Origin of the sequence: Allobosea sp. (assembly GCF_030695125.1) — a bacterium.
Taxonomy (GTDB): Bacteria; Pseudomonadota; Alphaproteobacteria; order Rhizobiales; family Beijerinckiaceae; genus Allobosea.
The window spans coordinates 56219-113889 of sequence record NZ_JAUYTP010000068.1; the positions used below are offsets into that span (position 1 = coordinate 56219).

General features: G+C 68.1%; 47 protein-coding genes and 1 tRNA gene (2 of these 48 running past the window's edge). 16 read left to right on the plus strand and 32 right to left on the minus strand.

From position 1 onward, the window contains the following. Window positions 1-157, minus strand: the 5' portion of a protein-coding gene (locus Q8S38_RS19955) for an AAA family ATPase (protein WP_305682093.1). The gene continues 689 nt to the left of window position 1, outside the view; only the first 157 of its 846 coding nucleotides appear in the window; its start codon is at window positions 155-157; its stop codon lies off the left edge, out of view. 214 nt (window positions 158-371) lie between these two features. Between Q8S38_RS19955 and Q8S38_RS19960 the strand changes: the two genes are divergently transcribed. Next, on the plus strand, window positions 372-2162 hold the full coding sequence (locus tag Q8S38_RS19960; RefSeq protein ID WP_305682094.1) for a cation:proton antiporter domain-containing protein: 1791 nt from the start codon (window positions 372-374) through the stop codon (window positions 2160-2162). On the opposite strand, the gene Q8S38_RS19965 is transcribed toward Q8S38_RS19960, so the two are convergent. After that, window positions 2101-3216 (minus strand): glycosyltransferase family 4 protein, encoded by a 1116-nt coding sequence (locus tag Q8S38_RS19965; protein WP_305682095.1) that lies wholly within the window; start codon window positions 3214-3216, stop codon window positions 2101-2103. The two genes, Q8S38_RS19960 and Q8S38_RS19965, sit on opposite strands and share 62 nt — an antisense overlap. Beyond that, a complete protein-coding gene (locus Q8S38_RS19970) occupies window positions 3216-4046 on the minus strand; it encodes a UDP-2,3-diacylglucosamine diphosphatase (RefSeq protein WP_305682096.1) in 831 nt (276 codons plus the stop codon). The genes Q8S38_RS19965 and Q8S38_RS19970 overlap by 1 nt, the downstream gene beginning before the upstream one ends. Window positions 4047-4170: 124 nt before the next feature. Here Q8S38_RS19970 and Q8S38_RS19975 point away from each other — a divergent pair, with 124 nt between their 5' ends. The 3 genes from Q8S38_RS19975 to Q8S38_RS19985 all read left to right on the plus strand — a co-directional run bounded on the left by Q8S38_RS19975 (window position 4171) and on the right by Q8S38_RS19985 (window position 6932). Next, complete coding sequence (locus tag Q8S38_RS19975; RefSeq protein WP_305682097.1) at window positions 4171-4950, plus strand: SDR family oxidoreductase; 780 nt, start codon at window positions 4171-4173, stop codon at window positions 4948-4950. Between the two features lie 295 nt (window positions 4951-5245). Then, window positions 5246-6175, plus strand: coding sequence for a DMT family transporter (locus Q8S38_RS19980; RefSeq protein WP_305682098.1), 930 nt, complete (start codon window positions 5246-5248; stop codon window positions 6173-6175). A 136-nt stretch (window positions 6176-6311) separates the two neighbouring features. After that, window positions 6312-6932: a helix-turn-helix domain-containing protein gene (locus Q8S38_RS19985; RefSeq protein WP_305682099.1), complete on the plus strand. Its 621-nt coding sequence runs from the start codon at window positions 6312-6314 to the stop codon at window positions 6930-6932. 42 nt (window positions 6933-6974) lie between these two features. Here the strand turns inward: Q8S38_RS19985 and Q8S38_RS19990 are convergent, their stop codons facing one another. The 8 genes from Q8S38_RS19990 to lysM form a co-directional block, all read right to left on the minus strand. Then, a complete protein-coding gene (locus Q8S38_RS19990) occupies window positions 6975-7916 on the minus strand; it encodes a c-type cytochrome (protein ID WP_305682100.1) in 942 nt (313 codons plus the stop codon). Between the two features lie 154 nt (window positions 7917-8070). Beyond that, window positions 8071-8502: a c-type cytochrome gene (locus tag Q8S38_RS19995; RefSeq protein WP_305682101.1), complete on the minus strand. Its 432-nt coding sequence runs from the start codon at window positions 8500-8502 to the stop codon at window positions 8071-8073. Between the two features lie 130 nt (window positions 8503-8632). Further along, a complete protein-coding gene (locus Q8S38_RS20000; RefSeq protein ID WP_305682102.1) occupies window positions 8633-10942 on the minus strand; it encodes a xanthine dehydrogenase family protein molybdopterin-binding subunit in 2310 nt (769 codons plus the stop codon). Window positions 10943-11061: 119 nt separating this feature from the next. Continuing rightward, complete coding sequence (locus Q8S38_RS20005) at window positions 11062-11376, minus strand: rhodanese-like domain-containing protein (RefSeq protein ID WP_305682103.1); 315 nt, start codon at window positions 11374-11376, stop codon at window positions 11062-11064. Window positions 11377-11395: 19 nt separating this feature from the next. Further along, entirely contained in the window at window positions 11396-12715 is a 1320-nt protein-coding gene (locus tag Q8S38_RS20010; RefSeq protein WP_305682104.1) for a TRAP transporter large permease, read from the minus strand. Further along, window positions 12712-13227, minus strand: coding sequence for a TRAP transporter small permease (locus tag Q8S38_RS20015; protein WP_305682105.1), 516 nt, complete (start codon window positions 13225-13227; stop codon window positions 12712-12714). The genes Q8S38_RS20010 and Q8S38_RS20015 overlap by 4 nt, the downstream gene beginning before the upstream one ends. Continuing rightward, complete coding sequence (locus Q8S38_RS20020) at window positions 13224-14276, minus strand: TRAP transporter substrate-binding protein (protein ID WP_305682106.1); 1053 nt, start codon at window positions 14274-14276, stop codon at window positions 13224-13226. Before Q8S38_RS20020 ends, Q8S38_RS20015 begins: the two co-directional genes overlap by 4 nt. Before the next feature lie 277 nt (window positions 14277-14553). Then, window positions 14554-14997, minus strand: a complete 444-nt coding sequence (gene lysM / locus Q8S38_RS20025; protein WP_305682107.1) for a peptidoglycan-binding protein LysM — start codon at window positions 14995-14997, stop codon at window positions 14554-14556. Between the two features lie 205 nt (window positions 14998-15202). On the opposite strand from lysM, the gene Q8S38_RS20030 reads away from it, so the two are divergent. Beyond that, on the plus strand, window positions 15203-15631 hold the full coding sequence (locus Q8S38_RS20030) for a GlcG/HbpS family heme-binding protein (protein ID WP_305682108.1): 429 nt from the start codon (window positions 15203-15205) through the stop codon (window positions 15629-15631). Window positions 15632-15721: 90 nt separating this feature from the next. On the opposite strand, the gene Q8S38_RS20035 is transcribed toward Q8S38_RS20030, so the two are convergent. Together Q8S38_RS20035 and Q8S38_RS20040 are read right to left on the minus strand one after the other, a co-directional pair. Beyond that, window positions 15722-18238 carry a hypothetical protein gene (locus tag Q8S38_RS20035; protein WP_305682109.1) on the minus strand — a complete coding sequence of 839 codons (2517 nt, stop codon included), beginning with the start codon at window positions 18236-18238 and terminating at the stop codon, window positions 15722-15724. A gap of 170 nt (window positions 18239-18408) precedes the next feature. Then, the gene (locus tag Q8S38_RS20040; RefSeq protein WP_305682110.1) at window positions 18409-19644 is read right to left on the minus strand and encodes a urate hydroxylase PuuD; all 1236 of its coding nucleotides are present in this window, start codon (window positions 19642-19644) and stop codon (window positions 18409-18411) included. Between the two features lie 268 nt (window positions 19645-19912). Between Q8S38_RS20040 and uraH the strand changes: the two genes are divergently transcribed. Both uraH and puuE read left to right on the plus strand, forming a co-directional pair. Continuing rightward, window positions 19913-20266 carry a hydroxyisourate hydrolase gene (uraH, locus tag Q8S38_RS20045; RefSeq protein ID WP_192640843.1) on the plus strand — a complete coding sequence of 118 codons (354 nt, stop codon included), beginning with the start codon at window positions 19913-19915 and terminating at the stop codon, window positions 20264-20266. Between the two features lie 154 nt (window positions 20267-20420). Then, on the plus strand, window positions 20421-21839 hold the full coding sequence (gene puuE, locus Q8S38_RS20050; protein ID WP_305682111.1) for an allantoinase PuuE: 1419 nt from the start codon (window positions 20421-20423) through the stop codon (window positions 21837-21839). A 104-nt stretch (window positions 21840-21943) separates the two neighbouring features. Here the strand turns inward: puuE and Q8S38_RS20055 are convergent, their stop codons facing one another. From Q8S38_RS20055 to Q8S38_RS20065, 3 genes are all read right to left on the minus strand, one after another. Beyond that, window positions 21944-22705, minus strand: coding sequence for an SDR family NAD(P)-dependent oxidoreductase (locus tag Q8S38_RS20055; RefSeq protein ID WP_305682112.1), 762 nt, complete (start codon window positions 22703-22705; stop codon window positions 21944-21946). A 212-nt stretch (window positions 22706-22917) separates the two neighbouring features. After that, window positions 22918-24387: a UdgX family uracil-DNA binding protein gene (locus tag Q8S38_RS20060; protein ID WP_305682113.1), complete on the minus strand. Its 1470-nt coding sequence runs from the start codon at window positions 24385-24387 to the stop codon at window positions 22918-22920. Between the two features lie 8 nt (window positions 24388-24395). After that, complete coding sequence (locus tag Q8S38_RS20065) at window positions 24396-25610, minus strand: putative DNA modification/repair radical SAM protein (protein ID WP_305682306.1); 1215 nt, start codon at window positions 25608-25610, stop codon at window positions 24396-24398. Between the two features lie 168 nt (window positions 25611-25778). On the opposite strand from Q8S38_RS20065, the gene Q8S38_RS20070 reads away from it, so the two are divergent. From Q8S38_RS20070 to glgX (Q8S38_RS20080), 3 genes are all read left to right on the plus strand, one after another. After that, entirely contained in the window at window positions 25779-25958 is a 180-nt protein-coding gene (locus tag Q8S38_RS20070; RefSeq protein ID WP_305682114.1) for a hypothetical protein, read from the plus strand. Window positions 25959-26110: 152 nt separating this feature from the next. Beyond that, a complete protein-coding gene (locus Q8S38_RS20075) occupies window positions 26111-28579 on the plus strand; it encodes a glycogen/starch/alpha-glucan phosphorylase (RefSeq protein WP_305682115.1) in 2469 nt (822 codons plus the stop codon). Between the two features lie 49 nt (window positions 28580-28628). Beyond that, window positions 28629-30557: a glycogen debranching protein GlgX gene (gene glgX / locus Q8S38_RS20080; RefSeq protein WP_465247603.1), complete on the plus strand. Its 1929-nt coding sequence runs from the start codon at window positions 28629-28631 to the stop codon at window positions 30555-30557. Between the two features lie 15 nt (window positions 30558-30572). Here the strand turns inward: glgX (Q8S38_RS20080) and Q8S38_RS20085 are convergent, their stop codons facing one another. From Q8S38_RS20085 to glgX (Q8S38_RS20095), 3 genes are read right to left on the minus strand one after another with little or no spacing between them, the layout of a single operon-like run. Further along, a complete protein-coding gene (locus tag Q8S38_RS20085; protein ID WP_305682117.1) occupies window positions 30573-30851 on the minus strand; it encodes a BrnA antitoxin family protein in 279 nt (92 codons plus the stop codon). 19 nt (window positions 30852-30870) lie between these two features. Beyond that, a complete protein-coding gene (locus Q8S38_RS20090) occupies window positions 30871-31140 on the minus strand; it encodes a BrnT family toxin (protein ID WP_305682118.1) in 270 nt (89 codons plus the stop codon). A 38-nt stretch (window positions 31141-31178) separates the two neighbouring features. Beyond that, window positions 31179-33266: a glycogen debranching protein GlgX gene (gene glgX, locus Q8S38_RS20095; RefSeq protein WP_305682119.1), complete on the minus strand. Its 2088-nt coding sequence runs from the start codon at window positions 33264-33266 to the stop codon at window positions 31179-31181. A gap of 220 nt (window positions 33267-33486) precedes the next feature. On the opposite strand from glgX (Q8S38_RS20095), the gene glgA reads away from it, so the two are divergent. Beyond that, window positions 33487-35037, plus strand: coding sequence for a glycogen synthase GlgA (gene glgA, locus Q8S38_RS20100; protein ID WP_305682120.1), 1551 nt, complete (start codon window positions 33487-33489; stop codon window positions 35035-35037). A gap of 116 nt (window positions 35038-35153) precedes the next feature. Here the strand turns inward: glgA and Q8S38_RS20105 are convergent, their stop codons facing one another. Further along, window positions 35154-35420: a DUF2934 domain-containing protein gene (locus tag Q8S38_RS20105; protein ID WP_305682121.1), complete on the minus strand. Its 267-nt coding sequence runs from the start codon at window positions 35418-35420 to the stop codon at window positions 35154-35156. Between the two features lie 185 nt (window positions 35421-35605). On the opposite strand from Q8S38_RS20105, the gene glgB reads away from it, so the two are divergent. After that, on the plus strand, window positions 35606-37819 hold the full coding sequence (glgB, locus tag Q8S38_RS20110; protein WP_305682122.1) for a 1,4-alpha-glucan branching protein GlgB: 2214 nt from the start codon (window positions 35606-35608) through the stop codon (window positions 37817-37819). Between the two features lie 64 nt (window positions 37820-37883). After that, on the plus strand, window positions 37884-39947 hold the full coding sequence (gene malQ / locus Q8S38_RS20115; RefSeq protein WP_305682123.1) for a 4-alpha-glucanotransferase: 2064 nt from the start codon (window positions 37884-37886) through the stop codon (window positions 39945-39947). Window positions 39948-40071: 124 nt separating this feature from the next. On the opposite strand, the gene treY is transcribed toward malQ, so the two are convergent. Further along, window positions 40072-42699, minus strand: a complete 2628-nt coding sequence (gene treY, locus Q8S38_RS20120; protein ID WP_305682124.1) for a malto-oligosyltrehalose synthase — start codon at window positions 42697-42699, stop codon at window positions 40072-40074. 78 nt (window positions 42700-42777) lie between these two features. Beyond that, the gene (locus tag Q8S38_RS20125) at window positions 42778-44196 is read right to left on the minus strand and encodes an SNF2-related protein (RefSeq protein WP_305682125.1); all 1419 of its coding nucleotides are present in this window, start codon (window positions 44194-44196) and stop codon (window positions 42778-42780) included. Between the two features lie 129 nt (window positions 44197-44325). Here Q8S38_RS20125 and Q8S38_RS20130 point away from each other — a divergent pair, with 129 nt between their 5' ends. Beyond that, a complete protein-coding gene (locus Q8S38_RS20130; RefSeq protein ID WP_305682126.1) occupies window positions 44326-45714 on the plus strand; it encodes a M20 family metallopeptidase in 1389 nt (462 codons plus the stop codon). A gap of 4 nt (window positions 45715-45718) precedes the next feature. Here the strand turns inward: Q8S38_RS20130 and Q8S38_RS20135 are convergent, their stop codons facing one another. The 6 genes from Q8S38_RS20135 to Q8S38_RS20160 form a co-directional block, all read right to left on the minus strand. Continuing rightward, a complete protein-coding gene (locus Q8S38_RS20135) occupies window positions 45719-45973 on the minus strand; it encodes a hypothetical protein (protein WP_305682127.1) in 255 nt (84 codons plus the stop codon). Window positions 45974-46114: 141 nt separating this feature from the next. Further along, window positions 46115-47773, minus strand: a complete 1659-nt coding sequence (locus Q8S38_RS20140) for a TRAP transporter large permease (protein WP_305682307.1) — start codon at window positions 47771-47773, stop codon at window positions 46115-46117. Between the two features lie 155 nt (window positions 47774-47928). Next, window positions 47929-48525 carry a TRAP transporter small permease subunit gene (locus Q8S38_RS20145; RefSeq protein ID WP_305682128.1) on the minus strand — a complete coding sequence of 199 codons (597 nt, stop codon included), beginning with the start codon at window positions 48523-48525 and terminating at the stop codon, window positions 47929-47931. 287 nt (window positions 48526-48812) lie between these two features. Continuing rightward, a tRNA-Lys gene (locus Q8S38_RS20150) sits at window positions 48813-48888 on the minus strand. A gap of 159 nt (window positions 48889-49047) precedes the next feature. After that, complete coding sequence (locus Q8S38_RS20155; RefSeq protein WP_305682129.1) at window positions 49048-50322, minus strand: solute carrier family 23 protein; 1275 nt, start codon at window positions 50320-50322, stop codon at window positions 49048-49050. Window positions 50323-50536: 214 nt separating this feature from the next. Then, window positions 50537-52120: a 2-isopropylmalate synthase gene (locus Q8S38_RS20160; RefSeq protein WP_305682130.1), complete on the minus strand. Its 1584-nt coding sequence runs from the start codon at window positions 52118-52120 to the stop codon at window positions 50537-50539. Between the two features lie 389 nt (window positions 52121-52509). On the opposite strand from Q8S38_RS20160, the gene Q8S38_RS20165 reads away from it, so the two are divergent. After that, the gene (locus tag Q8S38_RS20165; RefSeq protein WP_305682131.1) at window positions 52510-53151 is read left to right on the plus strand and encodes a YoaK family protein; all 642 of its coding nucleotides are present in this window, start codon (window positions 52510-52512) and stop codon (window positions 53149-53151) included. 72 nt (window positions 53152-53223) lie between these two features. Then, complete coding sequence (locus Q8S38_RS20170) at window positions 53224-53565, plus strand: hypothetical protein (protein WP_267522020.1); 342 nt, start codon at window positions 53224-53226, stop codon at window positions 53563-53565. Window positions 53566-53723: 158 nt separating this feature from the next. On the opposite strand, the gene Q8S38_RS20175 is transcribed toward Q8S38_RS20170, so the two are convergent. The 4 genes in view from Q8S38_RS20175 to Q8S38_RS20190 are tightly spaced (at most 44 nt apart) and all read right to left on the minus strand, a layout consistent with a single transcriptional unit that may run on beyond the window. Then, window positions 53724-55826 carry a M3 family metallopeptidase gene (locus Q8S38_RS20175; RefSeq protein ID WP_305682132.1) on the minus strand — a complete coding sequence of 701 codons (2103 nt, stop codon included), beginning with the start codon at window positions 55824-55826 and terminating at the stop codon, window positions 53724-53726. A 44-nt stretch (window positions 55827-55870) separates the two neighbouring features. After that, on the minus strand, window positions 55871-56623 hold the full coding sequence (locus tag Q8S38_RS20180) for an NUDIX hydrolase (protein WP_305682133.1): 753 nt from the start codon (window positions 56621-56623) through the stop codon (window positions 55871-55873). Further along, entirely contained in the window at window positions 56620-57522 is a 903-nt protein-coding gene (locus tag Q8S38_RS20185) for a PhzF family phenazine biosynthesis protein (protein WP_305682134.1), read from the minus strand. Before Q8S38_RS20185 ends, Q8S38_RS20180 begins: the two co-directional genes overlap by 4 nt. A gap of 5 nt (window positions 57523-57527) precedes the next feature. Continuing rightward, window positions 57528-57671, minus strand: the 3' end of a protein-coding gene (locus tag Q8S38_RS20190) for an endonuclease/exonuclease/phosphatase family protein (RefSeq protein ID WP_305682135.1). The gene runs 972 nt beyond the window's last position; only the last 144 of its 1116 coding nucleotides appear in the window; its start codon lies off the right edge, out of view; its stop codon occupies window positions 57528-57530.

Below are 57671 nucleotides of genomic sequence, written 5' to 3' on the forward strand. Positions count from 1 at the left end.
GCGCGCCGAGCGCGGCGGCGATCTCCTCGGCCAGCACGGTCTTGCCGGTGCCGGGCTCGCCCTTGACCAGCAGCGGGCGCTCCAGCCGGATCGCGGCGTTGACCGCCACCGTCAGGTCCTCGGTGGCGACATAGTTCTCGGTGCCGGTGAAACGCATGCGCAGACCTTTTGAAAAACAGCGCCGAAGGCTAGCCCAGGATGCCTCCGGCTGGAAACCGCCGACGGGCGAGCCCCAGGCAAGCCATAGCCGCTAACGCCTCAGGCTTAAAAGCGAATTTCACCCGGTGGGACCCGGCCGAAGGTTGTGTTGCGGCGCACGAAACCGCACAGTCAGCCGGCATTTCCCATCCCGAATCGTAAGGCGTACCCCCTTGGCCGGCACCATCGATCCGTCCATCTACAAGGACGCCGTCGTCGTGCTCGCGACGGCGGGCGTGATCGTGCCCTTCGCCAAGAGCTTCAAGATCAACTCGGTCGTCGCCTTCATGGCCTGCGGCGCCCTGCTCGGCCCCTTCGGCCTCGGCGGCCTTGTTTCATCGATCCCGCTGCTGAGCACGATCACCGTCTCGAGCCCCGAGGCGCTGGCCGGCCCGGCCGAACTGGGCGTCGCGTTCCTGCTCTTCGTGATCGGTCTGGAGCTGTCCTTCGAGCGGTTGAAGACCATGCGCCGCCTCGTCTTCGGTCTCGGACTGAGCCAGATCGTGCTCTCAGCCGCGGCCATCGGCGGCGTCGCCTTCGCGCTCGGCCAGCCGGCGACGGCCGCGCTGATCATCGGCTTTGGCCTCGCATTGTCCTCGACGGCGATGGTGGTCGAACTGCTCTCGGCCCGCAAACGCATGACCTCCTCGGCCGGCCGCGCCAGCTTCGCCGTGCTGATCTGCCAGGACATCGCGGTCATTCCCCTGCTCTTCCTCGTCAGCGTGCTCGGCGCGCAGGACAGCAGCGGTTCGCTGCTGGCTGGTCTCGCCCAGGCGCTGCTGCAGGCTTTCGGCGCCATCGCCGCGATCGTGCTGGTCGGCGGACGGGCCCTGCGGCCGCTGTTTCGCCTGGTCGCCTCGACCGATTCCTCGGAAAGCTTCATGGCGGCGACGCTGCTGATCGCGCTCGGCACCGGCATGATCGCAGCAGCGGCCGGCCTCTCGATGGGGCTGGGCGCCTTCATCGCCGGCCTGCTGCTCGCCGAGACGGAGTATCGCCGCGCCATCGAGGTCACGATCGAGCCGTTCAAGTCGCTGCTGATCGGCGTGTTCTTCCTCACCGTCGGCATGGGCGTGAACCCGGCCGAGCTCGCCGCCCACCCCCTCGCGATCCTCGGCATCGCGGTCGGCCTCTTCGCCGCGAAGTCGCTGCTGGTCTTCGGCATCGCCCGGTGGCTGCGGCTGTCCAAGGCGACCGCGCTGGAAACCGCGATCATGATCGGGCCCGGCGGCGAATTCGCCTTCGTTCTGCTGAACGGCGCGGTGGCGGCGAAACTGCTGGATCAGGCGCCCGCCACCCTCGTCCTGGCCGGCGTTTCGCTGACGATGATCGCGCTTCCGCTGCTCGCCCGCCTCGCCCGCAGCCTGGCGATGAAGCTCGCCGTCACGGTGCCGCTCCCCGACGAGGCCCTGATCCTGCCGCCCGACGATCATTCGGCCCGCGCCATCGTCGTCGGCGGCGGCCGCGTCGGCCAGCTCGTCGCCAGCATGCTGGAGGAGCACGGCAAGCCGTATCTCGTGATCGATTCGGACGCGTCCCTGATCGCCGCGCAGCGCCGCGCCGGGCGGCCGGCCTTCTACGGCGACGCCACCCGTCCGGAGTTCCTGCGGCTCTGCGGCATCGACGAGGCCACCGCGCTGATCGTGACGATCGACAACCAGCGCGCCGTCGACGCCACCGTGCTGGCCGCGCGGCACCTGCGGCCCGACCTCGTCATCGTCGCCCGGGCGCGCGATGCCGACCATGCCCGCCATCTCTACAAGATCGGCGTCAACGATGCCGTGCCCGAGACGATCGAGGCCAGCCTGCAGCTCTCGGAGGCGGCGCTGGTCGGGCTCGGCGTGCCGATGGGCTTCGTCATCGCCTCGGTTCACGAGCGGCGGGACGGCTTCCGCGCCCAGCTCAAGCCGTCAGACGCCGCGGCCCCCGCCGTTCCCCGGCACAAACACTCGCGAAGGCTGTAACCCCCGCTGTCGGCGGACGGCTCGAGCCATTGCTCGGCCTTTCGCCGGTGTGAGCGCGCGCCACCTGCGTGATATGGCCGTAGAACTGCGCCGCGCTGCGCTGCCAGCTATGGCCGGCGGCGAACTCCAGGCAGGTCTCGCGCGGGATGCGCAGCGCCTGCAGCGCAGCCGCCCGCAGATCCTCGTTCAGCACCGCAGCTCCGCTGCCGGCGAAGACGTCGCTGGGCCCCTGGACCGGGAAGGCGGCCACCGGCAGGCCGCTCGCGGCCGCCTCCAGCAGCACGATGCCGAAGGTGTCGGTCAGGCTCGGGAAGACGAAGACGTCGGATGAGGCGTAGATCGCCGCCAGATCCTCGCCCTCTCGGGTGCCCAGGAAGGTGACGTCCGGATAAGCCCGCGCCAGATCGGCCCGCGCCGGCCCGTCGCCGACCACGACCTTGCTGCCGGGCAGCCGCAGCGACAGGAAGGCGTCGAGATTCTTCTCGACCGCGACCCGGCCGACGCTGAGGAAGATCGGCCGCGGCAGATCGAGCACGCTCTGCGGCCGGGGGTGGAACAGCGAAAGATCGACGCCGCGCCCCCAGCGCACGAGGTTCTCGAACCCATGCTGGCGCAGTTCGGCCTCGACCGTCGCCGTGGAGACCATGACCGCCGCGGCCGGGCCGTGGAACCGGCGCAGGAAGCCGTAGCTCCAGCTCTCCGGGATCGGCCAGCGCGCCGCGACATATTGCGGGAATCGCGTGTGGTAGCTCGTGGTGAAGGGCCGCCTCTGCGCCAGGCAGACCCCTCGCGTCAGCCAGCCGATCGGCCCTTCCGTCGCGATATGGATATGGTCGGGCCCGAAATCGGCGATCCGCTCGGCCACGGCCCGCTGCGTCGCCAGCGCGATGCGGATATCGGGGTAGCTCGGCAGGCCGATCTGGCGAAACCCCTCGGGGGTCAGCATCTGCGGGGTCACGCCGAAATCGGGCCCGGCCTCCGCCATGCGTTCGAGCGAGCGAACGACGCCGTTGATCTGCGGACGCCAGGCATCCGTCGCGATCATCAGGCGCATCAGGCCGCCTCGACCAGCGCCGGCACGGGCAGCGGCCGCGCCGGAACCACGACCGGCACCGCGGCCTCGCCCTTGAGGCGCCCCTGCGGCCAGCGGATCATCTCGAAGCGCCCGTCATGGTGCTCGACGACCGCCGTGCAGCTTTCGACCCAGTCGCCCGTGTTGATATAGGTCAGCCCGTCGATCTCGCGGAAGGCGGCGTGGTGGATATGGCCGCAGATCACGCCATCGGCCTCGTGCCGGCGCGCCTCGGCGGCCAGGCAGGTCTCGAACTCGCCGATATAGTTGACCGCGTTCTTGACCTTGTTCTTGGCCCAGGCGGAGAGCGACCAGTGCGGCAGGTTGAGCACCCGGCGCACCCGGTTGACCACCGCGTTCGAGGCCAGCGCCAGCGTGTAGGCCCAGTCGCCCAGCAGGGCGAGCCATTTGGCGTTGCGCACCACGAGGTCGAACAGGTCGCCATGGATGACGAGCAGCCGCTTGCCGTCGGCCGTCTCATGGACGACCTCGTCGACCAGCGTGATGCCGCCGAACTGCAGCCCGGTGAAATCCCGCAGGAAGTCGTCGTGGTTGCCGGTGACGTAGATCAGCCTGGAGCCCTTGCGCACCTTTCGCAGCAGCTTCTGGATGACGTCGTTGTGCGACTGCGGGAAGTACCAGCCGCTCTTCAGCCGCCAGCCGTCGATGATGTCGCCGACGAGGTAGATCTGCGGCGCGTCGTAATCCCGCAGGAATTCGAGGACCAGATCGGCCTGCGCGCCCCGGGTCCCCAGATGCAGATCCGAGATGAAGATGCTGCGAACCTGCTTCGCGTCGTCCTCGTCGCCCATGCCACCCGGCCCATCCTGTTGCGATGCGTCCGGCATGTGTCTGATTTGCGTTGCGCTTTGATGACGGAGCCGGCGATCCGTGGTCTGTCTGCCGCTCGATAAGAAAAGCCTCCGGAGGATTGCGATGGATCTGGGAATTTCAGGCCGTACGGCCATTGTCTGTGCCTCCAGCAAAGGGCTCGGCCGCGGCTGCGCTCAGGCGCTCGCCGAGGCCGGCTGCACCGTCGTCATCAATGGACGCGACGGCTCGACTCTCGAGGTGACGGCAAGCCAGATCCGCGCCAGCACCGGCGCGACGGTCATCCCCGTCGTCGCCGACGTCTCGACCCGTGCCGGGCAGGACGCCCTGCTCGCCGCCGCCCCCGAGCCCGACATCCTGGTCAACAACAATGGCGGCCCTCCGCCGAAACCGTTTCGCGATGTGTCGCGCGAGGCGCTTCTCGAGGGCGTCGTCCAGAACATGGCGACGCCGCTGGAACTGGTGCAGCGGGTGGTGGACGGCATGATCGCCCGTCGCTTCGGGCGCATCGTCAACATCACCTCTGCGAGCGTGCTGACCCCGCTGACGGGCCTCGACGTCTCCTCGGCCGCCCGCGCCGGGCTCACCGCCTTCCTCTCGGGCGTCGCCCGCGAGGTCGCCCATGCCAATGTCACGATCAACAACATCCTGCCGGGCATGTTCGACACCGACCGGCTCAAGGGCGGGCTGACCAAGATGGCGGCGATGAAGGGGCTCAGCATCGAGGAGATGACGCAGGCGCGCCGCGCCGACGTCCCGGCCGGGCGCTTTGGCGAGGCCGACGAATTCGGCAAGCTCTGCGCCTTCCTCGCCAGCGCCCATGCCGGCTACATCACCGGCCAGAACCTGCTGATCGACGGCGGGGCGTTCCGGGGGAGCTTCTGAGGGCTCACGAACTCACCCCTCCCAGTAGGCGGGTTTGTCATTCAAGCAGGCCGTCATTCCGGACAAGCCGCGAAGCGGCGCCGCTCAGGAATCCATCGTAGAGTGCCATCGGCGCCCGATGATGGATTCCGGGTCTGCGCTTCGCTTGCTCGGAATGACGGAGGGGGATGAGGGGCTCCCGCCCGTTGCGTGGCGGGGTTGCAGGCTTCACGCTTTGAGGCCCAGACGGGACGTGGTCTAAACGACCTGTCTTGCGGCACCGCCGCCGCCCAGTTCCTCCGATCGCGCCGGTCCCTTGTCCCCTCTCCTCGGCATCAGCCTCAAACTGCTCTCGGCGCTGGCCTTCACGCTGATGTCGGCCGCGATCAAGCATATGTCGTCGCGCTACCCGACCGGGGAACTGGTCTTTTTCCGCTCCTTCTTCGCGCTGATTCCGCTGCTGATCTGGCTCGCCTGGCGCTCCGAACTGCCGGGTGCGCTGAAGACCCGCAATCTGCGCGGCCATCTCAAGCGCGGCGTCATCGGCTCGACCGGCATGTTCTGCGGCTTCGCGGCACTGCAGTTCCTGCCGCTCTCGGATGCGGTGGCGCTCGGCTATGCCGCGCCGCTCGGCGTCGTGGTGCTGGCGGCGCTGGTGTTGAAGGAGCGCGTGCGGATCTATCGCTGGAGCGCGGTCACGGTCGGCTTCGTCGGCGTGCTGATCATGCTCTCGCCGCACCTCTCGGGCGGCGCGCTGTCGCAGGGGCTGCAAGGGGGCCCGGCGCTGGGCGCCGCGCTCGGCCTGGCCGGCGCCTTCTGCTCGGCCTTCGCCTCGATCGAGGTGCGGCTTTTGACCAAGACCGAACCGACCGGCGCGATCGTGTTCTACTTCATGCTGCTGACCAGCGCGCTCGGCCTGATCACGCTCGCCTTCGGCTGGCGCATGCCGGACCTGACCGAGGCCGCCATGCTCGTCGCCATCGGCATCCTCGGCGGCTTCGGCCAGATCCTGCTCGTGCAGGCCTATCGTTTCGGCGACGCCTCGCTGATCGCGCCCTTCGAATACTCGACGATGATCTGGGCCGTTCTGATCGGCTGGTTCATTTTCGGGGAATGGCCGGTCTCGACCATCCTGATCGGGGCCGCGATCGTCATCGCATCCGGAATCTACGTCATCCTGCGCGAGCAGCGGCTGGGCCTGCTGAAGCGCGAACAGCGCGAGATCAGCTCGACCCGCTCGACCTGAGCGTCGCGAACGCCGCTGCTGCCCCCCTCTGCGTCCGTCGCGGCTTGCCCCTCGCGGCCGTAGCGGGCATTGTCCGCCAAGACAAACAATCGTTCGCTTGTGCAAACGATCCAGCAGGTGAGGCAGGCCAAACAGCATGGGTATCGAGACGAAAGAGCGTGGCGGACGCGAGTTCGAATCCGGAGCTCACGTCATCTCGGGGCAGCTCGGCAAGACGATCCAGCGCCTGCGCAAGGCCTACAACTTCTCACTGTCGGAGCTCGCCGAGCAATCCGGCGTCGCCAAGTCGATCATCAGCCAGATCGAGCGCAACGAGACCAACCCGACGCTGGCGACGATCTGGCGGCTGTCGCAGGCGCTCGACATCTCGATCGAGCGCGTGCTCTCCAGCGGCGAGGAAGAGCCCTTCATCGAGAAGACGGCCCGCGCCGATACGCCGATCCTGGTCTCCGAGGACGGCAAGCTGAAGCTCGCCATCGTCGGCTGGATCAAGACCGTCGAATGGCTGCAATGGTACGATGTCCAGTCGGAACCCGGCGGCGAACTCGATTCCGAAGGCCACCAGCGCGGCTCGATCGAATCGCTCTCGGTGACCTCCGGCGAGTTCGAGGTCGAGGTCGGCGACATCATCCAGCGCGCCAAGGCCGGCGAGACCCTGCGCTACCGCTGCGACCGCCGCCATGTCGTGCGCTGCGTCGGCGATCAGCCGGGCACCGCGATGATGGTCTGCATCCTCAAGGCGGCGGTGATGGAGTAGGCGGATAGGGCCAGAGCAGCCCTAAAGCGCCGCTTCTCCTCCTCACCCGCCCGTCTTCACCGGACGCGGCGGGCCCTGCACCGCCGGCAGCGACTTCAGATACTCCGCCATTGCCTGCCGGTCGGCCTCGGGCAATTGCGCCGTGTTGCGCACCACCGCCGCCATCGTGCCGCCGACACTGTCGAAATTCGGCGTGAAGCCGCTCTTCAGCAGTTCGGCGATTTCGCCCTTCGACCATTTGCCGAGTGCCTCGGGCGTCTGGGTGATGTTGGGCACGAAGCCCTTCCCTTCCGGATCCGGCCCGCCGGCGAACCGGGTCGCCTGGACGATGGCGCCGAGCGCGTTGCGGTTGGAGTGGCACTCGGCGCAGTGGCCGGGACCGTTCACCAGATAGGCGCCGCGGTTCCACTCATCGCTCTTCGTGGGATCGGGCACGAAGGACGCCCCTTCGAAGAACAGGAGCTTCCAGCCGCCGACGACGCGGCGGATGTTGAACGGGAACGGCAGCTCATGCGCCGGCGCCCGGCCCTCGACCGGGTTGAGCGTGCGGATATAGGCGAAGAGATCGGCCAGGGCCCTGGGCGGCATCAGCCGGTAGGAGGTGTAGGGGAACGCCGGATAGTAATGCTGCCCCTGCGGCGACACGCCGGCCGCCATCGCATCGACGAAATCCTGCACGCCCCAATTGCCGATGCCGTCGCGCGTATGGGGCGAGATGTTGGGCGCATGGAAGGTGCCGAAGGGCGAGCCGAGCGCGAGCCCGCCGCCGAGCTTCAGCTTGTCGTCCTGGTTGGGCGTGGCGTGGCAGGAGGCGCAGCCGCCTGCAGCGAAGAGCACACGGCCATTCTCCAGATCGGGCGCCCCCAGCGTCCCGATCTCCGGGGACGGCGAAACGATGCGCGGATCCGTCAGGACATAGAACCCGGCCAGCCCGACAGCCGCCAGCAGCACGAGGGTGACCAGCAGACGGCGCAGTCGCAGCATGTCGATCAGTCTCCAAAACCGTTGCGAGGCTCTGCCGCGGCGGGCAGTCTGCGCCCATGATAACGCAAGGCGGGGCGCAATGCTCCGGCGACACGAAAAAGGCGGACGGAGCCTGCTCCGTCCGCCCTGTCAGACGCCAGGCCGACGCCCGGCCTCACTTCTTGATGCGGTAGACCTCGTGGCAGCTGCCGCAGTTCTTCGTGGCATTGCCGAAGGCGGTACGGAAGGCGGCGACGTCAGCGGCCGTGCCGATGGCGGCGGCATCGGCCTCAAACTTGACGAAGGCGGCCTTGAAGCCAGCCTGGTCCTCCCAGATCTTCGGCGCGGCGGTGGTCTCGCCGCCGGTCTTCGCGTTGTCGGGATAGAGCCCCGGCATCTTCTTCGCCGAATCGACATAGACCTTGGCGATGGCCTGCGCCTTCGCCGCCTCGAAGGGCGCCTCGCCCTTGGCGATCGCTGCGCCGTCACGCGTGGCCGCTCCCACCGCCTTCATGGCGTTGCGACGCTCGGTGATGGGGTCGGCCTGGGCGAGAACGGCTGTCACCCCCAAACCCAGAACGGCGGCAACGAGAACGGTACGGATCATGGCGCTTCCCCAGCGGCTTCGGCTGCCGGTGCGGCGCCGATTGGAACCGTTCCAGATCAACCGATCGCGCCGTCGCCGCCAAGTCCCATTCGCGTGAGAGGTCTTGCGCAGACGCAAGGATGCCCTTGCGTCAGAGCCGATACCCCGCATGCTTCAATGCGTTGAACACCTTGAGCGGCGTCGCCGGCATGTCGATCGCCTTGATGCCCGCCGCCCGGTCGAGCGCGTCCACCATTGCGTTCATCACGGCCGGGCAGGCGCCGATGGCACCGGCCTCGCCCGCCCCCTTCACCCCCAGCGCATTCGTGACGCAGCGGACATTGCGCGTCTCGAACTGGAAATTCGGGATGTCGATGGCGCGCGGCAGCGCATAGTCCATGAAGGTCGCCGTCAGCATCTGGCCGGAGGAGTCGAAGCGGATCTCCTCCATCAGCGCCTGGCCGATGCCCTGCGCCGCGCCGCCATGGACCTGGCCCTGCAGCATGATCGGGTTCAGCGTCATGCCGAAATCGTCGACCACGACGTAGTTGACGATCTCCGTCGCGCCGGTCTGCGGGTCGATCTCGAGCTCGCAGACATGGGTGCCGTTCGGATAGGTCGCCTCCGGCGGCTGCCAGCTCTGATGTACCCGCAGCATCTCACTGGTGGCGCCGGGCAGCGCCGCGATGGCGGCAAGGTCGAGCGCCTTGTCGGTGCCGACGACGCGCACAGCCCCGTCGACGATCTCAAGGTCGCCGATGCCGGCTTCGAGCTTCTCGGAGGCGAGTTGCTTGAGATTGTCCGAGAGGATCGCGGTCGCCTTGTCGAGCGCCGCGCCGCCGACGGGAATCGAGCGTGAGCCGCCGGTGCCCGACCCGGTCTCGACCTTGTCGGTGTCGCCCTGGATGACGCGGATGCGGTCCATCGGGATGTCGAGATGCTGCGAGACGAGCTGCGAATAGGCGGTCTCATGCCCCTGCCCGTTCGACTGCGTGCCGATCAGGACGGTGACCATGCCGTCCTTCTCGAGGATGACCGTCGAGCTCTCGGGGCCGCCGCCGCCGCAGGCCTCGATATAGCTGGCCATGCCGATGCCACGGATCTTGCCGGCCTTGTTGGCGGCGCGCAGCCGGGCCTTGAAGCCCTTCCAGTCCGCCACCTCCATGGCGCGGCGCATATGGCCCTCGAACTCGCCGGAATCATAGACCGGCCCGGTCTGGGTCTTGTGGGGCATCTCGCCCGGCTTGACGAAGTTGAGCGCGCGCACGGCGTCGGGCGTCTTGCCCGTCTCGCGGGCGATCGCATCGACCAGCCGCTCGATCAGATAGGCGGCCTCGGGGCGCCCCGCGCCGCGATAGGCGTCGACCGCCATGGTGTTGGTCAGGATGCCGCGGAAGCGCACATGCACGGCGGGGATGCTGTAGCAGCCCGGCGTCATCGTCGTGCCGACCCAGGGGATGAAGGGCCCATACTGCGAGAGATAGGCGCCCATCTCGGCCGCGAGATCGACCTTGAGCCCGATGAACTTGCCGCGCTTGTCGAGCGCCATCGTCGCGGTGGCGAGATTGGCCCGGCCATGCGTATCGGCGAGGAAATGCTCGGTGCGGTCGGCGACCCAGCGGACGGGGCGCTTCAGCTTCTCCGCCGCGACCATGGTCAGCGGGTATTCGCGATACATGAAGATCTTGGTGCCGAAGCCGCCGCCGACATCGGGCGTCACCACCCGGATGCGCGAAGGATCGACCTTGAGGATGCTCTTGGCGAGGATGTCGCGCGTGCCATGGCTGCCCTGGCTGCCGAGCGTCAGCGTCCAGCGCTTCGTCGCCTTGTCGTATTCGGCGATGCAGGCCCGCGTCTCCATGTAGTTGGAGGCGAGCCGGTTGTTGGCGATGGTGACGGCAACGGTGCGGTCCGCCTTGACGAAGGCGGCGTCGGTTTTCGCCTTGTCGCCCTGCTCGGCCTCGAAGGCGACATTGCCCGGCCGGTCGGGCCAGATCTGCGGCGCCTTGGGATCGAGCGCCTCCTCGATCCCGGTGACCGAGGGCAGGCTCTCCCATTCGATCTCGATCGCCTCGGCGGCGTCGCGGGCCTGGTCGAGCGTCTCGGCGACGATGAAGGCCACCGCCTCGCCGACATGGCGCACGATGTTCATGGGCAGCACCGGCACGGGCAGCGGCGTCACGGGTTCACCGGAGAGTGTCTTGATCAGCCCCTTGCAGGGCAGGTCGCCGAGATGGGCGACGTCCTCGCCGGTCAGGATCAGCTTCACGCCCTTCATGCCGCGGGCGGTGTCCTTGTCGCGGATCGTGAAGGTCGCATGGGCATATTGCGAGCGCAGCACGAAGGCATGCAGCGCGCCCTCGACGGCGGTGTCGTCGGTGTAGCGGCCGGCCCCGGTGGTCAGGCGCTGATCCTCGACCCGGCGCACCGGCTGTCCAAATCCGAATTTCATGGGGCGCATGGTCGGTATCCTTCAGGAAGGTCGAACGAAAGACTGGAACAGGACGAGGGCGCCGTCAGCCCCGGCAAGCAACGTGCCGCGATGCGCCGGACGCAAGGCGGCGCATCAGCGCAGCGCGCTCAGGTCGCAACCGGCTCGCCCTGCATGACCCAGTCGCGAAAGCCGCCGAGATAGTGGCTGTCGACGTCGAGCCCGGCCGATTGCGCGAAAGCCAGCGCCTGCCGCGAGCGGATGCCCGCTGCACAGGACAAGACCAGCTGCTTGCCCGGCGCATTCGGCAGGTCGGCGGGGTCGAACCGCGACAGCGGCCGCGACACAGAACCCGGAATATGCCCGGCCGCGAATTCATGCGGCTCGCGGACGTCGACGAGGAGGATGGAGCCGTCGGCGAGGCCGGCCTTGATGTCGTCGATGTCGAGATCGTTCACGGTCAAGGCAGTCGCTCCGGCACAGTCACTCCAGCAGCTTGACCAGATAAAGCGTCAGCGCCGGAAATGCCACCAGGATGCCGAGCCGCAACACATCGGCCGCGACGAAGGGCAGCACCCCGCGATAGATCCGCGTGACCGGCACGTCGCGCGCCAGCGAGGCGACGACGAAGACATTGAGCCCGATCGGCGGGCAGGTCATGCCGATGCCGACGACGACGAGGACCAGGATGCCGAACCAGATCGCGACGTCGTCGACCGGCATGCCGAAATCGAGCGCCGTCACGATCGGGAAGAACACCGGCAGCGTCAGCAGGATCATGGCGAGTTCGTCCATCACGCCGCCGAGCACGATGTAGAACAGGAGCAGCCCGATCAGCACGGTGTAGGGCGCAAAGCCCGAGGCCGCGATCATCTCGGCAGCGGCGGTGGGTACCTGTGTCAGCGCGAGAAAGGCGTTGAACACCTCGGCGCCGAGCAGGATCGCGAAGATCATGGCCGAGGTTTCCGCCGTCTGCAGGATCGCCTGGCCGATGCCCGACAGCGAGAGCGTGCCGCGCAGCACGCCGATCGCCAGCATCACGAAGGCGCCGACGGACGCGCCTTCCGTCGGCGTGAACACGCCGCCATAGATGCCGCCGACGACGATGACCGCGACGACCAGCGCCGGAACGACGCCGAGCAGCGGGCGGATGCGGTCGCGCCAGGCCACACGCGGTTGGGCCGGCCCCCAGTCCGGATGGCGCCACGTCATCAGCGCGATCGTGACGCAATAGAAGGCCGCCGCCATCAGCCCGGGGATCAGCGCCGCCTTGAACAGCTTGGCAATGTTCTGCTCGGTCGAGATCGCATAGACGACGAGGATGACCGAGGGCGGGATGAGAATTCCCAACGTCCCGCCCACGGCGACGACTCCGCAGGAAAAGCCGGGATCGTAGCGGTAGCGCCGCAATTCCGGCAGCGCGGCGCGCGAGAAGGTTGCGGTCGTCGCCACCGCCGAGCCGCAGATCGCCCCGAAGCCGGTGCAGGCGCCGATGACTGCCATACCCAGCCCCCCGCGGCGATGGCCGACGACGGCGGACGCGGCCTTGAACAGATCGCCCGCCAGCCCCGAACGCTCGGCGAAGGCCCCCATCAGCACGAAGAGCGGGATCACCGACAGCGTATAGTTGGCGAAGATCTGGTAGGGCGTGGTGCGGATGTAGTTCAGGAACGGATCGAGCCCATTGAGCTGGATGTAGCCAACGCCGCCGACCAGCATCATGGCGAGCCCGATCGGCAGGCGCAGCGCCATCAGCGCCAGCATCACCGAAAATCCCGTGACCGCGATCGCAAAACCGCTCACGCGGTCGCCCTCAAGAGCCGCCTCGCGCTGACGAGCGCGCAGGCCGAAACCAGCGCCGCCAGCGCCGCGCACAGGCCGATCGGCAGATAGCTCGGCACCTGCAGCACCATCGTGTTCTCGCCCGTGGCGAAGGCCGCGCGCGCGCCGACCGAAAGCCGCCAGGCGATCAGCGCCATCACCAGCGCGTAGACGATGTCCCAGACGGCATCGATGCGGCGCTGCCAGCGCAGCGGCAACCGCAGCGTGAAGGTGTCGACGAAGATGTTGCCGCGCCGCAGCTGGCACCAGGGCAGGAAGCAGAAGGCGGCGAGCGCGGTGGCCATCTGCACCAGTTCGAAATCGCCGGGCACGCCGGCCGCCCCGACGAGGTCGCTGCGCAGCGTGACGCTGACCACGACCGTGATCGACAACGCGATCAGCAGCGCGCCGCCGAGCAGGGCAATTCCCCTCACCGCCCGGTCGAAGCCGGGCGGCGCCATCTCCTGACCCTGCCGCGCCATGGGTTGCGTCACGCCGCCTTGTCGTGCTTGGCGAGCGCGGCGCGGGCATCGGCGAGCAGCTTTTCGCCATCGAAGCCCTTGTCCTTGGCGGTCTTCAGCCAGCCTTCGATCACCGGGGCGGTGGTCTGGCGCCAGCGCGCGGCTTCCGCCTCCTCGATGACCGTGATGGTGTTGCCGCGCTTGCGGACCATATCGGAGACCACGATCGCCTGCTCGTCCCAGACCCTGCCGGCCATGCCCGCCGCCGCAGCGCCGGAATTCCGGTCGATCACCGCCTTGAGGTCCGGAGCAAGCGCCTCGTATTTTGCCTTGTTCATCGCGAGGATGAAGGTCGCGACATAGAAGGTCGGCGAGCCCGGGATCTCGGTGTGGAACTTGACCAGCTCCTGCACCTTCACCGAGGGCACCACCTCCCAGGGGATGACGGCGCCGTCGATGACGCGCTGCGCCAGCGATTCCGGCACCTGCGGCACCGGCATGCCGATGGCGTTGGCGCCGAGCGCCTTCAGCGCCTCGCCGGCCAGCCGCGTCGGAAAGCGCAGCTTCAGGCCCTTCAGGTCTTCCATCGTCTTGATCTGTTTGTTGGCATGGATCAGGCCGTGATCATGCGTCCACAGGCAAATCGGGTGGACGTCCTTCAGCTCGGCGGCGAGGTTCTGCTGCGCGTATTCGGTCAGCGCCAGCGAGTTCACCAGCGCCCGCTTGTTGGCGACGAAGGGCAGCTCGAAGGCCTCGAGCCCGGTGAAGCGGCCCGGCGTATAGCCCGGCAGCGTCCAGACGAGGTCGGCGACGCCGTCACGCGCCTGGTCGAAGAGCTGCGGCGGCGTGCCGCCGAGCTGCATCGAGGGAAAGATGTCGATCTTGATGCGCCCGTTCGACTCCGCCGCGACCTTGTCGGCCCAGGGCTTGAGGAAGCGGGCATGCCCCACCGCGACCGGCGGCAGGAAGTGGTGCATCTTGAGCGTCACCTCCTGCGCGTTCGCACGGGTGGCACGCAGCACGGCCGGCGCGGCGACGGCCGTTCCGGCGCCCATCAGAAATCGACGGCGATCAAATGTCATGGCTTCCCTCCCCAGGGATCGTGATCTCGGACGAAGTCGCTTGCGCGATTTTGCGCCCCTTCCCGAGGGAAGAAGCCTGTCTCATACCCTTCGCATCTTAGCATGACCGGCTGCAAAGTCCCGGCGCAGGCGCCGGGCTCACATCTTGGTCAACCGAGATCGTTGCCGAGGCAACCAATTTCGTCAAGCCCCGCGCGGCGGGTCTTTGCCGAAGGATCACCCATGGAAAACCGCGCCCATCCGGGCGCGGTCGGGGAGTGGGTAGGACGGTCGGGATTCAGGCCTGGGGCGGAATGCGCAACACCCAGCCTGGCAGGATCAGATCGGGGTTCTTCACCGGCGGCGTGTTGGCCTTGACGATCTCGCTGTACTTGGCGCCCTGCCCCTTGCCGTAGTGCTCCTCGGCGATCTTCCAGAGCGTGTCGCCCTTCTTCACCGTGTAGAACACGGCGGCCGGAACCTCCTTGGTCACGGCCAATTCGGATTCGACCGTCGCCACGCCGATCGTGTTGCCGAGCGCCAGGATGATCTTCTCCGCCTCTTCGGTGGACACCGCCTTGCCGGAAACCTTGACCTTGTCGCCGTCGATCGAGATCGAGACGTCGGAGGGCAGGCCGTGGCCGGCGAGTTCCTTCTGCAACTCTTCGGGCGTGGCGGCCTTTGCCGCGCTCGACCCGAAGATCTTCGCTCCGGCTTCCTTGATGAAACTGAACAGACCCATGGCATTTCCTCCTGATGGTGGGACTCCCATCAACGACATTCGAGATGATAAGTTCAAGACGGCCGCTGACGATTGGGCCGCTCCTGCGTCAGGCACGGGCCGATAACGCCCGTTGTCCACAAGCCGGCCGGCGGCAAAGGGGTCTTTCGCCGCCGCGCGCGGGCTGTCACAAGCGCTGATCGACGATCCGATCGGAGCTTTCCTGATGCTGACACTCGCCCAGGCCCAGACCATCCTGACCACCGCGCTCGCCCATGCCGATGCAGCGGGGTTCAAGCCTCTCGCCATCGCCATCCTCGATTCGCGCGGCGCGCCGAAGCTCGTCGCCGCGCAGGATGGCACCAGCCTGAAGCGGGGCGAGATCGCGCTCGGCAAGGCGCATGGCGTGGTGGCGATGGGCATCGGCTCGCGGGCGCTGCACAAGATGGCGCTGGAGCGCCCCTATTTCGTCGAGGCGGCGACGCATGCGGTCGGCGGCTCGCTCGTGCCGGTTCCGGGCGGCGTGCTGATTCGCGATGCCGGCGGCGCGCTGCTCGGCGCCATCGGCATCTCCGGCGACACCTCGGACAACGATGAGGCGGCGGCGCTGGCGGGCATCGCCGCAGCCGGCCTCACCGGCGAAACCGGCGCCTGAACGGGCGCCCATCGCGCCACATCGGCGGCGAAAAGCCGCCCCGTCGAGCGCGCGGATGGTGGCAACCCCCGCGCGCCGCCGCGCGACCTCTCAATGGGCCAGCGCCGAGGACACCAGGTCACGCGCGGTTGGCTCCCGGCCCGAAGCGGCCGGCGTGACCCCCAGCCGCAGCGAATCGCGCACCTGCTGCGAGGGCCGTGCCAGCATCGAGGGCAGCAGCCGCCCGCCCTCGGCCACCAGCGGCTCCTCGGGCAGCGGCGGCAGCGGCAGGAGATCGTCGCCCTCCTCGATCGCCGGAGAGGGGCTGACCCGCTCGCGGACCTCCGCGAAGGCGCCCTCGATCGGCTTGAAGCTGAACCGGACCTTGTGCGTGCCGGCCGGCAACTGCACGGCGCGGAACAGCACATTGGCCTTGAGGATCTCGGCGTCGACACCATCGACGGTCGCACGCCACCAGGGATGCCAGATGTCGTTGAGCACGACGAAACCGGCGGCGGCGGCGGTCACCTCGATCTCGATCTCGGTGTTGTCATAGCGGCTGAGCCTGAGGTCGGCGCGCACCAGCGCCGGCCCTTCGGGCAGGGCGAGCGGTGGCTCGACCTCGAGCAGAACCGCCTGCTGGGGGTCGACCTCGGGCCATTGCCCGCTCTGCTTCATGCTCTCGAAATCGGCGAGTTCCCAGCCGCCGACGAACTGCACCCGCGGCAGGGCGCGCGGGTTCTCATAGACATAGCCCTGTTTCGTCCGCGCGATCAGCTTGAGATCGCCGTCGCGCAAGGCGTGATCGACCTGTTCGATCGGCACCGGCGAGGCGATGTAGCGCAGCCCCAGCAGGTTCGCGAGGCGGCAGCGATAGGACGGGAAGAGCGGCGTGAACTTGCGCTGGTCGGGCCCGGCGATGGTGTCGCGCGTGCCGACGGCATCCGAAAAATCCGCCAGCCTCAAGGGGTTGTAGCCGAGTGTATGGTCGAAGCCATGCACCATGCCGGCATTCGGCCACTCAAAGCCCAGCCCCAGCAGTTCGACCCGGTCTCGCCGCGCCGAGCCGGCGGGCTGGGCCGTCAACCGCTTCAGCACCTGGACGGTTTCGTTGTGCGTTTCGGGGCGCAAGACGTCATAGATCTCCGGCGCCAGGGCGGTTGATTCGTTGGGTCCGTTGTTGACCCCGAGATCCGCCGCCACGACACCGGTGACCAGCGCCACCGCCATCAGCGGGCCTAACCCGGCCCGCATGGAGCGAAGCGCGCGAAGGATGGCGAGGGCGGCGGCGAACCACAGGGCCGCGAACGCCAGAGGCTTGATCACGAGGGCAACCCGGCCGTTCTCGACCGAAACCAGCAGAACCAGCGCCGCGAGAGCCGCGAAGGCGCCGCCGGCCCAGACCAGATCGCGCCGCGTCAGCCGGAACTCGGCTTCGGTAAACAGACGGTGCAGCATGTAACCCGCCAGCACGGCTCCCAGCGCGCCAATCAGGAAGGTGGCATCGGCGGGTCGGCGAAAGGCGCTGACACCCGGCAGATAGTGATAGAAGAGCGAGAAGGCGGGCGTGTAACGGCCGATCGCGAACAGCACCATCAGCGCAAACAGGATGGTGAGACTGCGGATGCCACGGTCCCACAGCCAGCCCCGGCTCAGGCCCGGAACGATCAGCAGAAGCGCTGGAAGCGCGCCAAAATAGACCTGCCCCATGTTCTGGGACAGGAACAACTCCTTGGCGTTCCAACTCGGGCTGTAGGGCCCCCAGAAATCAACCTGCGGATCCTGCGCGCCGAAGAGATCGGCAACGAAGGCGGTCAGCAGCGAAGCCGGATGCAGCGACCCCCGCCCTGCCTCGACCAGATCGACGGCGGGGCGGGTCGTCGCCTCGGCGAAGAGCCAGGTCCAGAGCAAGGGCAGCGCCACGACGCCGAGGCCGACCACCGTCGCCACGGCACCCGGCAGGAGGCTGGCGCGCAGCGCCGGCCAGCCGCCGGACAGCCAGTGCGCTACGACCACGCCGATCAGGATGTAGGCCCCGAGCAGTGCGACCTGATCGGGCTCGACCATCATCAGGCCGGCGGCGAAGCCCGCCACGGCCCCGGCCACGAGCGAACCGCGCTCCAGCATCCGCAGGGTCAGCCACAGGGCGATGGCGAAGAAGGCGAGGCTCGCGATCTGGCCGACATGCTGCACCCGCCACGCAGCAGACGCGCCGAAGGCGAAGACGATCGCCGCCAGCAACCCGCCGGCGGGATGCCAGTTGCGGTCGCGGAAGATCATCATCAGGGCGAGCCCGCCCGCCAGCAGATGGGCGAGCACATAGGCGTCGACGGCGCGGAAGCTCGGCGAGGGAACGAGCGCCGCGAGAAGGATGGCGGGCGAGAAGATCAGGGACTGGGGGTCTGCAACCTGCGGCGAGCCGCCGAAGACGTTATGCGTCCAGAACGGCGACTGCCCCGAATGCAGCGCCTGCGCCAGGAACTGGATCTGCGCCTGGAAATGCGCCTTGGCGTCGAACGGAATCGTCACCGCGCCCGACAGCCAGGGCCAGCACAGCACCGCCCAGACACAGATGAAGGCCATGGCCGCCAGCCCGTAGCCGGCGACTTTCTTCGCATGTGCGTCCAACGGACCCCCCGGTCCCCTATCGGCCTGGACGACTCCGGGAAGAGAGCCCGCCTCCAGCCTGTCAGTGGCACGACCTTTGGCGGCTGGCAGGTGAACTGAAACTGAATGAAATCACGCAAAGGTGATCCCGCCGCCAACACCCTCAAGAAGGGGTTACCGCAATCGGCGACTCAGCGCGCCTGCGCCAGCCACTGCGCCAGCACGCGCCGCTCCTCGGCCGTCATCCCCGAGAGGTTGTTGGGCGGCATCGCATGGGTCATCACAGCCTGGACGCGGATGGCGCGGGCATGGGCCGCGATCGTCTCCGGCTCGTGCAGGAGGACGCCCTTGGGCGGAATCTGGATGCCGGGCCAGGTGGGCTCGGGCGCATGGCACATCGCGCAGCGGCCGGTGACGATGTTGGCGACCGCCTCGGGCGGTGGCTGCAGGCCAGCGAGCATGACCGGCTTGGCCGCCAGCAGCGGCGTGAGGCCCAGCCGCTCGCGCCCGCCGGGCGAGGACGCCATCGCCACCCAGAAGGCGAGCCAGAGCGCCACCAGCGCGACCGCCCAGGTCCACCACGGCGAGCGCGCATGGTCGGCATGGCGGATGTTGAAGAAATGCCGGATCAACGCGCCCGCCACGATGATGAGCGCCACCAGAACCGGGATCACCGCCGAATTGGCATAGGTCACGGGATAGTGGTTCGACAGCATCAGGAACAGCACCGGCAGGGTGATGTAGTTGTTGTGCAGCGAGCGCTGCTTGGCCGCCTTGCCGTATTTCGGGTCCGGCTTCTCGCCCGCCGTCAGCGCCGCGATGACCTTCCGCTGGCCGGGCATGATGTTGAAGAAGACATTGGCGGTCATGATCGTCGCCATCAGCGCGCCGGTGTGGATCAGCGCGCCGCGCCCGGAGAAGACCGAGGCAAACGCCCAGCTCGCGGCAACCACATAGGAAAAACCGAGCAGGCCGAGCACGACGTCGTTGCGCCCGAGCGGGGAGCGGCAGAGCCAGTCGTAGAACAGCCAGCCGAAGACCAGCGCCGCGATGCCGATGGCGCCCGCCACCGGGGGCGAGAGCTGCATCACCGCCGGGTCGATCAGGTAGAGCTCGGACTGCGCGTAATAGACCCAGACCAGCAGGAAGAAGCCCGAGATCCAGGTCCAGTAGGCCTGCCATTTGTGCCAGGTCAGCTCGGCCGGCATCACGGCGGGCGCGACGAGGTATTTGCGCATCTCGTAGAAGCCGCCGCCATGGACCTGCCAGGCGCGCCCGCCCTCGCCCGGCGGGATGTCGGCCGCGGGACGCAAGGACGCGTCGAGATGGATGAAGAAGAAGGACGAGCCGATCCAGGCGATCGCCGTGATCACATGCAGCCAGCGCAGCAGCATGCCGCCCCATTCCATCAGATAGGCGTCGAGCATCGCGGCGGGGCTTCCCTTCAGGCGCAGGGGCGATGGACTTCGCCGGAGCGCAGGTTACGGTTGGGCGACGGCGACAGGCAAGCTTGTGCAGACCGAAACCGCTGATCGGCCGGCCAACTCCCACAGCCCTCATCCTGAGGAGCCGCAAAGCGGCGTCTCGAAGGATGCTCCAGGGGGCTCCGGAGATGGCTGGAACATCCTTCGAGACGCGCCTGCGGCGCTCCTCAGGATGAGGGCTGCGGGTTGAACACAGATTCAGGGGACCGGCATGGCGGGACTGACGACACATATCCTCGACACCCATGGCGGTGTCCCCGCCGCTGGCGTGGCGATCACGCTGCGCCGCATCACCGACGGCCAGGCGCAAACGCTGGCAACCACCGTGACCAATGCCGATGGCCGAACCGACGCGCCCTTGCTGACGCCGGAGGCGACGCAGCCCGGCCTCTACGAGATCGACTTCGCCATCGGCCCCTATTTCCGCGGCCGCGGCGTCGCCCTGCCCGACCCCGCCTTCCTCGAGACCGTCACGGTGCGCTTCGGCATCGCCGACACCAGCCGACACTGGCATGTACCGCTCAACTGCTCGCCCTACGGCTACACGACCTATCGCGGGAGCTGACAGCCGTCGTCATGCTCGGGCTTGACGCGAGCATCTCGGGCCAGAGCTTCTCGGGTCTGCGCTTCGCTCCGCCCGAGAATGACGGCCCGTAACTTGCCTTCACCGTCAGACGCTTATCTCTCTCAGCTGAATCACTTTGCGAGCGCCGTCCGCCATGACCGACACTGCCTATCCGCGCGATCTCGAAGGCTATGGCCGCACCCCGCCGCATCCGCGCTGGCCGGGCAAGGCCCGCATCGCCGTGCAGTTCGTGATCAATTACGAGGAGGGCGGCGAGAACAACATCCTGCATGGGGACGCTGCCTCCGAGGCCTTTCTCTCCGAGATCGTCGGCGCCGCGCCCTGGCCCGGCCAGCGCCACATGAACATGGAGTCGATATACGAATACGGCTCGCGCGCCGGCTACTGGCGGCTCTGGCGGATGTTCACCGAGAGGAACATGCCGGTGACCGTCTTCGCCATCGCCAGCGCGCTCAAACGCTATCCCGAGATCGCGTCCTCGATGCAGGAGGCCGGCTGGGAGATCGCCACCCATGGCCTGAAATGGATCGACTACCGCGACGTGCCCGCCGAGAAGGAGCGCGCCGACATTCTCGAGGCCATCGCCATCCAGCGCGAGATCACCGGCGAGCGCCCGCTCGGCTTCTATCAGGGCCGCTCCTCGGAGCGCACGACGCCGCTGATGATGGACGAAGGCGGCTTCCTCTACACCGCCGACAGCTATGCCGACGAGCTGCCCTATTGGCTCGAGGGCCCGAAGGGCCCGCAACTCGCCGTGCCCTACACGCTCGATGCCAACGACATGCGCTTCGCCACGCCGCAGGGCTTCAACAGCGGCGACCAGTTCTTCGCCTATCTCAGGGACTCCTTCGACCTGCTCTATGCCGAGGGCGAGAGCGCGCCGAAGATGATGTCGATCGGCCTGCATTGCCGCCTCGTGGGGCGGCCGGGCCGGGCCGCGGCGCTGGCGCGCTTCCTCGACCATGTGCAAGGCCATGACGATGTCTGGGTCGCGACGCGGCTCGACATCGCCCGCCACTGGGTCCGCCACCACCCGCCGGCCAGTGGCTATCGCCCGTCTGCCGTGCCCAAGGCGCTCTTCGTCGAGGTCTTCGGGCGGATCTGGGAGAATGCGCCCTGGATCGCCGAAGCCGCGTTTGAGGCCGGCATCACCCCCGCCCATGACGACGCGGAGACCCTGCACGCGGCGATGGTGAAGGTGATGCGTGCCGCCCCGCGCGACAGGCTGAAGGCGCTGCTGCTTGGCCACCCCGACCTCGCCGGCAAGCTCGCGGCGGCCGGCGAGATGACGGAAGAATCGATCGGCGAGCAGGCCTCCGCCGGGCTCGACCGCCTCGCGCCCAGCGAGCGCGCCCGCTTTACCGAAGCCAACGACGCCTACAAGGCGCGCTTCGGCATCCCCTTCATCATGGCGGTAGCCGGCGCCAGCAAGGACGCGATCCTGGCGGCCTTCGAAACGCGGCTGCAGAGCACACGGGAGGTCGAGTTCGAGACGGCGCTGGGACAGGTCGAGCGGATCTCGCTGCTGCGGCTGAAGGAGATCATGCGCTGAAAGCCGTCATTCTCGGGCGGAGCGAAGCGAAGACCCGAGAATCTCTGGCAGGATCATCTCCGGCCTGAGATGCTCGGGTCTTCGCCCGAGCATGACGCGCGAACTTACAACCCGCTCACCAGATGCCCGCCATCGACCGCGACCACCGCCCCGGTCATGTGGCGCCCGGCATCCGAGCAGAGCAGCAGCAGCGGCCCGTCGAGATCGGCGGGGTCGCCGATGCGGCGGCTGGGGATGCGCTTGGTCAGCGCCTCACCGGCCTCGCTGTCGAAGAAATCGCGGTTGATATCGGTGACGATGTAGCCCGGCGCGAGCGCGTTGACCCGGATGCCGTGGCGTGCCCATTCCAGCGCCAGCCCCTTGGTCATCTGGATCAGCCCGGCCTTGGAGACGGCATAGGGCACGACGCGAGTCATCACCCGCTCGCCCAGGATCGAGGCGATGTTGACGATCGCCCCGCCTTTCTTACCCTCGATCATGACCTGCGCCGCCGCCTGCGCCGCGAAGAAGCAGCCCTTCAGGTTGACGTCGAGCTGCGCGTCCCATTGCGCCTCGGTGACCGAGATCGCGGCTTCCGTCTCGCCGATGCCAGCATTGTTGACGAGCACGTCGAGCCCGCCGAGCAGCCGCGCCGCCTCCGCCACGCCCGCCTGGATCGAGGGCACCGAGGCGACGTCGAGCACCAGCGGCATCACCTTGCCCGGCAGCATGGCACAGGCCTGCGCCAGTTCCTCCAGCCGCTCGACCCGGCGCGCGGCGGCGACGACATGCGCACCCTGCCCCGCCAGCAGCCGCACGAAATGCGCACCGAGCCCCGACGAGGCGCCGGTCACCAGCACACGCTTGCCCTTCAGATCCTCGACCATGCCGACCCTCTTCTCGTTTGTGCGGAGGGGACACCGGGAGGAGTACCGGGTCAATCGCTCAAGCAGTTGACGCTCGGACCCTTCAGAACCCTGACGCCGTCATCCCGGGCGGAGCGAAGCGCAGACCCGGGATCCATGCCTGAAGCGTTCCGGAATGGATCCCGGGTCTCCCTGCGTTCGCCCGGGATGACTCGCGATGGTAACAGGACGGCCTATGCCGCGACCATGTCCGGCACGATCTCCCCGACACGGGCGAGATCCGTGCGGAAGCGGGCCGTCTCGCGCTCGCGCGCCTCTTCATCTGGCAGCCGCAGCAGATAGGAGGGATGGACGGTGGCCAGCAGGGCTGTGCCGTCGTCCAGCATGAGGTCGCGCTCGCGCATCGAGGCCAGCGAGCCTGTGTGCCCGGTCAGAGCGTGCAGCGCGGTCGCGCCCAGCGCCACCACCAGCTTCGGCCGCACGAAGTCCCGCTCCAGCCCGAGCCAGAAGCGACAGGCCGCGATCTCGCCGGCATTGGGCCGCTCATGGATGCGCCTTTTGCCGCGCACCGTGAATTTGAAATGCTTGACCGCATTGGTGACATAGGCGCGGCTGCGGTCGAGCCCGGCCTCCGCCATCACCGCGTCGAAGACCTGCCCCGCGGGGCCGACGAAGGGCCGGCCAGCCAGATCCTCCTGATCGCCCGGCTGCTCGCCGACGAACATCACCGGCGCCGCCAGCGGACCCTCGCCGAACACCGTCTGCGTCGCCTGCTGGCACAGCCCGCAGCGCGAACAATCCTTCGCCACCGCCCGCGCCTGCTCCCAGGAGGCGGGCGCCTCGGTCGAGCCGGGCTCGGCATCCCGCTGGCGCTGCATCTGCCGCAGATGCCGCTCCGGCGGCACGGTCGGGGCTTTCTCCACCATCTCCTGCGCACGCCGGCCGGCCGCGGCGATCAGCGGCGCGATCAGCTCGGCCTCGGGCAGGTTGCGCCAGTACTTCTCCGGCATCTCCGCCTTCATGGCTTTGATCTTCAGCCGGGCCGGATTGAAGATGTTGGCGTAATAGGTCCGCCAATAGGCCTCCATCGCGTCATCGTCGGGCGCGTCCGTGCGCGAGGCGCCCTCCCCCAGATGCAGCGTCGTGCCGTCCCAGTGGAGCGAGCGCAGCGGCGTCAGGATCGACCAGCGCATCGCCGCGAAGCGCTCGACGAAGAAGCGCGAGACGCGCTCGACGATGTGGTGCTCGGGCTCGAACCAGGCGACGAAGGCCTCGCCGCCATCGGGGCCGACGACCTCGCGGAAGCGCACGAAGGCGGTCATCTTGTGCAGGTCACGGCGGACCGACTTGGCCATCGCCCGGGCGCGACGGACCTCGTCGTCGGTGATCACATGCAGCAATGTCGGCTCGCGCTGGAGCCGCAGCAGCAGCCGGTAGAGCAGGTCGAAGCGGCCGCCGTCGCGGTGGCAGACCACCGCCTGCGCCAGTTCGACGAAGTCGCGCGGCACGCGCAGCTCCGCCCCGCTGGCCGGGACCGGCGGCGGCTCGGCCAGCCCGGCGAAGAGCCCGGAGGCGTCGGCCCCCACCTGCCAGTCGATCCGGCCCGGCGCCACCACCGCCAGGGCGAGCGCGCGCGCCTGCCGCCGCCAGCCGTCGAAATCGGCCGGGTGGTCGAGACGCGCCAGGATGCCGGACTGCGCCATGGCCGACCTCACAGCAGCGCGAGCTGCTGCGGCTTGGGCGCGAGATGCTGCTTCAGCCGCTCGCTATCGAGCAGGACGCCGGGGCGCCAGCCCTCCGCGACGATGAAGTGTCGCAGGGTCGTCATCGACCTCGCGATCTTGCCGACATCCTCCAACCGAAGCCGCCGGAAACGCCGCGTCTCCAAAATGCGGCCGACGCTCTTGGTGCCCAGCCCCGGCACCCGCAGCAGCGTCCCGCGGTCGGCCCGGTTGACGTCCACGGGGAAGCGCGCGCGATGCCGCAGAGCCCAGGCGAGCTTCGGGTCGATGGCGAGATCGAGCATGCCGCCCGCCCCGTCATCGAGAATCTCGCCAACTTCGAAGCCGTAGAACCGCGTCAGCCAGTCGGCCTGGTAGAGCCGGTGCTCGCGCATCAGCGGCGGTTCCGACAGCGGCAGCTGCGCGCTGGAATCGGGGATGGGGCTGAAGGCGGAGTAATAGACCCGCTTGAGGCCGAAGGAGCCGTAGAGCTGGGCGCTGCGCTGCAAGATCGTCGCATCGCTTGCCCCATCGGCGCCGACGATCATCTGCGTGCTCTGCCCGGCCGGGGAAAAGGCCGGCGCGCGACGCGACTTCGCCCGCTCCGCCTTGCCCTCCTCGATCCTGAGCTTCAGCCCGCCCATGGCGGCGCTGATCTCACGAGGCCGCTTCTCCGGCGCGAACCGCTCCAACGACACCTCGGTCGGCAGCTCGACATTGATCGAGACGCGGTCGGCATAGAGCCCGGCCTGCGCCACGAGATCGGCGTTGGCGCTGGGAATGAGCTTGAGGTGGATGTAGCCGCGAAAGCCATGGACCTCGCGCAGCGTCTGCGCCACCCGCACCAGTTCGCCCATCGTGTAGTCCGGCGAGCGGATGATGCCCGAGGAGAGGAACAGCCCCTCGATGTAATTGCGCTTGTAGAAGTTCAGCGTGAGGTCGACGACCTCCTCCACCGAGAAGCGCGCCCGCCTGACATTGCTCGAAGAGCGATTGATGCAGAAGATGCAATCGTAGCTGCAGTAATTGGTCAGCAGGATCTTCAAAAGCGAGATGCAGCGGCCGTCCGGCGCGTAAGAGTGGCAGATGCCCGATCCGGTGGTCGAGCCGATGCCGCCGGCGAGCGAATTGCGCCTGGTTGTGCTGCTGGAGGCGCAGGAGGCGTCGTATTTCGCCGCATCGCTGAGGATCTCCAGCTTCTCCATCACCGTCAGTTGCGTCACGCCAAGCCTCTTTGTTCATTATTTGTTCTTTTATCGGATCGCGATGGGAGCCGCCAGAGACGTTTCGTCGCGGGGCGCCCGCCGGCCCCTGGGCTGGAACACCCGGCCGCGCGTCGGCGTTTCGAAGGGATCACATGTCTGGAGGGATCCATGTTTCGCATTCTGCTGCTCATCGCCGTCGTCCTGATCGGCTACGACGCCATCGCCCATCAGGGGATGTACACGCGAAACGCCTGGGCGAGCGTCGTCGGCCTGACCGATTCCGCCGTGTCGAGCGCCCGGGAGTTGGGCCGCGATGGACGGGAGGAACCGGCCGCCCTGCGTCCCTAGCCCGGCCGCCAGTCCGGATCGTTTCAGATCGGAAGTGGCGCGCGGGGAGTGCCGGCCCGCGGGCTTTCCTGTTGCATTGCGGCAATTACGTCTGGACTTGGCGGGAGGTTGCTCCGAAACTCCGCGCCAACCAAACAGCCGGGAATTGACGCTTGACCGAGACAGCCGCCGACGCCCCGAGTCTTGACCGCCGCGATGCGCAGGTCGAGACTCTGAAGGCCGAAATCCTCAAGAAGCTGACCTATTCGCTCGGCAAGAACGCCTCGGTCGCCCAGCCGCATGACTGGCTGACCGCCGGCATTCTGGCGGCGCGCGATCACATCGTCGACGTCTGGCATCGCTCGACCCGCGACAGTTATCAGACCGGCCGGAAGCGGGTTTACTATCTCTCGCTCGAGTTCCTGATCGGGCGCTCGCTGGCCGACGCGCTGAACAATCTCGGCCTCACCGGTGCGATGGCGCAGGCCATGCGCGAACTCGGCGTCGATCTCGCCTCCATCGAAATGATCGAGCCCGACGCGGCGCTCGGTAATGGCGGGCTGGGGCGGCTCGCCGCCTGCTATCTCGAGGCGATGGCCTCGACCGGCGTTCCGGCGCTGGGCTACGGAATCCGCTACGATCATGGCCTGTTCAAGCAGCGCATCGACGGCGGCAAGCAGATCGAGGTGCCCGAAGACTGGCTCTCCTTCCGCAATCCCTGGGAGTTCGAGCGCCGCGAGGCCTCCTACAAGATCGGCTTCGGCGGCTCGCTGACCGCGACGCAAAAACCCGGCGAGGTGTTCTGGGAGCCGGAGGAGACGGTCTTCGCGGTCGCCTACGACACGCCGATCATCGGCTGGCGCGGCCGTGACGCCACGACGCTGCGGCTCTGGCGTGCCCGGGCCATGCACCCGCTCTCGCTCGACGCCTTCAACCAGGGCGACCTCGTCGGCGCCGTGGCCGAGCGCAACCGCGCCGAGGCGATCTCGAAGGTGCTCTACCCCAATGATTCCACCCCGGCGGGGCAGGAGTTGCGCCTGCGGCAGGAGTTCTTCTTCACCTCGGCCTCGCTGCAGGATCTGGTCCGGCGGCATTACCGCCAGTTCGGCACGCTCGACAATCTCGCCGACAAGGTCGCGATCCAGCTCAACGACACCCATCCCTCGCTCGCCGTCGCCGAGATGATGCGGCTTTTGATCGACGAGCATGGCCTGGCCTGGGAACAAGCCTGGACGATCACCAACGCCACCATTTCCTACACCAACCACACGCTCCTGCCGGAGGCGCTGGAGACCTGGCCGGTGGCGCTGATGGAGCGGCTTCTGCCGCGCCACATGCAGATCATCTTCGCCATCAATGCCCGCTTCCTCGAGGAGGTCCGGCGCTCCAGCGGCGGCGAGAACGTCGATCTCTCGGCGATCTCGCTGATCGACGAGCATAACGGCCGGCGCGTGCGCATGGCCCACCTCGCCTTCGTCGGCTCGCACACGGTCAACGGCGTCTCGGCCCTGCATTCCAAGCTCATGGAGCAGACCGTCTTCGCACCGCTGAACGCGATCTTCCCCGGTCGCATCACCAACGTCACCAACGGCATCACGCCGCGACGCTGGCTGTTCGGCGCCAATCCCGGCCTGACCAAGCTGCTGCAGGAGGTCTGCGGCGACGATCTGACCGACCATATCGGCCAGATCCATCGTCTCGCCGCCCATACCGGCGACCGCGCCCTGCATGCGCGACTGGCCGCGATCCGGCGCGAGAACAAGCTCAAGCTGGCAAAAATCATCCGGCAGGAAACGGGCGTCACCGTCGATCCCGATGCGCTGTTCGACGTGCAGATCAAGCGCATCCACGAATACAAGCGCCAGTTGCTCAACATCCTCGAGACGATCGCGCTCTATGACGCGATCCGCTCGGAGCCCTACAAGGACTGGGCGCCACGGGTGAAGATCTTCGCCGGCAAGGCGGCTTCCAACTACGGCACCGCCAAGGCGATCATCAACCTGATCAACGACGTCGCCGTCGTCGTGAACAACGACATCACCACCCGCGACCGGCTCAAGGTCGTGTTCCTGCCGAACTACAATGTCAGCGCCGCCGAGCTGATCATCCCCGCAGCCGACGTCTCCGAGCAGATCTCGACCGCCGGCATGGAGGCTTCGGGCACCGGCAACATGAAGTTCGCGCTCAACGGCGCGATCACCATCGGGACGCTCGACGGCGCCAATATCGAGATCGGTGAGCGTGTCGGCGCCGACAACATCGTCATCTTCGGCATGACGGCCGAGGAGGTCGAGGCCGCCAAGCGCAATCCCCGGCCGACCAGCGAGGTCATCGCCGGCGCGCCCCATCTCGAGGGCGTTCTCGACGCGGTGGCGTCGGGCGCCTATTCGCCCCGCGAGCGCGACCGCTATCGCGGCCTCGTCGACGGCTTGCGCGCCAATGACTGGTTCATGGTGCTCAACGATTTCGACAGCTACCACCAGGCGCAACGCCGGATCGACACGCTCTGGGCCGACCAGGACAAGTGGTGGCGCATGTCGGTGACCAACACCGCCCATTGCGGCTGGTTCAGCGCCGACCGCGCGATCGGCGAATATGCGCAGCGGATCTGGAACATCCCCACGCGCGACACCGCAGGCTGACCGCGTGGCGTCGCGACAGCGGCTCGTCTCCGGCCCGCTGCCGGCGCGCATGGGCGCAACGCCGGGCGATGACGGCGTCAGCTTCGCCGTCTTCTCGCGCCATGGCGAGCGCGTGAATCTGTGCCTGTTCGACGAGACCGGCGAGCGGGAGACCGCGCGCCTGCCCCTGCCCTGCCGCACCGGCGACATCCATCATGGCGTGCTGCCCGGAGCCAAGGCAGGGCTGCGCTATGGCCTGCGCGTCGACGGCCCGTGGCAGCCGCAGCACGGGCATCGCTTCGACGCCGCCAAATTGCTGGTCGACCCCTATGCAATGCGGATCGACCGCCCGTTCCGCTGGGATCCGAGGCTCGCGGAGTTCGGCACCGACACCGCCGATCTCGTGCCGCGCGGCATCGTCGGCGAGGCGCTTCCGGCCGCAAATGGCGAGATGCAGAGCGCCCCGAGCTTCATCTACGAACTCGCGGTGAAGTCGTTCACGATGCGCCATCCCGCCGTGCCGCAGCGCATCCGTGGCACGCTGGCGGCGCTCTGCGAACCGGCCATCCTCGACCACATCGGTGAACTGGGCGTCAGCCATGTCGAGCTGATGCCGGTCGCCGCCTGGATGGACGAGCGCCACCTGCCGCCGCTCGGTCTCGCCAATGCCTGGGGCTACAACCCGGTCAACTTCTTCGCCCCGGATCCGCGCCTGGCGCCCGGCGGCACGGCCGATCTGCGCCGGCTCTGCGAAACCTATGCGCAGGCCGGCATCGGCATCATCCTCGACATCGTCCTGAACCACACCGCCGAGAGCGACGAATTCGGCGCCACGATCAGCCTGCGCGGGCTCGACAACGCGGTCTATTACCGCCACGCCGCCGACGATCCCGGCCGGCTGATCAACGACACCGGCTGCGGCCACACGCTCGCGCTCGACCGGGCTCCCGTTGTCCGCATGGCGATGGATGCGCTGCGGCACTGGCGCGGCCTCGGCGTCGCCGGCTTCCGCTTCGATCTCGGCACGGTGATGGGACGCTCAGATACGGGCTACTCTCAGGATGCTCCGCTCTTCGCGGCGATCCTGCAGGATCCCGCCCTGTCGCGCGCCATCCTGATCGCAGAGCCCTGGGACATCGGCCCGGGCGGCTACCGTCTCGGCGAGTTTCCCGCCCCCTTCGCCGAATGGAACGGGCGCTACCGCGACGATATCCGCCGCTTCTGGAGGGGCGATACCGGCCTCTCAGGTGCGCTGGCGACGCGCCTGGCCGGCTCCGCCGATCTCTTTGCCTCCCGCTATCGCGGGCCGCAGGCGAGCATCAACTTCATCGCCGCCCATGACGGCTTCACTTTGGCCGATCTCGTTTCCCATACCGCCAAGCACAACGAGGCCAATGGCGAGGGCAACCGCGACGGCGACAACGAAAACCACAGCTGGAACAACGGGATCGAGGGCGCGTCCGACGACCCGGCCGTGGCCGCCGCGCGCAAGCGCGATGTCCGCGCGTTGCTGGCGACTTTGTTCCTGTCGCGCGGGGTGCCCATGCTGACCGCCGGCGACGACTTCGGCCGGACGCAGCACGGCAACAACAACGCCTATTGCCAGGACAACGAAGCGTTCTGGCTGGATTGGGAGAGATCGGACGGCGACCTGGCCGCCTTCGTCGCGTCGCTGGTGCGGTTACGCAAGGCGCACCCGCTGCTGGCGGCTGAGACTTTCCTGACCGGCGCGGGCGAGCCTCCCGATGCCCGCTGGCTGACACCCGACGGCGCGCCGATCGCCGACGAGGAGTGGGGCCGGCTGGACGCGCTTTGCCTGATGTTGAACGGGGCAGAGGAATCCCTGCTGATCGCCGTCAATCGCAGCAGGACCGATATCACGCTCGCCCTGCCCGACGGTTCGCCTCGGGCGTGGCAGCATCTGCATGGCTCGGCACCCGAGGGCGGCGAAGGCCTCCTGCCGGCCCGCAGCGTCAGCCTGTTCGGCAGGCGGACTTAGTGGATCGCCCGAACCTCAGCCGGTCTTCCGGCGCGCATCGACATAACTCGCCAGCACTGCGCTGATCCGGCTCTGATAGCCCTTACCCGTCGCCCGGAAATGGCTGAGCACGCGCCGCGGCAGCCGCAGCGTGATCTGCTCCGTTCCCTCCGGCTCGACGATCTCGGCCTCGTCCCAGAAGCCGGGCGGCACCAGCCCCGCATCGGGATCTTCGGCTGCCCGGCGCTCGATCTCCTCGTCGCTCCAGCCATCAGAAATCCGGCTGAGCCGAGGCGGCACGGGAATGTCGTCCAAGCTCTCATACCTGACTTCGCTACTGACCTTGGTCGAAGATTTTGCGGTCATAACTGCTCGCTTTCCAGGCGGAGATGATGCGGATATCGCCGTCCCGCCTTGTGTACACCACGCGCAGCAAGCGGCCCTGCGACAGTCCCAAGGCGATGAAGCGGGCCTCGCCATAGTCGTGCCGGGCGTCTTGCCGCGCCATGAAGCGACCACGAAAGACCAGAGACGCTTCGGCGAACGAGACGTCGTGCTTGGCCTCGTTGACCTTGCTCTTCGCCTCGTCCCATTGGAACCCCATGAGCCATTGTAGCTACAGATGAAGCTACGGGCAATCGCTCACATCAGCACGATCAGCGACCTTGGCGACAGGGTCAGCTCGGCATCAGCTTTCAGCCCCTTGCGACCTTCGTCAGAGCCCGGACCGATCTCCGTATCGAGCACCACCGACCATGATCCCGCCTTCACCCGCGGCGGAATCTTGAAGGGAACGTCGCCGTCGAAGGCGTTGAAAAGAATCAAGGCTTCGTCGCCGCCCTGCTCGACATCGGGCATGTGCATCAGGAGGCCGATGGCGCGCAGGCCTTCGTCGTCCCAATGCTCCTCCTGCTGGTCGCCGCCGGCCGGGTTGAGCCACCGCAGCACACAACCGTCGCGGAACGAAGCCCGCCGGAAGATCGGATGGTCGGCCCGCAGCTGCGTCACGCGCTGGACGAAACCCGTCAGCGCCTTGTCGCGTTCGGTCAGTTCCTCCCACTTCATCCAGGCCAGTTCGTTGTCCTGGCAGTAGACGTTGTTGTTGCCGCCATTGGAGTGGCCGCATTCGTCGCCTGCCAGGATCATCGGCGTGCCATGCGAGAGCAGCAGCGTCGCCAGCAGGTTGCGCTTCTGGCGTTCGCGCGCCGCGAGAATGCCCTCGTCATCGGTCGGGCCCTCGGCGCCGAAATTGTAGGACAGGTTGTGGCCGTGGCCGTCCTTGTTGTCCTCGCCATTCGCGTCGTTGTGCTTCTCGTTGTAGGAAACGAGATCGTTGAGCGTGAACCCGTCATGGGCGGTGATGAAATTGACGCCCGCCCAGGGCCGGCGCCCCCGCAGATCGTAGATGTCGCCTGAACCGGTGATGCGCGCGGCGAGGTCGCGCACGATGCCCTCCTCGCCCTTCCAGTAGCCACGGATGGTATCGCGGTACTTGTCGTTCCACTCGCCCCAGCCCGGCGGAAAGCCGCCGACCTGGTAGCCGCCGGGCCCGATGTCCCAGGGCTCGCCGACGAGCTTGACCTTGCGCAGGACGGGGTCCTGGCCGATCGCGTCGAAGAAGCCGCCGCGCTGGTCGAAGCCGTGCGGCTCGCGCCCGAGAATGGTGCCGAGATCGAAGCGGAAGCCGTCGACCTCCATCACCTCGACCCAGTAGCGCAGCGAATCCAGGATCATCTGCAGCACGCGCGGATGGCTGGTGTTGACCGTGTTCCCGGTGCCGGTGTCGTTGATATAGAAGCGCGGATCGTCCGGCATCGTCCGGTAATAGGCGAAGTTGTCGATGCCCTTGAAGGAAAGCGTCGGGCCCATCTCGTTGCCTTCGGCGGTGTGGTTGTAGACCACGTCGAGGATGACCTCGAGCCCGGCATCGTGGAACTTGCGCACCATGTCGCGGAAGGACTGCAGCCCCGCCTTGCCCTCATAGCGCTGCATCGGCGCGAAGAAGCCGATCGTGTTGTAGCCCCAGTAGTTGGTCAGGTTCTTGGCGGCGAGGTGGTGGTCGTCGAGATAGGCATGGATCGGCAAAAGCTCGACCGAGGTCACGCCCAGGCTCTTGATGTAGTCGATCACCGCCTTTTCGCCGAGGCCGTCGAAGGTGCCCCGCAGATCCTGCGGCACGGCCGGGTGCAGCTTGGTGAAGCCGCGCACATGGGTCTCGTAGAACACCGTCCTGTCCCAGGGCACGTTCGGACGCGCGGGCGCGCCCAAATCGGCCTTCCAGTCGCAGACAACGCATTTGGGCATGAAGGGCGCGCTGTCGAGTTCGCTGAAGGTCAGGTCGGTGTCGGCCTCAGACTTCACGTCATAGCCGTAATGGGCATCGTTCCATTCGACCTTGCCCGCATACTCCCGCGCATAGGGGTCGAGCAGCAGCTTGTTGGCATTGAAGCGGTGGCCTTCCTCCGGCGCGAAACGGCCATGCACGCGGTAGCCGTAGCGCTGGCCCGGCTTCACACCCGGCAGATAGCCGTGCCAGATTTCGTCGGTGTATTCGGGAAGCGTGATGCGCGCGGTTTCGATCGCGCCGGTTTCGTCGAACAGACAGAGTTCGACCCGCTCCGCATGCGCCGAGAACAGCGCGAAATTGGTGCCCTGCCCGTCATGCACGGCGCCAAGCTGCGTCGCTTCGCCGGGCTCGACATCGAAGCGCATTGCGTTACCGTCAGACATCGGATCCCTCGCACGGGTCAGGCCTGACGAAACCGGCGCCGCAGCATGCGGCGCACGACCCTGTCACATCATGCCGCTAGCCTGCCGCAGACGGTGCAACGTGATGGTCGCGCTGGAGTTCCTGACAACGGCCTTTGATTTGCATCAATTTCAGCAGCCCGGAGGGGAACCTTGAGACGCCGATGATGTTGCTCTCCAAGAGATGCATTGGGAGGCTGCCATGATCGCAACGGTGAAGGACCCGGGGATCGACATTGCGCCGGCCATCGACGGCGCGCCCTCCACCTCCGGACACGCGCTGACCTATGCAGCCGTCGTCAAGGAAGGAGCGGCCGAGATCGCCAGGACGTTGCCCGGCCATACTAAACTGCTCTTCGTCACCTCGGAAATGGGCGATTTCATCAAGGCCGGCGGCTTGGGTGAGGTGTCCACCGCGCTGCCCCGGCAATTGCGCGCGCTCTGCGACGTTCGCGTCCTCCTGCCCGGTTTTCGCCAGGTCCGCGCCGCCAGACCGAGCATGGACATCGTGCGCGAGATGCCGCGGACCGCGAGCCTGCCGCCCTGGTCGCTGGGACGTTTCACCACGCCCGACGGCCTGACCATCTATGCGGTACTCTGCGACGAACTCTACGATCGCGACGGTTCGCCCTATGGCCCCTTCACGGGCGGCGATTTCGCCGACAACGACATCCGCTTCGCGCGGCTCTCGCTCGCAGCCGCCGAGATCGCAGCCGGCGAGGCCGATCCGAACTGGAAGCCCGACATCGTCCATGTCAACGACTGGCCGTCGGCGCTGGCGCCCGGCTATCTGCGCTGGAAGGGCCTGAGCACGCCCTCGATCCTGACCATCCACAACCTGGCCTATCAGGGCCTCTACCAGCCCAGCCGCATGGCGGCGCTCGGCATCCCCGACCTCGCCTTCTCGATGAATGGGGCCGAGTTCCACGGCAAGATCTCCTTCCTCAAGAGCGGAATCTACTACAGCTCGCATGTCACCACGGTCAGCGAGACCTACGCCCATGAGATCACCACGGCCGAGCATGGCTGCGGGCTGGACGGTCTGCTCAAGACCCGCATGGAGGAGGGGCGCCTGACCGGGATCGTCAACGGCATCGACGACAGCTGGACCTCGCCCCTCGGCGCCGAGAAGACGGCGGTCCAGCGCATCCGGCAGTGGAAGCGCCAGAACGCCGCCGATATCCGCAAGACCTTCGAGCTGCCGCCATCGCGCGGGCCGCTGTTCTCGATCATCTCGCGGCTCGTCCACCAGAAGGGCATCGACCTCTCGATCGAGGCGGCCGAGACGATCGTCGGCAATGGCGGGCAACTCGTCGTCACCGGCCGCGGCGAGCCGCGCCTGGAAGACGCCATCGAGCGGCTGGCGCGGCAATATCCGAATGCGGTCGCCGCCCGGATCGGCTTCGACGACGCCGAGGCCCGCCGCATCTTCGCCGCGAGCGACTTCCTGCTGATGCCCTCGCGCTTCGAGCCCTGCGGCCTGAGCCAGATGTATGCGCAGCGCTTCGGCGCCTTGCCGATCGCCTACCGCACCGGCGGCCTCGTCGATACGATCGAGGATGGCCGCTCCGGCTTCCTGTTTTCGTCCCTGACGGGGGCCGGCCTCGCCTCGGCCGTGACGCGGGCGCTCGACGCCTTCCGCTCCAAGACCGCGTTCCTGCAGATGCGCGAACACGCGATGGCCAAGCGCTTCGACTGGAGCCGGCCCACCCATCGCTACGCCGATGTCTACGCCAGGGCGCTCGCCGCTTGAGCGGCGGCGGCGCGGGCGAGAGCGCCGCGCGCGCGGGCACCGCCTCGATGGCCGCGCAGCCGTCTCATGCGGCTTTGCGCCGCAGCCGTTCTTTCAGGCCACAGCGCCGGTGCGTTTCAGGTTTTGGCCTTCGGGCTGCTCTTGGCTCCGGCCGAGATTTTGGCCTTGGCGGCCGCCGGGGCCTTTGCCGGGCTCCTGGCCTTGGCAACCGCCGGCTTCGAGGCCGCTTTGTCAGCCATAGCCATATCCTGGCGCCCGCTGGCGAGGCTGGCGGCGACCCGTTCTTCGGCCAGGCGCCAATGCAGGGCGTCGCGTCCCGGGGGCTTGCCTTCGGCTTCCCAGATCGCATAGGCGACATCGCGAACAGTCTGCTCCCGGCTCATTGGCATCCTCCCTGTCAAAAGCCTGTATGGCAGTGCGACAACCGTGCCGGCCGCTCTTGGTTCCGATCCGGAATCACCGGACAGCGCAGCCGCATACCGGCGGAACGCAGGCTGGCTCCGCTGCGTTGCATCATCGACGATTCCCCGCTGCAGGTGGAGTCGCAATTGCGATGGAGCCCGAACGGATGAGCCGCCAGATGCCGCTGAGACTGCCCAGCCTGCCGGGGCGCGACATCGCCTTGCTGATCGAGGGGCGCCACCCGGACCCCTTCTCCGTGCTGGGCCACCATGTCGTCGACGGCATCGGCCTCGTGCGGGCCTTCCTGCCCGGCGCCAACTACGTCGAACTGGTCACCGGGGAGGGCGAAGAGCGCCGCACCGTTCCGATGGTCGGCATCGGCGAGGGCCTGTTCGAAGCGCCCTGCCCCGCCGGGACGCCCTATCGCATCCGCACGGCCTGGGCCGGCGGCATCACCGAGACCGCCGATCCCTATACCTTCGGCCTGCTGCTCTCCGACGACGATATCTATCTGGCCGCCGAAGGCCGGCATTTCGACCTCGCGACCCGGCTCGGCGCCAATCTGCGCACGATCGACGGCATCGAGGGCGTGCTCTTTGCGGTCTGGGCCCCCAATGCCGCCCATGTCGCCGTCGTCGGCGACTTCAACGGCTGGGAGCCCCGTCGCCACCCGATGCGGCGCAGGCTGGGCCCCGGCATCTGGGAGCTGTTCATTCCCGGGCTGAAGGCGGGCGCGGTCTACAAATACGCGCTGATCGCGGCTTCGGGCGAAGCCCTGCCCTGGAAGGCCGACCCGCTGGCGCGCTGCACCGAGATGCCGCCGAAGACGGGCTCCGTCGTCGCCGCGCCGCCCGCCTTCACCTGGACGGACGAGGCCTGGCTCGCCGCCCGCGAGCAGGCGAGCCCGATCGCCGAACCGATGACCACCTACGAGGTCCATGTCGGTTCCTGGCTGCGCACCGAATGGGGCCAGATGGGTTCCTGGGACGAGGCCACCGACCGGCTGATCCCCTATCTCCAGCATATGGGCTTCAGCCATGTCGAGCTGATGCCGATCACCGAACACCCGTTCGGCGGCTCCTGGGGCTACCAGCCGCTGGCGCTCTTCGCCCCGACCGCGCGGCTGGGCCCGCCGGAGGCCTTCGCCCGTTTCGTCGATCGCTGCCATGCCGCCGGTATCGGCGTGATCCTGGACTGGGTCCCGGCGCATTTTCCCTCGGACGACCATGGCCTCGCCCGCTTCGACGGCACGGCGCTCTACGAGCATGAGGATCCCCGCCAGGGCTTCCATGTCGACTGGAACACGCTGATCTACAATGTCGGCCGTCGCGAGGTCCGCGGCTTCCTGATCGCCTCGGCCCTGTTCTGGATCGAGACCTTCCATCTCGACGGCCTGCGGGTCGATGCGGTCGCCTCGATGCTCTACCGCGACTACAGCCGCAAACCCGGCGAATGGGTGCCCAACCATCTCGGCGGGCGGGAGAATTTCGAGGCCGTCAGCTTCTTCCAGGAGCTCAACACGCTGATCGGCGCGCATGGGCGCGGCGCCGTCACCATCGCCGAGGAATCGACCGCCTGGCCCGGCGTCACCAGCCCCGTCCATCATGGCGGGCTCGGCTTCCACTTCAAATGGAACATGGGCTGGATGCACGACACGCTGCGCTATATCGGCCATGACCCGATCTATCGCGGCCATCACGGCGACGACATCACCTTCGGGCTGATCTACGCCTTCTCCGAGAATTTCGTGCTGCCGATCTCGCATGACGAGGTCGTCCACGGCAAAGGCTCGCTGCTCGCGCGCATGCCGGGCGACGATTGGCAGCGCTTTGCCAATCTGCGGCTCTATCTCGCGATGATGTGGGCCCATCCCGGCAAGAAGCTGCTTTTCATGGGGTGCGAGTTCGGCGCGCAGGACGAATGGTCGGTCGATGCGCCCTTCCCCTGGCCCCATCCCGACGACGCGCGCCGGCAGGGCGTCTCGCGGCTGGTGCGCGACCTGAACGCGCTCTACCGCACGACGCCCGCGCTGCACCGGCTCGACCATGCGCCGGAAGGCTTCGGTTGGGTCGTCGCCGACGACAACGCCAACTCGGTCTTCGCATTCAACCGCTCGAGCGCGCCCGGCGCAGCCGAGCTCCTGGTCGTCGCCAACATGACGCCGGTTCCGCGCCACGACTATCGGATCGGCGTGCCCCATGCCGGTCTCTGGCGCGAGCGGCTCAACAGCGATGCCGGCATCTATGGCGGCGCCGGGCTGGGCAATGGCGGGGGGGCCCGCACGCAGGCCATCGCTGCCCACGGCCAGGCGCAGAGCCTGTCGCTGACGCTGCCGCCGCTGGGTCTGCTCGTGCTCGAAGGCGCCGGCGGGCCGGATTGAGCCTGCTCACGCTCCGCCCTGCCCTGCTTGTCCGATCCCGATATGCCGACCCCGGAGCCCTTTCATGAGTGACGACATCCTGCGCCAGCTCGCCGTCAAGGCGGGCGTCGCGCCGCACTGGACCGACCAGACCGGGGAAGATCGCGCCGTCTCGCCCGAAAGCCTGCGCTCGATCCTGCTGGCGCTCGGCCTGCCGGCCGACACCGATGCGAACCTGCGCAATTCGCTCTCGCTGATGGAGAGCGGCGTCAACGCAGCGGCGAGTTCGCGCTTCACCACCGCGCGCGTCGGCCAGAAGGTCGGCCTTCCGCTTGCCTCGCCGGGCGGAACGGCGGTGGAAATCACGCTCGAAAGCGGCGCGCACCGGATCGTCACCTCGGAGGAAGGCTATGACGGGGCGCTGACCCTGCCGGCTTTCGACGAGCCGGGCTATCACACGGTTCGCACCAGCGAGGGCGACTTCACCGTCGCGACCGCGCCCGAGCGCTGCATCACCTTCGCCGATCTGAATGGCGAGGCGGCCGGCTTCGGCCTGACCGCCCAGATCTACTCGCTGCGCACGCAGGACGATGGCGGCATCGGCAACTTCGCCGGCGTCTCCGCACTCGGGCGCGCCGCGGCCGCGCGGGGCGCCGACGCGCTCGCGATCAGCCCGGTCCATGCACTCTATGGCGCGGAACCCGGCCATTTCAGCCCCTATTCCCCCTCGACGCGGCTGTTCTACAACCCGCTCCATGCCGATCCGGCCGCGATCCTGCCGGAAGCCCTGCTGCGTGACGTCATCGCCCAGGCCGGACTGGGCGAGGCGATGGCGCGGCTCTCGGCGCTGCCGCAGGTCGACTGGCTCGCCGCGACGCCGCTGCGGCAGACGCTGCTGCGCGGGCTGTTCGACGCGCTGCGCCAACCCGGCGTTGCCGAGCCGGCCCGGCTGGACTTCGAGCGCGCGCTGGCGGAGGCCTCCCCGCTGCTGCGATCGCATGCGATCTTCGAGGTGCTGCACGCCGCGCAGTTGCAGCAGAATCCCGGCGCCTGGAGCTGGCGCGACTGGGAGGCGCCCTATCGCGACCCCGACAGCCCGGAGGTCGCGGCCTTTGCCGAGGAGCATGCCGAGGCCATCGCCCACCAGATCTTCCTGCAATGGCTGACCGCCCGCTCCTATGGCGAATCGCAGCGCGTCTGCCGCGAGGCCGGCATGAAGGTCGGGCTGATCGCCGACCTCGCCATCGGCATGGACGGGTCGGGCAGCCATGCCTGGAGCCGCCAGCACGAGGTTCTGGGAGGCCTGAGCGTCGGCGCGCCGCCCGACTACTATTCCGCCGAGGGCCAGAGCTGGGGGCTGACCACCTTCTCGCCGCGCGGGCTGGCAGCCTCGGGCTTCGCACCCTTCATCGAGACGCTGCGCGCCAGCCTGCGCTATGTCGGCGGCATCCGCATCGACCATGTCATGGGCATGAGCCGGCTCTGGCTGGTGCCGGAAGGCGCCAGCGCGCTGGAGGGCGCTTATGTCACCTTCCCGTCGGAGACGCTGTTCCGGCTCGTCGCGCTCGAATCCTGGCGCCACAAGGCGATCGTCATCGGCGAGGATCTCGGCACGCTGCCGGACGGGTTCCGCGACTACCTGCGCGACCAGGGCGTCGCCGGCCTGCGCGTGCTGCGCTTCGAGAAGAGCGACCACGGCTATATCCCGCCGCAGCACTGGCATGCCGACGCCGCCGCGCTCACCACCACCCATGATCTGATCCCCACGGCCGGCTGGTGGGCCGGAGCCGATCTCGAACCGACGCATGACGGCGTCGATCACCAGGGCATCCGCGCCTGGGACCGCGGCGTCCTGTGGGGCGCCTTCGAACAGGCCGGCCTCGTCGCAGGCGAGCGGCCCGCGCCCGACGACACCGCCCCGGTGGTGGACGCTGCGATCCGCTACATCGCGCAGACGCCCTGCACGCTGAAGCTGCTGCCGATCGAGGATGCGCTCGGTATCCAGACCCAGCCGAATGTGCCGGGAACCACGACCGAGAAGCCGAACTGGCGCCACCGTCTCGACGGCGACGCGCCGGCGCTGCTCGACGACGCGGTGGTCGAGCGGCGGCTCGCCTATCTGGGAGCGCCGAGAGAGACGGAAATCTAAACGTCGGACATGTCGCCGGGACCATGTCGTGGTCCCGCACAGGCGGCGAAGCCGCGCCGTCGGGATCCGCTACCCCGGACGACCTTTGGTCATCCGGGGTAGCGGTGTTGTCCGAGGCGAGCGATCAGGCGCGTTCCACCGCCCAGACCCCGACCGGCACGACCGGCAGCGCCTCGCACAGCCGGATCCCGTCGGCGGCCAGATCGGGCCCGATCACGGCCTCCGTCAGGCGCAGTCCTGCCGGCAGCACGATGCGCGTCTCTCCCCACCAGTCGCCCTCCGGCACCAGCGCTTCGCCCGGCGCCAGCCCCTCGGCACAGCAGCGCGCCGCCACGACGAGCATGCCCGCGCCCTCATGACGACGCAGGAAAGCGACGCCGTTTCCGGCGCGCGGCCCAACGAACTCGATCGGCTCGTAGCCGCCTTGCGCAAACAGCGCCGGCTGGTTCAGGCGAAACCGCAGCAGCTTGCGCAGCAGCGCCTGCTTGATGCGCCCGTCGCGCCAGCTCTCGGCCAGCAGATCGAGCGAGAGATGCTGCGCCAGCGCGATCTTGCGGGCGCCGAAATCGACCGGCCGGCGGTTGTCAGGATCGACCAGGCTGAAATCCCAGAACTCGGTGCCCTGATAGCTGTCGGGGATGCCCGGCACCGTGCAGCGCAGCGCCAGCTGTACCAGGCCGTTCAGCGCGCCGGGGCGCTCGATGCGGGCGACGAAGGCCGCGACCTCCTGCAGCAGCGCCGTGCTCCGGGCCGGATTGAGGGCGTCGGTGGCAAATTGCAGCGCCGCATCCTCATAGGCCGCGTTCGGCTCGGCCCAGCTCGAGCGCAGCTTGGCCTCGCGCAAGGCCTTGCGCCACCAGTCGCCGAGGCGGACCGCGAAGGCGTCCAGCCCGGCGGCGTCATCGGGGCGCAGGCCCAGCGGCCAGGCGCCGACCAGCATCTGCAGGAACATGTATTCATCCGCCGGGTCGAGCCCCGCCGGCCGGGTCGGTTCGGCCAGCGCGCGCCAGCGCCGCGTCGCGTCGATCCAGTCCTCCGGCATCTCGCTCAGCACGGCCAGCCGGGCGCGAACATCCTCGCCGCGCTTATGGTCATGCGTCGCGGTCGCCAGCATCGACGCCGGTAACTCGGCGGCGCGCTTTCCCATCAGGGCGTGGAAGGTTTCGGGCGTGGTGCCCAGAACCTCGGCATCGAAGCCGACATCGTTGCGCGAGAGCAGCCGGCCATAGCGGTAGAACGCCGTATCCTCGACCGCCTTGGCGGCCAGCGGGGCGGCGAGCTGGTTGAAGCGGCGGATCGCGGTGATGCGCGCGGGGCGATGCGCCTCCGCGCCCTCGCCCGCGAGGACCGACACCAGAAAGCGCAGCGCCGGCGCATCGGTGAGCGGCTTGGCCAGCGCGACCTTCAGGGCCGCCTGCACCGCGTCTCCCGCGCCGACCCCGTCGTCGCGGCCGGTGGCGTAGCTGCGATAGGCCCGCAATTGCGCGATCAGGCTGGTGACGGCGCGGCGCAGCGCCGAGCGGGTCAGGCCTTCGGCCTCGCGATCACGGCCCCCCGCCTCCTCCAGCGCATCGACCAGCCGCTCGCGCTGCCCATCGAAGGCGTGCGAGAGGACCTCGTGGCGCGCCATCTCCTCTTCGGCGTGGAAATCGCGCGGGCGCCCACTCAGCACCGCCCAATGCGCCGACAGGGCCGAGGCGGCGTCGGGGTCGTGCTGCAGCGCCGAGACCTGGTCCATGAAATCGTAGCCGGTCGCGCCATCGACATCCCAATCCGCGGGGATCGGCTCGGCCGGCGCCAGGATCTTTTCGACGACGAGCCAGGCCCGCTCGTCCTGCAGTCCCTGCGGCCGCTGGCGCTGGAGCGTATCGAGATGGCGGCGCAGCGCGACGCAATAGCCGGCCGGATCGGCAAGCCCGTCGACATGGTCGATGCGCAGACCGTCGATCAGCCCGTCGCGATAGAGACCCAGCGCGACCGCGTGCTGGGCGACGAAGGCCGCAGGCTCGTCCATCCGCACGGCGGCGAGCTGGGTGATGTCGAAGAAGCGGCGCCAGTTGATCCGGTCGCCGGCGTTGCGCCACCAGTCGAGCACGAAATTCTGCCGCGACAACAGCGCGTCTAGCGCGTCGGCGTCCTGGAAGCCGGCAATTCCGACGGCGGCGATCTCGGCCTGGTCCTCCGGCCGGATCGGAAACAGATGCTCGCCATAGGACACGGCATAGCCGCCCTCGTGCAGCACCAGCGACAGCGCGCCGGACTGCAGGACGGCGGGATAGGGCTCGCCCAGGAAGGGGGCGTGGACCTTGCCGGCGAGCTGCGGATCGGGGCCGTCGAAATCCACGTCGAACCAGCCCGCATAGGCGCTGCCGCGGCCATGCTTCAACAGGTCGAGCCAGAGCCGGTTGTCGGCGCCGCCGACGGCCATGTGGTTGGGCACGATGTCGAGGATGATCCCGATGCCCTGGGCCCGCAGCGCCGCGGCCATCTCCTCAAATCCGGCCGCGCCGCCGAGCTCGGGGTTGATCGCGTCGAGATCGACGACGTCATAGCCATGGATCGAGCCCGCCCGCGCGGTCAGGATCGGCGAGGCGTAGACATGGCTGATGCCGAGTGCGCCGAGATAGGCGGCGAGATCGCGCCCGGCCGAAAACGGAAAGCCCTTGTGGAACTGGAGGCGGTAGGTGGCGCGGGGCGGCGAGGCCACAGGTTGCGGGGCAAGGGTGTCACGGCGCTGCGGCGCATCCGGCATCGGTTCAAATCTTTCAGGCTGGCGGCCACAAGGCGGGCCGAAAGACTGAACCGGGGATCGCCGGGCTTGTTCCGCGCTTCAGGCTGCCGCCCGCGCCTCGACGACTCCGGCGATCGCCTCGAGCAGGCGGGTGTCGTCGCCCGCGAGCCCCTCCATCGCCGCCATGCGCGCGATCACCGTCCCGGCCACCGCCTCCTCCACCGTATCCTCGGCATAGGCATAGAAGATCGTCGCGTGCTGACCGTCGCGGTGGCAGCGCCCCTCGATCTGCTGAAGCTGGATCGCGCTGTGGCGCATGTCGTGGATGACGAGCGACCGCTCGCGCTCGCCGCCCGGCATCTCGCCGCGATGCAGCGAGATCGACTCCGTCACGGTGAAGATCACCGCATCGAGCCCGCCGGTCTGGAAGACGATCCGGGTCTGCTCGTTGACGGGTCCCGAGCGCTCGCCATTGATCTCGCCCACGCGCCAGCCGCGGCCGCGCAGCACATCCGCCAGCATGGCGCTGGTCTCGAGGAAGGCGACGGAGACCGCGACCTGCTCGTCATTGCCGAGCAGGTCGTCGCAGAAATCGACCGTGCCGGGGATGCGCAGCAGGCTCGCCTTCTGGCGGAAACGCAGATCCGCCGCCCAGCCCTGCGGCTTGCGCGTCGAGCCGCCGGCCAGGCCGAGCTCCTTGCGAAATTCCCGCCAGGTCGCGTCGTAGAGCTTGCGTGCGGCCGCATCGAGCGAGACCGGGGCCAGTTCGCGCTGAACCTCGGGCCAGCCGGCGATCTCTTCCGGCCGCCGCCGCAGGCCGATCGCGCGGGCTCCGCGATAGAGCAGGTCCGCCATCACCTTGCGGTCGGTCTCGTTGGGCTCCCAGCTCCAGTTCTTCCAGCGGCCTTTGGCCCGGCCGATCCGCAGCTGCTTCATCAGAGCGCGAAAACCGTCGAGATCGGCGCTCGGCATGCCCGCCGCCCGCGCCAGCAGCGGCCCGAGATAGGACAGCTCATGCGGCGACTGGCCAGCGGTGGCGCTCATATAGATCGTGAAGGCGGACGCTGCCGCCATCTGCCGGCAGACCAGCCCCTGCTGCGAGTTCGGGTTGCGGATCCGGTGCGCCTCGTCGATGACGACCAGCGGCCAGACGCGTCGGGGTACACCGAGCTTGGCCAGTTCGTTGTTCTTCGCCCGCACCGAGCGCTTCTTCGAATCGGCGGGCGGCGCCAGCAGCGACTTGGTCTTCTCGAAGTTCATCAGCGTGACGCGCTTGGCCGGCAACCCCGACAGCGCCATCGTCCGCCGCCATTGCGGAATCGCGCCCTTGGGGCAGATCACCAGGATGTCCTGCTCCGGCATCGCCGAGAGCGCGAGCCAGGCCGACAGCGTCTTGCCGAGCCCGGTCAGGTCGCCCAGCAGGAAACCCGGCGCCCCCGCCGCCCGCGCCGCCAGGATCGCATCGCACGCGACGCGCTGATGCGCATGCGGCACCATCAGACCGGGCTCGTCCGTCATCGGGCGCGCATCGCCTGCGCGCCAACTTCCGTGGGCAATTCCTGCATGTGCATGGCAGTATCAACGCCGGGCGGGATCGGCAACGACCCTGCCCGTCCTTTCCTTCCGGCAGACAGTGAGCGAGCTTTCATGACCCGCGGCCAGGCCATCGCGCATGCGCAAGACTATTTCGACACCGGCGCCCTCAAGCGCGACCTCGCCCGCCTCATCGCGATGCCGACGGAAAGCCAGAACCCCGACCGCGCCCCGGTCCTGAGCGACTATCTCGAGACGGAGATGCGCCCGCTCTTCGAAGGCCTCGGCTTCACATGCCGCATCCTGCACCACCCCAAGGCCAAGGGCCCCTTCCTCTTCGCCCAGCGCATCGAGGATGAGAGCCTGCCGACGATCTTCGGCTACGGCCATGGCGACGTCATCCGCGGGCTCGACGCGCAATGGAGCGAAGGCCTCTCGCCCTGGACGCTGACCGAGCGCGACGGCCGCTGGTATGGCCGCGGCGTCGTCGACAACAAGGGCCAGCACGTCATCAACATCAATGCCTTGCGGGCCGTTCTTGAATCACGCGGCAAGCTCGGCTTCAACGCCAAATATCTGATCGAGATGGGCGAGGAATCCGGCTCGCCGGGCCTGCGCGAGCTTTGCGCCGACGAGGCCGCACTGTTCAAGTCCGACGTGCTGATCGCCTCCGACGGGCCCCGCCTCAATGCCGAACGCCCGACCGTCTTCCTCGGCGCCCGCGGCGTCATCACCTTCGATCTCTCGATCGTCGCGCGCGAGGGCGGGCATCATTCCGGCAACTGGGGCGGCATCCTCTCCGACCCCGCGATCCAGCTCGCCCACGCCATCGCCTCGATCACCTCCCCGACCGGCCAGATCCGGATTCCTGAATGGGTTCCCAAGGAGCTGCCGCGCGCCGTGCGCGAGGCCGTGGCCGACTGCGTCATCGATGGCGGGCCCGACGGTCCGACGATCGATCCGGGCTGGGGCGAGCCCGATCTCTCGCCGGCCGAGCAGGTCTTCGGCTGGTGCTCCTTCGACGTGCTGGCGATGAAATCGGGCGTGCCGGAAACGCCGGTCAACGCCGTGCCGCCGAGCGCCTGGGCGCGCGTGGCGCTGCGCTTCGTCGTCGGTATCGACCCGCTGGACGTCGTGCCGGCGCTGCGCCGGCATCTCGATCGTCACGGCTTCAGCATGGTCGAGATCATCATGCCCGGCACCGAGCGCTTCGGCGCGACCCGGCTCGACCCCGACGACGCCTGGGTCAGGTTCACCATCGACTCCATCGCCCGCAGCACCAACAAGAAGCCGGCGCTGCTGCCCAATCTCGGCGGCTCGCTGCCCAACGACATCTTCGCAGAGGTTCTCGGACTGCGCACGATCTGGGTGCCGCACTCCTATCCCGGCTGCTCGCAGCACGCGCCCGACGAGCACATGCCGATCGCCGTTGCCCGCGAAGCGCTCGGCCTGATGGCCGGGCTTTACTGGGACCTCGGCTCTGGCGAAGCGCCGCCCCTTTAAGCCGCTACTCCATCGGCTGGCGCGGCGCGCGATCGGGCGGCATGTCGAAGGGTGTCGCCGGTGGGCCTTCGGGCGGGGCGTTCGGCGGCAGTTCGGACGGCGGCTCGACGGGTATGCCGAGCGGCACGTCGGCCGGCGGGGATTCGACCGGCGGCGCCGGCGGCACTTCTGACGGAGTCAGGGGCGGCGCTTCCTGAGGCGGGGTCGGCATCGCCGGCGTACCCGTCGGATCGGCTTGCATCATCATCGGATCGGTCATGTCGTCGCTCCTCGGTTGGAGGAACAACGCATCATCGATCGCAAAGGTTCGCTGCCATCGGGCGAGCCATGAGCATCACCCCAAACGAACGACGCCGGCATATGCCGGCGTCGTGGGTCTCATGACAGGTCGGGCAGCGCGCTACTTGAAGCTTGGTGGCGCGCTCAGATCGAGCCCCGGCAAGCCGCCCGGGCCGCCCATGCCCGGGATCTGGATCGAGTCGAACTGCTTGTCGATCGCCTTCTGGTCGAGCTGCACCGCCGATGCTTTGTAATGCATCACCATCTGCGGGAAAATCACCACCAGCGCCACCATGATGCACTGGATCACCACGAAGGGCACCGCCCCCCAGTAGATCTGCCCCGTCGTCACGGGCTCCATCATCGTGCCCGTCACCTTGTCGCGATAGGGATCCTTCGGCGCGACCGAGCGCAGGAAGAACAGCGCGAAGCCGAAGGGCGGGTGCATGAACGAGGTCTGCATGTTCACGCCCAGGATGATGCCGAACCAGATCAGGTCGATGCCCAGCTTCTCGGCAGCCGGCCCGAGCAGCGGCACGATGATGAAGGCCAGCTCGAAGAAGTCGAGGAAGAAGGCGAGCAGGAAGACCATGATGTTGACCACGATCAGGAAGCCCGTGGCGCCGCCCGGCAGACCGACCAGCAGATGCTCGACCCAGAGATGGCCGTTGACGCCGTAGAAGGTCAGCGAGAACACCCGCGCGCCGACCAGGATGAAGAGCACGAAGGCCGAGAGCTTGGCCGTCGATTCCACCGCCTGCTTCAGCAGGTCGAAGGTCATGCGCTTCTTGCCATAGGCCAGCAGGATCGCGCCGGCGGCCCCCATCGCGCCGCCTTCGGTCGGCGTCGCGACGCCGATGAAGATCGTCCCGAGGACGAGGAAGATCAGGGCCAGCGGCGGCACCATCACGAAGATGACCTGCTCGGTCATGCGCGAGAGCAGGTTCAGACCCAGCAGCTTGTTGACGATGGCGATGACGAAGGCGATGCCGACCGCGATCGACATCGTCAGGATGACGAAATCGGCACCCGCCTGGACCTTCGTGAACAGCTTCATGCAGGCATAGGCGGAGCCGAAGGCGATGATCGTGATCACCAGCAGCGAGCGCCGGCGGGTCTGGCCATCGGCATCGCGCAGGGTCTGCGCCTCCGGCGGCAGGCCCGGAGCCCGGCTGGGATAGATCATCGTGACGAGGAAGACGTAGCCCGCATACATCGACGACAGCACGAGGCCGGGGATGAAGGCGCCCTCATACATGTCGCCGACCGAGCGGCCGAGCTGGTCGGCCAGCACGATCAGGACCAGCGAAGGCGGAATGATCTGCGCCAGGGTCCCCGAGGCGGCGATCACGCCCGTTGCGAGGCGCCGGTCATAGCCGTAGCGCAGCATGATCGGCAGCGAGATCAGGCCCATCGAGATGACCGAGGCCGCGACGACGCCGGTGGTGGCGGCCAGCAGTGCGCCGACGAAGATCACCGCATAGGCCAGACCACCGCGGATCGGCCCGAAGAGCTGGCCGATCGTGTCGAGCAGGTCTTCCGCCATGCCCGAGCGCTCGAGGATCAGTCCCATGAAGGTGAAGAACGGGATGGCGAGCAGCACGTCGTTGTTCATCGTGCCGTAGATTCGCTCCGGCATCGCCTGCAGGAAGTTCTCCTGGAACATGCCGAGCTCGATGCCGACGATGGCGAAGAGCAGGCCGTTGGCCGCCAGCGCGAAGGCCACCGGATAGCCCAGCAGGAGGAACGCGACGAGGGCGGCAAACATCACCGGCGCCATGTTGACGCGCAGGAAATCGCCGAGGCCGGCAGCGTGAGCCTCGCCGGTGTGCAGGCCGAGGAAGGCGACGAGCGTCAGCGCGAGCAACAGGCCGGCGACACGGGACAGGCGAATGGCGGTCATGGCGGGGGTCCGGACGTCTTTCGGGGAGCGCATCATGCCAGCCCCTGCTGCTTGGCCTGCTCGAGCAGGCGATGCGCCTCGGCTTCGGCCGCGGCGGCGTGGCCGCGCAGCGTTTCGTCGTCATCGAGCTCGCCGCGCATGATCGCGACCTGCTTGATGATCTCGGAGACGCCCTGCACGGCCAGCATCACGAAGCCGATCACGACCAGCCCCTTGGCCGGCCACTGCGCCAGACCGCCCGCCGAGAGCGACTGCTCGTTGATGGCGTAGGAGCGCATGAAGAAGGGCCAGGAATGATAGATCATCAGCAGGCAGAACGGCATCAGGAACAACGTATGGCCGACGAGGTCTATCCAGCGCTGCACGCTCTTGGGCAGCAGGCTGTTCACGATGTCGATGCGGATGTGCTCCTTCACCTTCAGGGTCCAGGGCGCACACATCAGGAAGACCGCGCCGAACAGCATCCACTGCAGCTCGAGCCAGGCGTTCGACGACATGTTGAAGACCTTGCGGACGATCGCGTTGATGGCGGCCACGAGCACGGCGACCAGGATCAGCCACGCGATCTTCTTGCCGATCTGCGTGTTGACCGAGTCGATGACACTGCTGATCCGGAGTAGTCCCTTCACGTCGGTGCTCCCAGTTCTCGTGCGGCGCCTTGTTCTGAGCGCAGGCCCCATCAGCGCCCCGGTTATAGGAAGGCCAAGGCAGGCACAAGCGCCGGGACCCCGCATCGAGCGGGTCCGGTCCGGGATTCTCAGCACAAAATATCGCCAGTGGAACGCAGAGCGAAACGATGTTCGACATCGCAGGCTTCAGCCCGCGCCAGACATTCCGCGATCGACACGCGCGACCGCCCGAAGAGCCGCGCTGGCGGATCGGGACTTCGATGGAGATGTCCGGAAAGGGAGGTTCGTGGTGGGTGATGTAGGGCTCGAACCTACGACCCGCTGATTAAGAGTCAGCTGCTCTACCAACTGAGCTAATCACCCATACGCCACGAAGCGCATGCCGTTTCGCGGCCGAAGCCGCGTCAGGCAGGCCGGCGATGTAGCAAAGCCCCCCGCCCCTGTCCACCCGTCTGCGACAGAAATATGTGAGACCCGCGGCGAGACCGCCGCGGGCGCTGTCGACGCGGTTAACGGCCCCGCTCAGTCGGCCTTGCGGTTCAGCAGGTGATAGAGCCCGATCGCGCCGAAGGTCGCCGTGCCGATGCCGCCGAGCTCGAAGCCGAAGATCGGCAGCTTGAGATCGCCTGCGCCCAGAATCAGCGCGGTCGCGACCGTAAGCAGGTTCTTCGGCTGCGCGAAATCGACCTTGCTCTCGACCCAGATCCGCCCGGCCGTCGCCGCGATCAGGCCGAAGACCACGATGGCGAGCCCGCCGAGCACGGCCACGGGGATCGTGCCGATGACCGCGCCGAACTTGGGCGAGAAGCCCAGCACCAGCGCGATGATGCCGGCCGCGACGAAGACCAGAGTCGAATAGACCCGCGTCACCGCCATCACACCCATGTTCTCGGCATAGGTGGTGACGCCGGTGCCGCCGCCCGAGCCCGCGATCATGGTGGCGACGCCGTCGGCGATGAAGCCCCGCCCGATCAGCGGGTCGAGGTTGCGGCCCGTCATCACCGCGATGCCCTTGATGTGCCCGAGATTCTCCGCGACCAGGATGATCGCCACCGGCGCGATCAGCGCGATCGCCCGGCCGTCGAACACCGGCGCGACGAAGTTGGGCAGACCGAACCAGGCGGCCGCCGCGACCCGGCCGAAGTCCACCGGCGGTGCGCCGAAGCTCTGCGCCGTGGAGGCATAGAGGAGATAGGCGACGAGCCCACCGATCAGGATCGGCAGGCGCTGCGCCAGCCCGCGGCTGTAGACCGCCACCACGGCGACCGTGACGACCGTGAACAGCGCGATCCACTTCGTATAGGCGCTGGCGGAGATCATGTTCATCGCCACGCCCGTGAGGTTGAGCCCGATCGCGGCCACGACCGCGCCCGTCACAACCGGCGGCAGCAGCTTCTCGATCCAGGCCGTGCCGACCGCCTGCACCAGCAAGCCGATCGCGGCATAGACCGCCCCGCAGGCGATGATGCCGCCGAGCGCCACGCCGATATTGGCGTTGGGGCCGGAGCCGGCATAGCCGGTCGCCGCGATCACCACGCCGATGAAGGCGAAGGACGAACCGAGATAGCTCGGCAGCTGCCCGCGCGTGACGATGAAGAACAAGAGCGTCGCGACGCCGGAGAAGAAGATCGCCACATTGGGGTCGAACCCCATCAGGATCGGCGCCAGCGCGGTCGCGCCGAACATCGCGACGACATGCTGCAGCCCCGCGATGAAGGTCTGGCCGACCGGCAGCCGCTCGTCGGGCATGACGGTGCCCGAGGTCTTCAGGGTCCAGTTCGGAAAATAGCCTGCCATTGCAATCGCTCCCGCCATGCCGTTCGGCCGCGAGGAGCGGCCGCTAATGGAGGCGAGATGAAGGCAAGTCGCGCGCCCGCGCCAGATCGGGGCGCGGTCATCCACCGGAATCGGATGGGCTTCGTCTCGACGTCATGCTCGGGCTTGACCCGAGCATCTCCGGGGCGAGATTCTCGGGTCTGCGCTTCGCTTCGCCCGAGAATGACGAAAACCCCTACCCCGCAGCCGCCTGCGCATGCAGGCGCGAGCCCTTGGCCATCAGCTTGTTGAGCGCGACGAGATAGGCCTTGGCCGAGGAGACCAGCGTGTCGGGGTCGGCGCCGCGGCCGGTCACCGACGAGCCGTCATGGGTGAGCCGCACCGTGACCTCGGCCTGCGCGTCGGTGCCCTGCGTGACGGCATGGACGTCGTAGAGCTCCAGCGTCGCCTCATGCGGCACGATCGTCTTGATCGCGTTGAAGATCGCGTCGACCGGCCCGTTGCCCTCGACCTCCTCGGTGACGAGGCGACCCTCGACATCGAGCTTCATCGTTGCGCGCTGCGGGCCGCGCGTGCCGGCGATGACGGTGAGCGAGACCAGCTTGACCCGGTCATGCGCCGAGGCCAGGTTCTCGTCGATCAGCGCCTCGATATCCTCGTCATAGACGTGCTTCTTGCGGTCGGCGAGCGCCTTGAAGCGGGTGAAGGCGTCCTCCATCTGGTTCTCGCCCAGATCGTAGCCCATGTCCTTCAGCTTCGAGCGGAAGGCGGCGCGGCCCGAATGCTTCCCCATCACCAGCGAGGTCTTGGTGACGCCGACCGAGGCCGGGGTCATGATCTCATAGGTGGTCTGGTTCTTCAGCATGCCGTCCTGGTGGATGCCGCTCTCATGGGCGAAGGCGTTCCGCCCGACGATCGCCTTGTTGTACTGCACCGGGAAGGCGCAGGCGCCCGACACCGCGCGCGAGGCCTTCATCAGCAGGGTGGCGTCGATGCCGGTGTCGTAGGGCAGCACGTCACCGCGCACCCGCAGCGCCATCACCAGCTCTTCCAGCGCAGCATTGCCGGCCCGCTCGCCGATGCCGTTGATCGTGCATTCGACCTGCCGCGCCCCGCCCTCAATGCCGGCGATCGAATTGGCCACCGCCAGCCCGAGATCATTGTGGCAATGGACGGAGAAGATCGCCTTGTCCGCATTGGGCACGCGCTCGCGCACCTGCCGGAACATCGTGCGGTATTCGTCGGGCGTGGCGTAGCCGACCGTGTCGGGCAGGTTGATCGTGGTCGCGCCCGCGCGGATCGCCGCCTCGACCGTGCGGCAGAGGTAATCGATCGGGGTGCGGGTGGCGTCCATCGCCGACCACTCGACATCCTCGACCAGGTTGCGCGCCTGCGCCACCGTCTTGGTGATGATTTCCAGCACCTCCTCCTGCGACTTGCGCATCTGGTGCTCGAGATGGATCGGCGAGGTCGAGACGAAGGTGTGGATGCGCGGCTTGCCCGCATGGCGCACCGCCTCGCCGGCCCGGGCGATGTCGCCGGAGATGGCGCGGGCGAGGCCGGCGATGGTCGAGCGCTTGCTGCGCCGCGCGATCTCCGACACCGCCTCGAAATCGCCGTCGGAGGCGATCGGGAAACCGGCCTCGATGATATCGACGCCCATCAGGTCCAGCAGTTCGGCGATCTCGAGCTTTTCCTCGAAGGTCATCGTCGCGCCGGGGCACTGCTCGCCGTCACGCAGCGTGGTGTCGAAGATCAGCACGCGGTCTTTGGTGGAAGCGGGCGTCGAAGAGCCGTTGCCGTTGGTCGTTTCGGTCATGATCATGGTCCTGAAAGAGCTGGCGCCGCTCTCGTCGGATGCAGGCGCCTCAGATCGGGAAGGTCGTTCTCGTCACTCCCCTGAGCGCCCAGGCATGCATGCCCGGCCGGCCCTCAGGGGCGGCTAAGGAGAAGAAGCAGACCAAGCGACGCGGCAGGACGCGCGCACGAACCGGCGACCCGCGCGCTGGCGCGGTCGTCAAACCAGTCATGGGCAAGCGTCGGTGACACAGGCGATCCTCGTTGACCTTGGAATGATGTAGCCGAAACCGGCACGCCGGCGCAAGCATATGTCGCGGGCGCTGTGCGCATGCGACGCGGCGGATGCGCGCCTTATGATCACGCAGCGCGGGGGCTGGCTCATCACGCAGCGCCGGGGGACGAAACAGGATGATGACCTATAACCGCTGGGCGATCGGGCTCGCCTTCTGCCTGTCGGGCCTCGCGGGCTATATCGACACGATCGGCTTCATCAGCCTCGGCGGCTTCTTCGTCTCCTTCATGAGCGGCAACACCACGCGGCTGAGCATCGAGCTTGCCGGGCTGCACACCGGCGGCATCGCCACGGCCGCGACCGTGCTCGCGCTCTTCGTCGGCGGCGTGATCTGCGGCTCGCTGGTCGGCCATTTTGGCGGACGGCGGCGCAAATCGGCTGTGCTGGGGCTGGTGGCCGCTGCGCTCGCCCTGGCCGCCACGCTCGATATGATCGGCTTGAGCTTTGCCGGCGCCGTGCTGCTCGCCTTCGCCATGGGCGCCGAGAACGGCGTCTTCCAGCGCGACGGCGAGGTCACCATCGCGCTCACCTACATGACCGGGACGCTGGTGAAGATGGGCCAGCGCATGGCGGGCGCCATGCTCGGCGGGCCGGCCCTCGGCTGGGTGCGCCATCTGGTCTTGTGGCTCGGCCTGCTCACCGGCTGCATCAACGGCGCCATCGCGCATTACCTCGTCGGCCAGGGCGCAGTCTGGCTGGCGGCGCTGGCGGCCGCGATCTTCGCGCTCGCCCTGCCCTTCCTGCCCCTGGACGATTGAGCCTGAGCGCGCCCGCTTTGCCCGCCCGCGGGAATCGGTCATCCTCGCGCCCACCCGATGCCGGAGCCCGCCATGCGCGCCTTTGCCCTGCCCCTCGCCGCCCTCGCCTTCGGCCTCGCCGCCTGCCAGACCCCCGCCCCGAGCACGCCCCCGGCCCCGCCGCCCGAGCAGGCCGGCGCCGGCGTCACGCCCAACACCTTCCGCATGCCCACGGGCTCGGGCTGCTCCGGCGAGGTCGAGCGTTTCCAGGCGGTGATGGACAACGACCTCGCCACCGGCCACACGACGAAGGGCGTGCACACGCGGGTTTCGGCCGAGATTTCGACGGCCCGCTCGACCTGCGCCGCCGGCAACGAGGGCGGCGCGATCAGCCAGATCCGGGCGACGAAGGCGCGGTTCGGCTATCCGGGGTGAGGATTTGGCTGCCGAACCTCCGCGTCATCCCGGACAAGCCGCGAAGCGGCGCCGCTCCGGGATCCATCGGGGGGTGGGACGTAGCTCTATGATGGATCCCGGGACGACCTGCGGTCGCCCGGGATGACGGCGTGTTTCCTCACGCGACCGGACAGGTGCTACGCCACCAGCCCGCGCTTCTGCAGCAGCGCATCCGGCGTCGGCAGCCGCCCGCGGAACAGCCGGTAGGCCTCCGCCGCGTCGCGCGTGTCGCCGGCCGAATAGATGTAGCGCTTCAGCTTGCCGGCCAGCTCCGGCGCAAACACGTCGCCTGCCTCCAGGAAGGCGTTGAAGGCGTCGGCGTCCATCACCTCCGACCAGAGATAGCTGTAATAGCCGGCCGAATAGCCGTCGCCCGAGAAGACATGGGTGAAATGCGGCGTGCGGTGGCGCATCACCATGCCCTCGGGCATGCCGAGCCGCGAAAGCTCGGCCTTCTCGAAGGCCAGCGCGTCGATCTCGCCGGGCTCCTCCAGCGAATGGAAGGCGAGGTCGACCAGCGCCGAGGAGGTATACTCGACGGTGGCGCAGCCCTGGTTGAAGGTCTGGGCGCGCTTGATCGTCTCGATCAGCGCCTCGGGAATCGGCTCAGCCGTTTCGGCGTGCAGGCAATAGCTCTGCATCACCTCCTTCGTCAGGAACCAGTGCTCGTAGAGCTGCGAGGGCAGTTCGACGAAGTCGCGCGACACCGAGGTGCCGGCCAGGGACCCGTAGGTCACGTCCGAGAGCAGCCCGTGCAGCGCATGGCCGAATTCGTGGAACAGCGTGCGCGCATCGTCGATCGAGAGCAGCGCAGGCTTGCCCTCCGCCGGCTTGGCGAAGTTGCAGACATTGACGATGATCGGGCGGACCTCGCCGCCGAGCTTGCGCTGGCCGCGATAGGCGCTCATCCAGGCGCCCGAGCGCTTCGAGGCGCGGGCGAAATAGTCGCCGATGAACAGGCCGATATGCCGGCCGGTCGCGCTCTCCGTCACCTCCCAGATCCGCACATCCGGATGATAGCCCGCGAGATCGGTCCGCGCCGCGAAGGACAGGCCAAACAGCTTGCCGGCGACGTCGAAGGCGGCCGCGATGATCCGGTCGAGCTGGAGATAGGGCTTCAGCACGGCCTCATCGAGCGCATAGGTCTTCTGGCGCACCTTCTCGGCGTAGTGGCGCCAGTCTGAGGGGCGGATCGGGCCGTTCTCACCCTCGGCCTGCGCCAGCGCGGCCAAATCGGCGGCCTCCTGCGCGGCGCGCGCCTTGGCCGGCGTCCAGACCAGCTCTAGCAGCTCGCGGACATGCTCCGGCGTCTTCGCCATGGCGTCGTCGAGCTTGAAATGCGCGAAGGTCGCGTAGCCCAGAAGCTTCGCCTTCTGCGCCCGCAGCTTGACCATTTCGGCGACGATGGCGCGGTTGTCGCTGTCATTGCCGTTTTCGCCGCGCTTGCCCCAGGCAGCGAAGGCCTCCTCGCGCAGGTCGCGGCGTGTCGAGAAGGTCAGGAAGGGCTCGATCACCGAGCGCGACAGCGTCACCGCATGCTGGCCGGGGTGGCCGCGATCGGCCGCGGCGCGTGCCATCGCGGCGAGCAGGAAGGGCGGCAGTCCAGCCAGCCCCGCCTCGTCTTCGATCATCAGCGCATACGAGGATTCGTCCTTCAGCACGTTCTGGCTGAACTGGGTGCCCAGGCCCGCCAGCCGCTCGTTGATCGCGGCCAGACGCGCCTTGTCCTCGCCACCGAGCTGCGCGCCCGAGCGGATGAAGCCCCGATGCGTGCGCTCCAGCAGCCGCATCTGCTCGGAATCGAGCCCGAGCGCCTCGCGCTTGGCGAACACCGCATCGACCCGCGCGAACAGCGCAGGGTCCATCATGATCGCCGACCAGTGGCGCGAGGTCAGCGGCGAGAGCGCGCGCTCGATCGCCTGCAGCGCCTCGTTCGTGTCGGCCCCCGCCAGATTGTAGAACACGCCGCCGACGCGCGAGAGCGCCCGCCCGGCCCGCTCCAACGCCTCGATGGTGTTGGCGAAATCGGGCGCCGCAGGATCGGCCACGATCGCGGCCATCTCGTCCTTGTGCTTCGCCAGCGCCGCCTCGAAGGCCGGCTGGATATGCTCGGGCCGGATCACCGCGAAGGGCGGCAGGCCGAAGGGAGTGTCCCAGCGTGCGGCGAAGGGGTTGCCGGCCGGGAGCGGCAGCGCCTCGGGCACGGAGGCTTCGGACGAGACGGAGACGGGCGCGGTCATGGCATCGCTTTCGGCTGGCGGCGGCAGAGAGATCGGACGCCCGATCAATCCTGCGCGAAGATATGGCTCAGATAGGGCTTCATGAAGGGGGCCATGCGGTGCCGGTCGCAATCGGCGGCGCTGCGCAGGATCACGATGTCGTCGAGCTCCTGCTCCTCGAGGCCTTGCATGCGCGACAGCATCAGCGCGCGCGCCTCGTCGGCCGGCAGGGCGATCGTGAGCGGGCGCATGAAGGCGACGCGGCCGGGCGAGAACACGGCATGCCATCCCTCCCCGACCCGCACATCAGTCTCGGCCAGACCGGTCTCCTCGGCGAGTTCGCGCAGGACGCTGCCGGCGAGATCGACCGTGCCGTCGGCGCGCACATCGCTGCAATCCGGCGTGCCGGCGGCGAAATAGACCATGCCCGCATTGGCGGTATGCCCGCCCATGCGCCCGCACAGGAAGGCGCCGTCGGCCGCCCGCAGCGCGCCCATCGCGAAACCGTTGCGCAGCGCCGGGCCCGGATGGCCGGCGTCGCGCCAGGTCATGAAGGCGGCGTAGTCGGTCTCGAAATAACGCGCCTGGAACACGCCATCGGCGATCGCCGCGCGATGCTGCAGCAGGATGCGCCCGTTGAACATGGCGGGCTTGCCGGCACTGATCCTGGCCCAGTGCGCCGCGATCTGCGCCTCGTTATCGCGGGCGAAGGCCCAGTCATAGGGCTCGATCCGGGCGTCGATCCGGTCGACGCGGGCAATGTGCCCGTCGGAAAAGCGTTCGATGTCGTTGGTGTCCAGGCTCGCGGCGTCGGTCACAGCAGCACGCCCTCGCTGATGACGACGGCCGAGCCGCCGATCCGCGCCGAGACCAGCGCGCCTCCCGCCACCGTCAGCTCCAGCGTGATCTGCGAGGGCCGGCCCATCTCGTAGCCCTGCTCGATGACGAAGCGGTGCTCGCCATCCCCGGGCTTGTCGAACGCCATGATGGCTCCCGCGAAGGCTGCCGAAGCGCCGCCCGTCGCCGGATCCTCGACGATGCCGGCCCCCGGCCAGAACATGCGCGCGTGATAGTGGTGCCCGGCCTCGACAGTCTCGCGGCAGTAGACGAAGGCGTTCGGATGGGCGGCGGGCGTCATCACGGCGTCCCAGCGTCCGAGATCGAGCGCGATCGCGCCGATCGTGGCGAGATCGGCCACCGGCACCATGGTGAAGGGCACGCCGGCGGAGAACACGGCCGGGCGGTGGCCGGGCAGGCCGATGCGGCCGGGCTCGAGCCCGAGCACCGCGGCGATCTCGGCGGCGGCGGGCGCGGCCTCGCCTTCCTGCGGCAGGCGCGGCAGGGTGAAGGTCGCCTGCCCCGCGCGCTCTCCACTCACCGAGACGGCGCAGGGCACACGGCCGATCGGCTCCTCCAGCACCAGGATATCGGCGCCGCGGCCCTCCGCCCGGTCGCGAAGCGCCAGCAGCACCGCGGTGCCGACGGTGGGGTGCCCGGCGAAGGGCAGTTCGCGGCCGGGCGTGAAGATGCGCAGAGCGGCGCGGTGTCCGGCCTCCGCGGGTGGCTGCACGAAGACGGTCTCGGACAGGTTGAACTCGCGCGCGATCGCCTGCATCGCCGCCGTGTCGAGCCCGTCCGCGTCGAGCACCACCGCCAGCGGGTTGCCGGCATGGGGCGTAGCGGTGAAGACGTCGAGCGTGACGAAACGGCGGGCCATGACGGTCAGTCCTTCGGAATGGTCAGGTCGATGGTGAGCGGGCAATGGTCGGAGGCTTTGGGCCTGTCCCAGCCGATGCGTGGATAGCGGTCTGCGCTGGTGGCGAGCGCAGCGATGGACCGGTCGGGTTCGCGCGGGTCGAGCGGCAC

Bases quoted from the DNA above. Each gene is read 5' to 3' on its own strand.
- Q8S38_RS19965 (WP_305682095.1), bottom strand. From the start codon at position 3,216: ATGCGCCTGATGATCGCGACGGATGCCTGGCGTCCGCAGATCAACGGC.
- Q8S38_RS19970 (WP_305682096.1), bottom strand. From the start codon at position 4,046: ATGGGCGACGAGGACGACGCGAAGCAGGTTCGCAGCATCTTCATCTCG.
- Q8S38_RS19975 (WP_305682097.1), top strand. From the start codon at position 4,171: ATGGATCTGGGAATTTCAGGCCGTACGGCCATTGTCTGTGCCTCCAGC.
- Q8S38_RS19985 (WP_305682099.1), top strand. From the start codon at position 6,312: ATGGGTATCGAGACGAAAGAGCGTGGCGGACGCGAGTTCGAATCCGGA.
- Q8S38_RS19990 (WP_305682100.1), bottom strand. From the start codon at position 7,916: ATGCTGCGACTGCGCCGTCTGCTGGTCACCCTCGTGCTGCTGGCGGCT.
- Q8S38_RS19995 (WP_305682101.1), bottom strand. From the start codon at position 8,502: ATGATCCGTACCGTTCTCGTTGCCGCCGTTCTGGGTTTGGGGGTGACA.
- Q8S38_RS20000 (WP_305682102.1), bottom strand. From the start codon at position 10,942: ATGCGCCCCATGAAATTCGGATTTGGACAGCCGGTGCGCCGGGTCGAG.
- Q8S38_RS20020 (WP_305682106.1), bottom strand. From the start codon at position 14,276: ATGACATTTGATCGCCGTCGATTTCTGATGGGCGCCGGAACGGCCGTC.
- lysM (WP_305682107.1), bottom strand. From the start codon at position 14,997: ATGGGTCTGTTCAGTTTCATCAAGGAAGCCGGAGCGAAGATCTTCGGG.
- Q8S38_RS20030 (WP_305682108.1), top strand. From the start codon at position 15,203: ATGCTGACACTCGCCCAGGCCCAGACCATCCTGACCACCGCGCTCGCC.
- Q8S38_RS20040 (WP_305682110.1), bottom strand. From the start codon at position 19,644: ATGCTCGACGCCTATCTGATGGAATGGGGCGGCATGCTGCTGCGCTGG.
- uraH (WP_192640843.1), top strand. From the start codon at position 19,913: ATGGCGGGACTGACGACACATATCCTCGACACCCATGGCGGTGTCCCC.
- puuE (WP_305682111.1), top strand. From the start codon at position 20,421: ATGACCGACACTGCCTATCCGCGCGATCTCGAAGGCTATGGCCGCACC.
- Q8S38_RS20055 (WP_305682112.1), bottom strand. From the start codon at position 22,705: ATGGTCGAGGATCTGAAGGGCAAGCGTGTGCTGGTGACCGGCGCCTCG.
- Q8S38_RS20060 (WP_305682113.1), bottom strand. From the start codon at position 24,387: ATGGCGCAGTCCGGCATCCTGGCGCGTCTCGACCACCCGGCCGATTTC.
- Q8S38_RS20065 (WP_305682306.1), bottom strand. From the start codon at position 25,610: ATGGAGAAGCTGGAGATCCTCAGCGATGCGGCGAAATACGACGCCTCC.
- Q8S38_RS20070 (WP_305682114.1), top strand. From the start codon at position 25,779: ATGTTTCGCATTCTGCTGCTCATCGCCGTCGTCCTGATCGGCTACGAC.
- glgX (WP_465247603.1), top strand. From the start codon at position 28,629: ATGGGCGCAACGCCGGGCGATGACGGCGTCAGCTTCGCCGTCTTCTCG.
- Q8S38_RS20090 (WP_305682118.1), bottom strand. From the start codon at position 31,140: ATGGGGTTCCAATGGGACGAGGCGAAGAGCAAGGTCAACGAGGCCAAG.
- glgX (WP_305682119.1), bottom strand. From the start codon at position 33,266: ATGTCTGACGGTAACGCAATGCGCTTCGATGTCGAGCCCGGCGAAGCG.
- glgA (WP_305682120.1), top strand. From the start codon at position 33,487: ATGATCGCAACGGTGAAGGACCCGGGGATCGACATTGCGCCGGCCATC.
- Q8S38_RS20105 (WP_305682121.1), bottom strand. From the start codon at position 35,420: ATGAGCCGGGAGCAGACTGTTCGCGATGTCGCCTATGCGATCTGGGAA.
- glgB (WP_305682122.1), top strand. From the start codon at position 35,606: ATGAGCCGCCAGATGCCGCTGAGACTGCCCAGCCTGCCGGGGCGCGAC.
- malQ (WP_305682123.1), top strand. From the start codon at position 37,884: ATGAGTGACGACATCCTGCGCCAGCTCGCCGTCAAGGCGGGCGTCGCG.
- treY (WP_305682124.1), bottom strand. From the start codon at position 42,699: ATGCCGGATGCGCCGCAGCGCCGTGACACCCTTGCCCCGCAACCTGTG.
- Q8S38_RS20125 (WP_305682125.1), bottom strand. From the start codon at position 44,196: ATGACGGACGAGCCCGGTCTGATGGTGCCGCATGCGCATCAGCGCGTC.
- Q8S38_RS20130 (WP_305682126.1), top strand. From the start codon at position 44,326: ATGACCCGCGGCCAGGCCATCGCGCATGCGCAAGACTATTTCGACACC.
- Q8S38_RS20135 (WP_305682127.1), bottom strand. From the start codon at position 45,973: ATGACCGATCCGATGATGATGCAAGCCGATCCGACGGGTACGCCGGCG.
- Q8S38_RS20140 (WP_305682307.1), bottom strand. From the start codon at position 47,773: ATGGCGCCGGTGATGTTTGCCGCCCTCGTCGCGTTCCTCCTGCTGGGC.
- Q8S38_RS20155 (WP_305682129.1), bottom strand. From the start codon at position 50,322: ATGGCAGGCTATTTTCCGAACTGGACCCTGAAGACCTCGGGCACCGTC.
- Q8S38_RS20160 (WP_305682130.1), bottom strand. From the start codon at position 52,120: ATGACCGAAACGACCAACGGCAACGGCTCTTCGACGCCCGCTTCCACC.
- Q8S38_RS20165 (WP_305682131.1), top strand. From the start codon at position 52,510: ATGATGACCTATAACCGCTGGGCGATCGGGCTCGCCTTCTGCCTGTCG.
- Q8S38_RS20170 (WP_267522020.1), top strand. From the start codon at position 53,224: ATGCGCGCCTTTGCCCTGCCCCTCGCCGCCCTCGCCTTCGGCCTCGCC.
- Q8S38_RS20175 (WP_305682132.1), bottom strand. From the start codon at position 55,826: ATGACCGCGCCCGTCTCCGTCTCGTCCGAAGCCTCCGTGCCCGAGGCG.
- Q8S38_RS20185 (WP_305682134.1), bottom strand. From the start codon at position 57,522: ATGGCCCGCCGTTTCGTCACGCTCGACGTCTTCACCGCTACGCCCCAT.